The sequence below is a fragment of the Rhizobium terrae genome (genome assembly GCF_003425685.1).
Classification (GTDB): domain Bacteria; phylum Pseudomonadota; class Alphaproteobacteria; order Rhizobiales; family Rhizobiaceae; genus Neorhizobium; species Neorhizobium terrae.
The window spans coordinates 55429-108223 of sequence record NZ_QJKM01000017.1; the positions used below are offsets into that span (position 1 = coordinate 55429).

General features: G+C 61.6%; 50 protein-coding genes, 1 tRNA gene and 1 pseudogene (1 of these 52 cut by a window edge). 34 read left to right on the plus strand and 18 right to left on the minus strand.

The features are described from left to right. The 4 genes from mutS to murJ form a co-directional block, all read left to right on the plus strand. Positions 1-940, plus strand: partial view of a DNA mismatch repair protein MutS gene (gene mutS / locus DMO26_RS26610; RefSeq protein WP_226951432.1) — the end only. It extends 1709 nt beyond the left edge of the window; the window shows 940 of its 2649 coding nt (coding positions 1710-2649); its start codon lies off the left edge, out of view; the stop codon is at positions 938-940. Between the two features lie 296 nt (positions 941-1236). Continuing rightward, the gene (locus DMO26_RS26615) at positions 1237-2265 is read left to right on the plus strand and encodes a helix-turn-helix domain-containing protein (protein WP_117195354.1); all 1029 of its coding nucleotides are present in this window, start codon (positions 1237-1239) and stop codon (positions 2263-2265) included. Positions 2266-2377: 112 nt separating this feature from the next. After that, on the plus strand, positions 2378-5215 hold the full coding sequence (locus DMO26_RS26620) for a [protein-PII] uridylyltransferase (RefSeq protein WP_117195355.1): 2838 nt from the start codon (positions 2378-2380) through the stop codon (positions 5213-5215). 105 nt (positions 5216-5320) lie between these two features. Continuing rightward, complete coding sequence (gene murJ / locus DMO26_RS26625; RefSeq protein ID WP_117195356.1) at positions 5321-6907, plus strand: murein biosynthesis integral membrane protein MurJ; 1587 nt, start codon at positions 5321-5323, stop codon at positions 6905-6907. A 22-nt stretch (positions 6908-6929) separates the two neighbouring features. Here the strand turns inward: murJ and DMO26_RS26630 are convergent, their stop codons facing one another. Continuing rightward, positions 6930-7397: a DUF882 domain-containing protein gene (locus tag DMO26_RS26630; RefSeq protein ID WP_117195357.1), complete on the minus strand. Its 468-nt coding sequence runs from the start codon at positions 7395-7397 to the stop codon at positions 6930-6932. A 677-nt stretch (positions 7398-8074) separates the two neighbouring features. Between DMO26_RS26630 and DMO26_RS26635 the strand changes: the two genes are divergently transcribed. The 16 genes from DMO26_RS26635 to trmB all read left to right on the plus strand — a co-directional run bounded on the left by DMO26_RS26635 (position 8075) and on the right by trmB (position 22376). Next, the gene (locus DMO26_RS26635; RefSeq protein WP_117195358.1) at positions 8075-8473 is read left to right on the plus strand and encodes a VOC family protein; all 399 of its coding nucleotides are present in this window, start codon (positions 8075-8077) and stop codon (positions 8471-8473) included. Positions 8474-8617: 144 nt separating this feature from the next. Next, positions 8618-9682: a tryptophan--tRNA ligase gene (trpS, locus tag DMO26_RS26640; protein ID WP_117195359.1), complete on the plus strand. Its 1065-nt coding sequence runs from the start codon at positions 8618-8620 to the stop codon at positions 9680-9682. A 136-nt stretch (positions 9683-9818) separates the two neighbouring features. Continuing rightward, positions 9819-10310 (plus strand): universal stress protein, encoded by a 492-nt coding sequence (locus DMO26_RS26645; RefSeq protein ID WP_117195360.1) that lies wholly within the window; start codon positions 9819-9821, stop codon positions 10308-10310. 126 nt (positions 10311-10436) lie between these two features. Further along, positions 10437-11003 (plus strand): NifU family protein, encoded by a 567-nt coding sequence (locus DMO26_RS26650; protein WP_117195361.1) that lies wholly within the window; start codon positions 10437-10439, stop codon positions 11001-11003. Between the two features lie 34 nt (positions 11004-11037). After that, entirely contained in the window at positions 11038-11703 is a 666-nt protein-coding gene (gene tsaB, locus DMO26_RS26655; RefSeq protein WP_117195362.1) for a tRNA (adenosine(37)-N6)-threonylcarbamoyltransferase complex dimerization subunit type 1 TsaB, read from the plus strand. Positions 11704-11747: 44 nt separating this feature from the next. After that, complete coding sequence (locus tag DMO26_RS26660; RefSeq protein WP_117195363.1) at positions 11748-12242, plus strand: GNAT family N-acetyltransferase; 495 nt, start codon at positions 11748-11750, stop codon at positions 12240-12242. A gap of 41 nt (positions 12243-12283) precedes the next feature. Next, a complete protein-coding gene (locus DMO26_RS26665; RefSeq protein ID WP_117195364.1) occupies positions 12284-12712 on the plus strand; it encodes a Fur family transcriptional regulator in 429 nt (142 codons plus the stop codon). Then, on the plus strand, positions 12709-13512 hold the full coding sequence (locus DMO26_RS26670) for a lysophospholipid acyltransferase family protein (protein WP_117195365.1): 804 nt from the start codon (positions 12709-12711) through the stop codon (positions 13510-13512). The genes DMO26_RS26665 and DMO26_RS26670 overlap by 4 nt, the downstream gene beginning before the upstream one ends. A 122-nt stretch (positions 13513-13634) precedes the next feature. Continuing rightward, the gene (gene miaB, locus DMO26_RS26675; RefSeq protein WP_117195366.1) at positions 13635-15059 is read left to right on the plus strand and encodes a tRNA (N6-isopentenyl adenosine(37)-C2)-methylthiotransferase MiaB; all 1425 of its coding nucleotides are present in this window, start codon (positions 13635-13637) and stop codon (positions 15057-15059) included. A gap of 25 nt (positions 15060-15084) precedes the next feature. Then, positions 15085-16140, plus strand: coding sequence for a PhoH family protein (locus DMO26_RS26680; RefSeq protein ID WP_117195367.1), 1056 nt, complete (start codon positions 15085-15087; stop codon positions 16138-16140). Positions 16141-16157: 17 nt separating this feature from the next. Then, positions 16158-16667, plus strand: a complete 510-nt coding sequence (gene ybeY / locus DMO26_RS26685; RefSeq protein ID WP_117195368.1) for an rRNA maturation RNase YbeY — start codon at positions 16158-16160, stop codon at positions 16665-16667. A gap of 10 nt (positions 16668-16677) precedes the next feature. Beyond that, the gene (locus tag DMO26_RS26690; RefSeq protein WP_117195369.1) at positions 16678-17874 is read left to right on the plus strand and encodes a hemolysin family protein; all 1197 of its coding nucleotides are present in this window, start codon (positions 16678-16680) and stop codon (positions 17872-17874) included. Between the two features lie 102 nt (positions 17875-17976). Then, a complete protein-coding gene (gene lnt, locus DMO26_RS26695) occupies positions 17977-19578 on the plus strand; it encodes an apolipoprotein N-acyltransferase (protein ID WP_117195370.1) in 1602 nt (533 codons plus the stop codon). Between the two features lie 152 nt (positions 19579-19730). Further along, positions 19731-20150, plus strand: a complete 420-nt coding sequence (locus DMO26_RS26700; RefSeq protein WP_117195371.1) for a helix-turn-helix domain-containing protein — start codon at positions 19731-19733, stop codon at positions 20148-20150. A gap of 186 nt (positions 20151-20336) precedes the next feature. Continuing rightward, positions 20337-21596 (plus strand): methionine adenosyltransferase, encoded by a 1260-nt coding sequence (metK, locus tag DMO26_RS26705; protein ID WP_117195372.1) that lies wholly within the window; start codon positions 20337-20339, stop codon positions 21594-21596. A gap of 81 nt (positions 21597-21677) precedes the next feature. Continuing rightward, the gene (gene trmB / locus DMO26_RS26710; RefSeq protein ID WP_117195373.1) at positions 21678-22376 is read left to right on the plus strand and encodes a tRNA (guanosine(46)-N7)-methyltransferase TrmB; all 699 of its coding nucleotides are present in this window, start codon (positions 21678-21680) and stop codon (positions 22374-22376) included. Between the two features lie 3 nt (positions 22377-22379). Here trmB and DMO26_RS26715 read toward each other — a convergent pair whose 3' ends face one another. Next, positions 22380-22637, minus strand: a complete 258-nt coding sequence (locus DMO26_RS26715) for a BQ00720 family protein (RefSeq protein WP_117195374.1) — start codon at positions 22635-22637, stop codon at positions 22380-22382. Between the two features lie 44 nt (positions 22638-22681). Further along, the gene (locus DMO26_RS26720) at positions 22682-23107 is read right to left on the minus strand and encodes an Hsp20 family protein (protein WP_117195406.1); all 426 of its coding nucleotides are present in this window, start codon (positions 23105-23107) and stop codon (positions 22682-22684) included. A 195-nt stretch (positions 23108-23302) separates the two neighbouring features. On the opposite strand from DMO26_RS26720, the gene DMO26_RS26725 reads away from it, so the two are divergent. Next, positions 23303-24244 (plus strand): nucleoside hydrolase, encoded by a 942-nt coding sequence (locus DMO26_RS26725; RefSeq protein ID WP_117195375.1) that lies wholly within the window; start codon positions 23303-23305, stop codon positions 24242-24244. A 72-nt stretch (positions 24245-24316) separates the two neighbouring features. On the opposite strand, the gene DMO26_RS26730 is transcribed toward DMO26_RS26725, so the two are convergent. From DMO26_RS26730 to DMO26_RS26740, 3 genes are all read right to left on the minus strand, one after another. Then, complete coding sequence (locus tag DMO26_RS26730; protein ID WP_117195376.1) at positions 24317-26659, minus strand: methyl-accepting chemotaxis protein; 2343 nt, start codon at positions 26657-26659, stop codon at positions 24317-24319. A gap of 191 nt (positions 26660-26850) precedes the next feature. Beyond that, a complete protein-coding gene (locus DMO26_RS26735) occupies positions 26851-27750 on the minus strand; it encodes a ribokinase (protein ID WP_117195377.1) in 900 nt (299 codons plus the stop codon). Positions 27751-27801: 51 nt separating this feature from the next. Then, complete coding sequence (locus DMO26_RS26740; RefSeq protein ID WP_226951433.1) at positions 27802-28953, minus strand: DNA recombination protein RmuC; 1152 nt, start codon at positions 28951-28953, stop codon at positions 27802-27804. 162 nt (positions 28954-29115) lie between these two features. Between DMO26_RS26740 and def the strand changes: the two genes are divergently transcribed. From def to truA, 3 genes are all read left to right on the plus strand, one after another. Further along, positions 29116-29631: a peptide deformylase gene (gene def, locus DMO26_RS26745; protein ID WP_117195379.1), complete on the plus strand. Its 516-nt coding sequence runs from the start codon at positions 29116-29118 to the stop codon at positions 29629-29631. A 221-nt stretch (positions 29632-29852) separates the two neighbouring features. Beyond that, entirely contained in the window at positions 29853-30806 is a 954-nt protein-coding gene (gene fmt, locus DMO26_RS26750) for a methionyl-tRNA formyltransferase (protein ID WP_117195380.1), read from the plus strand. Next, the gene (gene truA / locus DMO26_RS26755; RefSeq protein ID WP_117195381.1) at positions 30806-31561 is read left to right on the plus strand and encodes a tRNA pseudouridine(38-40) synthase TruA; all 756 of its coding nucleotides are present in this window, start codon (positions 30806-30808) and stop codon (positions 31559-31561) included. Before fmt ends, truA begins: the two co-directional genes overlap by 1 nt. Positions 31562-31598: 37 nt before the next feature. On the opposite strand, the gene DMO26_RS26760 is transcribed toward truA, so the two are convergent. From DMO26_RS26760 to dapD, 3 genes are read right to left on the minus strand one after another with little or no spacing between them, the layout of a single operon-like run. Beyond that, the gene (locus DMO26_RS26760; RefSeq protein WP_117195382.1) at positions 31599-32195 is read right to left on the minus strand and encodes a hypothetical protein; all 597 of its coding nucleotides are present in this window, start codon (positions 32193-32195) and stop codon (positions 31599-31601) included. Beyond that, positions 32179-33387, minus strand: a complete 1209-nt coding sequence (gene dapE / locus DMO26_RS26765) for a succinyl-diaminopimelate desuccinylase (protein WP_117195383.1) — start codon at positions 33385-33387, stop codon at positions 32179-32181. Before dapE ends, DMO26_RS26760 begins: the two co-directional genes overlap by 17 nt. A 22-nt stretch (positions 33388-33409) precedes the next feature. Then, positions 33410-34264, minus strand: a complete 855-nt coding sequence (gene dapD, locus DMO26_RS26770) for a 2,3,4,5-tetrahydropyridine-2,6-dicarboxylate N-succinyltransferase (RefSeq protein ID WP_117195384.1) — start codon at positions 34262-34264, stop codon at positions 33410-33412. A 138-nt stretch (positions 34265-34402) separates the two neighbouring features. Between dapD and DMO26_RS26775 the strand changes: the two genes are divergently transcribed. Beyond that, complete coding sequence (locus tag DMO26_RS26775; RefSeq protein WP_117195385.1) at positions 34403-35263, plus strand: LOG family protein; 861 nt, start codon at positions 34403-34405, stop codon at positions 35261-35263. 212 nt (positions 35264-35475) lie between these two features. Here DMO26_RS26775 and DMO26_RS26780 read toward each other — a convergent pair whose 3' ends face one another. Together DMO26_RS26780 and DMO26_RS26785 are read right to left on the minus strand one after the other, a co-directional pair. Then, entirely contained in the window at positions 35476-36174 is a 699-nt protein-coding gene (locus DMO26_RS26780; RefSeq protein WP_117195386.1) for a hypothetical protein, read from the minus strand. 110 nt (positions 36175-36284) lie between these two features. Continuing rightward, positions 36285-36998 carry a pyrimidine 5'-nucleotidase gene (locus DMO26_RS26785; RefSeq protein ID WP_117195387.1) on the minus strand — a complete coding sequence of 238 codons (714 nt, stop codon included), beginning with the start codon at positions 36996-36998 and terminating at the stop codon, positions 36285-36287. 106 nt (positions 36999-37104) lie between these two features. On the opposite strand from DMO26_RS26785, the gene DMO26_RS26790 reads away from it, so the two are divergent. Beyond that, positions 37105-38007 (plus strand): DMT family transporter, encoded by a 903-nt coding sequence (locus DMO26_RS26790; protein ID WP_117195388.1) that lies wholly within the window; start codon positions 37105-37107, stop codon positions 38005-38007. Between the two features lie 73 nt (positions 38008-38080). Next, positions 38081-38854, plus strand: a complete 774-nt coding sequence (locus tag DMO26_RS26795; RefSeq protein ID WP_117195389.1) for an isocitrate lyase/PEP mutase family protein — start codon at positions 38081-38083, stop codon at positions 38852-38854. Between the two features lie 7 nt (positions 38855-38861). Here the strand turns inward: DMO26_RS26795 and argB are convergent, their stop codons facing one another. Continuing rightward, on the minus strand, positions 38862-39749 hold the full coding sequence (gene argB / locus DMO26_RS26800; RefSeq protein WP_117195390.1) for an acetylglutamate kinase: 888 nt from the start codon (positions 39747-39749) through the stop codon (positions 38862-38864). Positions 39750-39891: 142 nt separating this feature from the next. On the opposite strand from argB, the gene DMO26_RS26805 reads away from it, so the two are divergent. The 3 genes from DMO26_RS26805 (at position 39892) to DMO26_RS26815 (ending at position 41908) form a co-directional block, all read left to right on the plus strand. Continuing rightward, positions 39892-40434 (plus strand): sigma-70 family RNA polymerase sigma factor, encoded by a 543-nt coding sequence (locus tag DMO26_RS26805; RefSeq protein WP_117195391.1) that lies wholly within the window; start codon positions 39892-39894, stop codon positions 40432-40434. Then, positions 40431-41162: an anti-sigma factor gene (locus tag DMO26_RS26810; RefSeq protein ID WP_117195392.1), complete on the plus strand. Its 732-nt coding sequence runs from the start codon at positions 40431-40433 to the stop codon at positions 41160-41162. Before DMO26_RS26805 ends, DMO26_RS26810 begins: the two co-directional genes overlap by 4 nt. 188 nt (positions 41163-41350) lie before the next feature. Beyond that, positions 41351-41908: a fasciclin domain-containing protein gene (locus tag DMO26_RS26815; RefSeq protein WP_117195393.1), complete on the plus strand. Its 558-nt coding sequence runs from the start codon at positions 41351-41353 to the stop codon at positions 41906-41908. A gap of 82 nt (positions 41909-41990) precedes the next feature. On the opposite strand, the gene yihA is transcribed toward DMO26_RS26815, so the two are convergent. From yihA to rpmH, 4 genes are all read right to left on the minus strand, one after another. After that, positions 41991-42650: a ribosome biogenesis GTP-binding protein YihA/YsxC gene (gene yihA, locus DMO26_RS26820; protein WP_117195394.1), complete on the minus strand. Its 660-nt coding sequence runs from the start codon at positions 42648-42650 to the stop codon at positions 41991-41993. Between the two features lie 241 nt (positions 42651-42891). Then, the gene (yidC, locus tag DMO26_RS26825; RefSeq protein ID WP_117195395.1) at positions 42892-44700 is read right to left on the minus strand and encodes a membrane protein insertase YidC; all 1809 of its coding nucleotides are present in this window, start codon (positions 44698-44700) and stop codon (positions 42892-42894) included. Further along, on the minus strand, positions 44700-45092 hold the full coding sequence (gene rnpA, locus DMO26_RS26830; RefSeq protein WP_117195396.1) for a ribonuclease P protein component: 393 nt from the start codon (positions 45090-45092) through the stop codon (positions 44700-44702). Before rnpA ends, yidC begins: the two co-directional genes overlap by 1 nt. Before the next feature lie 27 nt (positions 45093-45119). Further along, complete coding sequence (gene rpmH / locus DMO26_RS26835) at positions 45120-45254, minus strand: 50S ribosomal protein L34 (protein WP_117195397.1); 135 nt, start codon at positions 45252-45254, stop codon at positions 45120-45122. Between the two features lie 504 nt (positions 45255-45758). On the opposite strand from rpmH, the gene DMO26_RS26840 reads away from it, so the two are divergent. From DMO26_RS26840 to DMO26_RS26850, 3 genes are all read left to right on the plus strand, one after another. Next, positions 45759-47792, plus strand: a complete 2034-nt coding sequence (locus DMO26_RS26840) for a HAMP domain-containing methyl-accepting chemotaxis protein (RefSeq protein WP_117195398.1) — start codon at positions 45759-45761, stop codon at positions 47790-47792. A gap of 248 nt (positions 47793-48040) precedes the next feature. Continuing rightward, positions 48041-49471: an ATP-binding protein gene (locus tag DMO26_RS26845; RefSeq protein ID WP_226951434.1), complete on the plus strand. Its 1431-nt coding sequence runs from the start codon at positions 48041-48043 to the stop codon at positions 49469-49471. Between the two features lie 136 nt (positions 49472-49607). Continuing rightward, positions 49608-49684, plus strand: a tRNA-Arg gene (locus DMO26_RS26850). 493 nt (positions 49685-50177) lie between these two features. Here the strand turns inward: DMO26_RS26850 and DMO26_RS26855 are convergent. Both DMO26_RS26855 and DMO26_RS26860 read right to left on the minus strand, forming a co-directional pair. After that, a pseudogene (locus DMO26_RS26855) lies at positions 50178-51194 on the minus strand (recombinase family protein); the annotation flags it as partial. A gap of 3 nt (positions 51195-51197) precedes the next feature. Next, positions 51198-51473: a hypothetical protein gene (locus DMO26_RS26860; protein ID WP_117195399.1), complete on the minus strand. Its 276-nt coding sequence runs from the start codon at positions 51471-51473 to the stop codon at positions 51198-51200. A 321-nt stretch (positions 51474-51794) separates the two neighbouring features. Between DMO26_RS26860 and DMO26_RS26865 the strand changes: the two genes are divergently transcribed. Continuing rightward, positions 51795-52493, plus strand: a complete 699-nt coding sequence (locus tag DMO26_RS26865) for a hypothetical protein (protein ID WP_117195400.1) — start codon at positions 51795-51797, stop codon at positions 52491-52493. The last annotated feature ends 302 nt before the right edge of the window (positions 52494-52795 follow it).

Here is a 52795-nt window from a genome sequence, read left to right on the forward strand (position 1 = left end):
CATGCTGGCCGAGGAATGGAACTATCGCCGCCCGGCGGTCGATGCGACCCGCATGTTTTCGATCGAAGGCGGTCGCCATCCGGTTGTCGAGCAGGCGCTTCGCCGCCAGTCCTCCGGTCCGTTCATCGCCAACGATTGTGACCTGTCGCCCGTAGGGGCCGGCGAATTCGGTGCGCTCTGGCTGCTCACCGGTCCGAACATGGGCGGTAAGTCGACCTTCCTGCGCCAGAACGCGCTGATCGCCATCCTCGCCCAGATGGGCTCCTTCGTGCCGGCGACGTCGGCTCATATCGGCATCGTCGACCGGCTCTTCTCCCGCGTCGGCGCCTCCGACGATCTCGCCCGCGGCCGCTCCACCTTCATGGTCGAAATGGTCGAGACCGCCGCTATCCTCAACCAGGCGACCGACCGCTCGCTGGTCATCCTCGATGAGATCGGCCGCGGCACGGCGACCTTCGACGGTCTCTCCATCGCCTGGGCCGCCGTCGAACATCTCCACGAGGCCAACAGGTGCCGCGGCCTCTTCGCCACCCATTTCCATGAACTGACCGTGCTGTCGGAAAAGCTCACCCGCCTCTCCAACGCCACGATGAAGGTGAAGGAATGGGACGGCGAGGTGATCTTCCTGCACGAAGTCGGCCCCGGCGCCGCCGATCGCTCCTACGGCATCCAGGTCGCCCGCCTCGCCGGCCTGCCGGACAGCGTCGTCGCCCGCGCCCGCGACGTGCTGACCAAGCTCGAAGACTCCGACCGCAAGAACCCCGCCAGCCAACTGATCGACGACCTGCCCCTCTTCCAGGTGGCCGTGCGCCGAGAAGAGGTTAAACGCGCCGGGCCGTCGAAGATCGAGGAAGCGCTGAAGGCAATCAACCCCGACGACATGACCCCGCGCGAGGCATTGGACGCGCTTTATGCTCTGAAGAAGCAGCTTCCTAAATAAGACTTTTCTGAACGTCGCTACGAACGCCTCGCCGGCAGCGTGCCGGATTTCACCGGCAAAGGCATCCTTGCCGCTCGTTGCTCTCGACAGCGAAGGATATCAACGCTCCGACCAATCTGCCTTGCCGGGTTAGGCGCTGCTTGTCTTCGCTGCCCATTGATGCAGCGTTTCACCCTTCCCGAAGCTGTCAGGTCGAATACGGCGGGATATGTTTTCCCCCGCATGGCTTTTACCGGCAGAGATGCTAAACCGATGGGCAAGACTATCATCGAGGCCGCGCTCACAGGGTATCCGCCTTGCTTTCCATCCCCTTGCCCTTCCTTGCCGGCCTCGTCTTCGCGCTGACGCTCTACCGCAGCCTGAAGGGTGTGGAACTGCCGGGAAGCCGGCGGTATTTTTATGCGTTTCTCGTTCTTTACGCCTTGCAGGGCGTCGGCATCGGTCTGAGGTTCGGTTACGGCGTCGATGCGCTTATCCCCTTCCTGCCGGTCTCGGCGTCGGTCATGCCGCCGCTCGCCTATCTTGCCTTCCGGGCGTTGACCGGCGACGGACCCGCCAGACCCTGGCTGCATCTGCTGACGCCGGTCTCGGTGGCATTCGCCGTCGCCTTCCTCCGGGACCTCGTCGATGCGCTTCTGCTGGTTGTCTTTCTGGCCTATGGAACAGCTCTTTGGCGGCTGACGCTGTCCGGCGGCGACGATGTCATGGCCGAGGCAGCCCTGCAGCGCATGCGCCCGGCGCTGAGGGCGGCGCGGCTGGCGGCCGGGCTGATGTTGTTCTTCGCGCTGAGCGACGGCGCACTTGCGGTCTATACCGGCATCTACGGACCGGCCGACGTGCCCTTCGCCGTTGCCCTCATGAACCTTGCCGCAATCGCCGCCGTCCTCGTCTATTATTTCGCTCCCGACTTTTCTTCGGGCCGCCCTCCGGCTGTCGGCAAGGAAGGCCCGACCGAGGCGGACAAGGCCGTGATCGCCCGCGTCGAAGCGACGCTCGACCAGGGAGAGCTGTACAAGAACGAGGACCTGAGTCTCGCGAGGCTCGCCCGCAAGGCCGGCCTGCCTGCCCGCGAGGTCTCGGCGGCTGTCAATCGGGCGACCGGTCTCAACGTTTCGCAATTCGTCAACGATCGCCGCATCGCCGAAGCCTGCCGGCAATTGCGCGAGACGGAAAAGACGGTCACCCAGATCATGCTCGACACAGGTTTTTCGACCAAGTCGAACTTCAACCGGGAATTCCGCCGCGTCACCGGCACGAGCCCCAGGCAGTGGCGGGCCGGGGCCGGCACCGCGCAGGCCCGCGATGCCAGAAAAACACAGGCTTGAACTTCGCATGGCGAAGCAACAACTTTGAAACGCCCGGCGAGGATAATCGTTGGTCAAGGTGCCTCAAAAAGACTATAGCCTCCCACCGCAGGCCGGGCACCGGCAGGATAACATGGCCAGACACGACATCGATTTTTCCGAACTTCTCGACGTTGCCCGCCTCCGGGCCGATTGCCGGATGATCGTCCAGGACAAGGGACGCCCGCAGCTGGAACTGCGCGCCGCGCTGCTGCCGGTGCTGCGCCGGGCGAGCGTGGAGGGGCGCGAGAAAGCCCGACAGCTGCTCCTGAAGGACGGCAGCGGGCTTGCCTGCGCCCGCCGTATCTCATGGCTGCAGGATCAGATCATCTCCGCGCTGCACGACGCGATCGTCGGCAGCGTTTATCCGGAAGGCGCCGATATCGCGGTCGCGGCCGTCGGCGGTTATGGCCGCGACACGCTGGCGCCGGGCTCGGATATCGACCTTCTTTTCCTTCTGCCGGAGAAGAATTCGGAAAACATGCGCAAGGCCGTGGAGTTCCTGCTCTACGTCCTCTGGGACATGGGCTTCAAGGTCGGCCATGCAACGCGTACCGCCGAGGAATGCATCCGCCTTTCCAAGACGGACATGACCATCCGCACCGCCATCCTCGAAAGCCGCTACATCTGCGGCCACGAGCCCTTGGTGAAGCAGCTCGAAACCCGTTTCGACAAGGAAATCGTCGCCGATACCGGGCCGGAATTCATTGCCGCCAAGCTTGCCGAGCGCGACAACCGCCACCAGAAGGCGGGCGACACCCGCTATCTCGTCGAACCGAACGTCAAGGAGGGCAAGGGCGGGCTTCGCGACCTCCACACGCTGTTCTGGATCGCCAAATATTATTACCGCGTCCGCGATACCGCCGATCTCGTCAAGCTCGGCGTACTCTCCCGCGAGGAAACCCGGCTCTTCGAAAAGGCCGACGATTTTCTCTGGGCGGTCCGCTGCCACATGCATTTCCTCACCGGCAAGGCGGAGGAGCGGCTCTCCTTCGACATCCAGCGGGAAATCGCCGAAAGCCTCGGTTACCATTCGCGTCCCGGCCTGTCGGCGGTCGAACGCTTCATGAAGCATTATTTCCTGGTTTCCAAGGATGTCGGCGACCTGACCCGCATCCTGTGTGCGGCGCTCGAGGAGCAGCAGGCGAAGGAAGCACCGGGTCTCACCAAACGCGTCATCAACCGCTTCACCAAGCGGCTGCACAAGATCCCCGGCACGGTGGAATTCGTCGAGGATCGCGGCCGCATCACGCTCGCCGATCCCGACGTCTTCAAGCGCGACCCGATCAACATCATCCGTTTCTTCCATGTGGCGGATATCAACGGCCTGGAACTGCATCCTGATGCGCTGAAGCGCATGACCCGCTCGCTTTCGCTGATCGACAATGACGTGCGCGAGAACGAGGAGGCGAACCGGCTCTTCCTCTCGATGCTGACCTCCAGGCGCGACCCGGCGCTGATGCTCCGTCGCATGAACGAGGCGGGCGTCCTCGGCCGCTTCATCCCGGAATTCGGCAAGGTCGTCGCGATGATGCAGTTCAACATGTATCATCACTATACCGTCGACGAACATCTGATCCGGTCGGTCGAGGCGCTCTCGGAAGTCGATCAGGGCAAGGCGGCCGATATCCACCCGCTCTCCAACAAGCTGATGCCGAGCATCGAGGATCGCACGGTGCTTTACGTCGCCGTGCTGCTGCACGACATCGCCAAGGGCCGCCAGGAGGATCATTCGATCGCTGGCGCCCGAATTGCCCGAAAACTCTGCCCGCGGCTCGGCCTCAATCTCAAACAGACCGAACTCGTCGTCTGGCTGATCGAAGAACATCTGCTGATGTCGATGACTGCCCAGACCCGCGACTTGCACGACCGCAAGACGATCACTGACTTTGCCGAAAAGGTGCAGTCGATGGACCGGCTGAAGCTGCTGCTCGTTCTGACGATCTGCGATATCCGCGCCGTCGGCCCGGGCGTGTGGAACGGCTGGAAGGGCCAGCTGCTGCGCACGCTCTATTACGAGACCGAACTTCTGCTCTCCGGCGGCTTCTCCGAGGTCTCGCGCAAGGAGCGGGCCAAGGTCGCGGAAGAGGCGCTTTTCGAGGCGCTCGGCGACTGGTCGGTCAAGGACCGGCGCGCTTATCTCAAGCTGCATTACCAGCCCTATCTTCTTTCGGTTTCGCTGGAAGACCAGATCCGTCATGCGAAATTCATCCGCGATGCCGACAAGGCGGGTCAGGCGCTCGCCACCGTGGTCCGCACCGACAGCTTCCATGCGATCACCGAGATCACGGTGCTGGCGCCCGACCATCCGCGCCTTCTGTCGATCATCGCCGGCGCCTGCGCCGCCGCCGGCGCCAACATTGCGGACGCGCAGATCTTTACGACGTCGGACGGCCGTGCGCTCGACACCATCATCGTCAACCGCGAATTCACGGTGGACGAGGACGAACTTCGACGCGCCGGTACGATCGGCCGCATGATCGAGGACGTGCTTTCGGGCAAGAAACGCCTGCCGGAAGTCATCGCGACGCGCGCCAAATCCCGCAAGCGCAACAAGACCTTCGTGCTTCCGCCCTCGGTCACGATTTCGAATGCGCTTTCCAACAAGTTCACGGTCATCGAGGTGGAGTGCCTCGACCGCACCGGCCTGCTCGCGGATATCACCGCGGTCCTGGCCGACCTGTCGCTGGATATCCATTCCGCCCACATCACCACCTTCGGAGAGAAGGTCATCGATACGTTCTACGTCACCGACCTCGTCGGCCAGAAGGTCGTCAACGAGAACCGCCAGGGCAATATCGCCGCAAGGCTGAAGGCCGTGATGTCCGAACAGGAGGACGAGCTTCGAAGCGGCATGCCGGCCGGTATCATCGCGCCCGCCCACAACCCCGCCCGCGCTCCGGCGTTGCGGAAGACCAAGGCGGGTGCGTGAGTTGGTTTTGACGCGGGGCCTTGCATGGGAGCTTATCCCCCTCTGCCTTGCCGGGCGTCACCTCGGATACCGGCCTGCCGTCTCCTTCACTACGAGCCCCACCCCATGAGCCTCGTCAAGAAATTCGCCACCGTCGGCGGCGCCACGCTCGGCAGCCGCATCTTCGGTTTCGCCCGCGAAACCTTCATGGCGGCGGCGCTCGGCACCGGCCCGATGGCGGACGTCTTTTATGCCGCCTTCCGCTTCCCGAACCTGTTCCGCCGGCTTTTCGCCGAAGGCGCGTTCAACGCCGCCTTCGTGCCGCTGTTTTCGAAGGAGATCGAGGCGAACGGCGTCGAGGGCGCCAAGCGGTTTTCGGAGGAAGTCTTCGGCGTCCTCTTCTCCGCACTGCTGGTCATCACCATCGTGATGGAACTCGCCATGCCCTGGCTGGTCGAGTGGATCATCGCGCCGGGTTTTGCCGACGACCCGGAAAAGACGTCGCTCACCATCCGCATGGCGGCGGTGATGTTCCCCTACCTCATGTGCATGTCGCTGACGGCGATGATGAGCGGCATGCTGAATTCGCTGCATCACTTCTTCGCGGCGGCGGTCGCGCCGGTCTTCCTGAACGTGGTGATGATCGCGGCGCTCTTATACGGGCTCTGGGCTGGCGCGGAACCGCGGGTGATCGCCTGGTATCTTTCCTGGAGCGTGCTTGCGGCCGGCATCCTGCAGCTCGCCGTGGTTTACGCCGGCGTGCGTCATGCCGGCATCAACATCGGCTTCCGCCGCCCGAGGATGACGCCGAACGTCAGGCGGCTGCTTTGGCTGGCGGTGCCCGCCGCCGTCACCGGCGGCATCACGCAGATCAACCAGATCATCGGCCAGGCGATCGCATCCGGCAAGGAAGGCGCGATCGCCGCCCTCCAATATGCCGACCGCATCTATCAGCTGCCGCTGGGCGTGGTGGGCGTCGCGGTCGGCGTCGTGCTCCTGCCGGAGCTCGCCCGCGCGCTCAAGGCCGGGTTTTTGAAGGAGGCGGCCAACACTCAGAACCGCTCGATCGAATTCGTGCTGTTCCTGACCCTCCCGGCCGCCGCGGGCCTGTGGATCCTCTCCGACGCGATCATCCGCGTGCTTTACGAACGCGGTGCCTTCTCCGCGGAAAACACCGCCGTGGTCGCCTCCATCCTCGCCATTTACGGCATCGGCCTGCCGGGCTTCGTGCTCATCAAGGCGCTGCAGCCGGGTTTTTATGCCCGCGAGGATACCCGGACGCCGATGCGGTTCACCATGATCTCGGTGGTCATCAATTCCGGCCTCGCCATTACGCTTTTTCCCCTGATCGCCGAGCGCGGCATCGCCACCGCCGAGGCCGCAGCCGGCTGGACGAACACGATCCTGCTCTTTTCGACGCTGCTGTGGCGCGGCCATCTGTCCTGGGAATGGGCGCTTGCCAGACGCACGGCCCTGCTTCTCGTCGCAACCGCCGTCATGTCGGCGGCGCTCGTTTATGCGCTTCCCTATGCGGCCTCTTGGCTCACACCCGGCGCGCATCTGGTTCAGCAGGTCCTGGCGCTCGGCTGCCTGCTCGCGCTGGCGATGGTGGTCTACTTCGCTTCCGCCTTCCTGATCGGCGGTGCCGATCTCGGAATGATCAGGCGGAACATGAAGCGGAAGCCGAAGGCGCCCCGGATGCCGCCGGAATAGCGCCGGCCGAATTGACGTCCCGTCAGGACCGGCTGCGGCGTTTGAGGCCGGCCAGGCCCTTTCCTCTGCCGCAATGCGCCCATGTGCGCTTGGGGCCGATATCGACATGCACGATGCCGTTGCAGTAGCGGCCGATCCCGCCGATGCCCGGTGCGCCGGCCGCTGCGGCAAGGATCACCTTTTCGGAAACGCCCGGCACACGGATATCTGCGGCATAACAATGGCTGTGCTGTGATCTTCCGGAATGTGGCCGATGCCCGGACGTCACCATCGGTTTTTGGCCCGTCTCCTTGGCGATATGGGCAAGGATGGCGCCGAGCTTCTCCGGAAAGCAGGCGGTACGGACGCTGATCCGCTGGACGGTGTAGTAGGCGGAGTAATCGTGTTTGAAGGAAGTGCCGCGACGTTTCCGGTTTTCGCCGGCTTCAGTCTGATAGGCCAAGCTTACTGTCATAAGGCAGGCAAGCGCGACGCGAAAAATGATGCGCATGATATCCCCCGAGATGAGACCGTGTCTTCATGACCGGTTAACCGTGGTAATCATTGGGTATTTCATTTCGAAAAGGGGCGCGAATAAGGAGCTTTTTGCTCAAAATTGGGATTTTTGACGCCTTAAAGTCTAACATGCGTTAATCATTTTGGGGGAAAGCGGGGAAGAATTTTGCCTTTCGATACTGCAGATTCAATATCTTGCTTCAAAAGTGGTAGCCGAATTTCCCCGCCCTCCTCTACTACGCCTATAATTACCCCGCTTCCGTCGCCGGAGTGTTTCGCGAGACGTCGCGGGCAGGCGGGAGCCGGCGCTTTCATCGGAACCGTAACGTGCGGGGAAGGTGGAAGAGGTGAAAGCCATGGAGCGCGTGCCCGCAAGGCAGGTGTTCTTATCAAGCCTCCCCCTGGCCGCCGGGCCGGGTTCGGTTGAGCCGTGCAAGTGGCGGAAATGCCACGCAGCGAGGCGAGGTGATCACCTGTAGGGACCGGAAGTCCTGACAAGACGCCGAAGGCCACGCGAATGCGGAGCCACATACTAAATCATTTGAGGTTCCGCATTCGTATGGGCTCTCCAATGTTGCAGATCACGGGCGCCATTCGCCGCGTGAACGATTACGCTTGCCTGATGCCCAGGTATGTTCCAGGCCGCCACCACCAATAAAGGGAGAGCCTCATATGTCCGGTCAGTCCGTCTTTCTCGTCACCCTCCTCGTCGATGACTACGATCGCGCCAAGGCATTCTATGGTGACGTGCTCGGCTTCGAATGCGTGGAAGATACGCCGCTTCCGGATGGCAAACGCTGGGTCGTGGTAAAGCCGAAGGGCGGGCAGGGGGCTGCGTTGCTGCTGGCGCAGTCGGCCAACGATCGGCAGAAGGCTGCGATCGGCAACCAGACCGGCGGCCGGGTCGGCTTCTTCTTGAAGACCGATAATTTTGCCCGCGATCATGCCGCCATGCTGGCGAGCGGCGTCCGCTTTCTGGAGGAGCCGCGACATGAGGTTTACGGCACGGTCGCGGTGTTTTCCGATCCTTATGGCAACACCTGGGATTTGATTGAACACGCGCCCCGTTAAGCCCTTGATCCTGTCCCGCCGCCCGTGCATAAGCCCGCCCGTTAGCTACATGGCCCGCGGGGCGCGCCCGCCGGAGACGTTCACACCTTCCGGAGACGCGCATTCCAGGGCCTGGGGCCTTCCACCAGCCTGTTCGAGGACGATATGAATACTTTCAAGCCGCTTGTCTTTTCCGGCGTTCAGCCGACCGGCAATCTCCATCTCGGCAATTATCTCGGCGCCATCCGCAAGTTCGTGGCGCTGCAGGAAAACAACGACTGCATCTATTGCGTCGTCGACCTGCATGCGATCACTGCACAACTCGTGCATGACGACCTGCGTGGTCAAATCCGCTCGATTGCCGCCGCCTTCATCGCTTCGGGCATAGACCCGAAGAAGCATATCGTCTTCAACCAGTCGGCCGTGCCGCAGCATGCGGAACTTGCCTGGGTCTTCAACTGCGTCGCCCGCATCGGCTGGATGAACCGCATGACCCAGTTCAAGGACAAGGCCGGCAAGGACCGCGAGAACGCCTCGCTGGGTCTGCTCGCCTATCCGAGCCTGATGGCGGCCGACATTCTCGTCTACCGTGCCACCCACGTGCCGGTCGGTGACGACCAAAAGCAGCACTTGGAGCTTGCCCGCGGCATCGCCCAGAAGTTCAATATCGACTTCCAGGACAAGATCCGCGCGACTGGCACCGGCGTCGACATGGTTGTCGGCGAGGAACCGATCCACGGTTATTTCCCGCTGGTCGAGCCCTTGATCGACGGACCTGCGCCGCGCGTCATGTCGCTGCGTGACGGCACCAAGAAGATGTCGAAGTCCGATCCGTCGGACCTGTCGCGCATCAACCTGATGGACGATCCGGAAGAGATCGCCAAGAAGATCCGCAAGGCGAAGACCGATCCAGACGGCCTGCCGAGCGAGGTCGAGGGACTGAAGAGCCGACCGGAGGCCGACAACCTCGTCGGCATCTATGCCGCGCTTGCCGACCGCACCAAGGCGGACGTTCTCGCCGAGTTCGGCGGTCAGCAGTTCTCGGTCTTCAAGCCGGCGCTTGCCGATCTCGCCGTGCATGTGCTCGCGCCGATCACGTCGGAAATGCGCCGCCTGATGGATGACACGACCCATATCGACGCGATCCTGCGGGATGGCGGCGAGCGGGCTCGGGCCCGCGCCGAAAAGGTCATGGGCGAAGTCTTCGACATCGTCGGCTTCCTGCGCTGACCGGAGCCGACAACGGGGGCCACGCAAAATTCGCATACCCGCCACGGTATCCGTGGCGGGTTTTCATTTGCCGCGCGAGGCTCTAAGTTCCGCTTCACGACTGCTTCGGTAGACTACGTGGAAGTGAGGGGGCTGCATGGTTTCGAAACGGCTTTCGCGGCTTGAGGGCCATCGGCGCAAGTTCATGGCGATCATCGACGGCACGCCGGAATGCGAGCGGGCCGTCCATTATGCCGGCCGCCGCGCCAAGAATTCCAACGGCGGGCTGGTGTTGCTCTTCGTCATCCCCGAAGGCGATTTCCAGCAATGGCTCGGCGTCGAGCAGATCATGCGGGCCGAAGCGCGCGAGGAGGCCGAATCTGTCATGGCCAAGACCGCCCAGAAGGTGCGCGAGACGATCGGCATCGATCCGGAAATCGTCATCCGCGAAGGCATCGCCACCGAGCAGATCAACATGCTGGTGGAAGAGGACCGGGATATCGCCATCCTCGTTCTGGCAACGGGGTCGGCCAAGGAGGGACCGGGACCGCTGGTCTCGGCCGTCGCCGGCCGCGAGGCGGCCTTTCCGATCCCCGTGACCGTCCTGCCCGGCAGCTTGAGCGACGAGGAAATCGACGCGCTGTGCTGATGGGGTCTTGACCGTTAAAAGGTTAAGGCGCACTTGAAGATAAAGCTGATACGGCTTATCTTCTTTTGAAGAATTCTAAATTTGCAGGGCATCGCTCCAAGCGAAGGCAGGCCCAGGAGAGACGATATGTTCATTCAGACGGAAGCCACGCCCAACCCGGCGACCCTGAAGTTCCTGCCTGGCAAAGTGGTTATGGACAAGGGCACGGCGGATTTCCGCAATGCCGGCGAGGCGGAAGTCTCTCCGCTGGCCTCGCGCCTCTTCGCGATCAACGGCGTCACCGGCGTCTATTTCGGTTATGACTTCATCACCGTCTCCAAGGAAAATGCCGAGTGGCAGCACCTGAAGCCGGCGATCCTCGGTTCGATCATGGAGCATTTCATGTCCGGCCAGCCGGTCATGGGCGGCGCCTCGACGCTTGCCGAAGATCTGGATGAGGAAGGCGAATTCTTCGACGAGGACGACGAAACGGTCGTCGCCACCATCAAGGAACTGCTCGAAACCCGCGTCCGCCCGGCGGTTGCGCAGGATGGCGGCGATATCACCTTCAAGGGTTTCCGCGACGGCACCGTCTACCTCAACATGAAGGGTGCATGCTCCGGCTGCCCGTCGTCCACCGCGACGTTGAAGCACGGCGTGCAGAACCTGCTCAAGCATTTCGTCCCGGAAGTGCAGGCGGTCGAAGCCCTCTGAGGCTCGAACCGTCCTCTTTCATGATCGTTCTGGCATGATCGTTTTGGCCATCGACACCGCCGGGGTGGATTGTTCCGCTGCGCTGTTTGACAGTGCGGCGGGTCTCGTGCTGTCGACGGTCACCGAGGCGATCGGCAAGGGCCATGCGGAGCGGCTCATGGCGGTGATCGACGAGGCGTTGTCGGAGGCCGGCTTGCCGCTCGAGGCGGTCGACCGGATTGCGGTGGTGATCGGGCCCGGTTCCTTCACCGGCATCCGTGTCGGCGTCGCTGCGGCGCGCGGCCTGGCGCTGGCGCTCGGGCGGGATGCGGTCGGCGTCACGACGCTTGAGACACTTGCCCGCTTCTACCTCTCCCGAAATCCCGGCCGGCCGGTCGTGGCCGCCATGGATGCCAAGCGCAGCGAGGTCTATACGCAGGCATTCTCCGCAGACGGAGCGCCTCTGGGCGAACCCGCGGCCCTGTCGCCAGAGGATGTTTACGACCTCGTCGAACGTCTTTCAGCCGCCGCGACGGGTTCATGGGCACGGCAATCGCCCACCGGGGGAGAGGTCGAGTTCGAAGGACGGGACCGTTTCGATATCGCCATGGTGGCGCGAATCGGTGCAGAGAAGCCTGTGGATGCACGGCGCCCAAAACCGTTGTATCTTCGTGGACCCGATGCGAAACCCCAAACCGGCTTCGCCCTTGCCCGGTCTTGAATGCCCGGCCGGGCTTTCCGGTCCTGAATGCCAGTGAATGACGGATGTTCGACGATTACCTGAGCTGGAAGCCGTTTTTTGAAGTCGTGCCCATGGAGCTCGGCGATTGCGCAGAAATCTCCGAGCTTCACGGCCTGCGGTTTCCGCGACGGTGGAGTGACGGCGAATTCCAGAACCTGCTGATGCAGGCCAATGTCTTCGGCTTCGTCGTGCGTCAGACGAACGCGTTCTTTTCGAAGCCGCTCGGTGGTTTCGTCCTGTCGCGGGAGGCTGCCGGCGAGGCGGAGATCCTGACGGTCGCCGTGAACGAGAAATTCGGGCGCCAGGGGCTGGGCTGGCGGCTCATGCAGGCGGCCCTGCGCGAGGCCGCGGTGCGCGGTGGCGAGAGCATGTTTCTGGAGGTCGAGGCAGCCAATCGGTCGGCGGTCGAGCTTTATCGCAAGCTCGGCTTCCAGAAGGTCGGCGAGCGTCCGGCCTATTATGCCGGACCGGATGGCACGCGATCCTCGGCGCTTGTCATGCGCCGCGTTCTTCGTTAGTCGGTTAACTCCTGCGGGAATGTTTCAAAGGCCAAAACGACATGACAGACCTTTCCAAAAGCCTGGAGGAGCTGTGTGCCGAGAAAGGCATGCGCATGACCGACCAACGCCGTGTGATCGCGCGCATCCTGCAGGAATCCGATGACCATCCCGATGTCGAAGAACTCTATCGACGTTCCTCGAAGGTTGATCCGCGCATCTCGATCTCGACCGTCTATCGCACGGTGAAACTCTTCGAGGATGAGGGAATCATCGAGAAGCACGATTTCCGCGATGGCCGGTCGCGTTATGAGACGGTTCCGGAAGAACATCATGACCATATGATCGACGTCAGCACCGGCACCGTCATCGAATTCCGATCGTCGGAGATCGAGGCCCTGCAGGAGCGTATCGCCCGCGAGCATGGTTTCCGCCTCGTCGGCCATCGGCTGGAGCTCTACGGCATTCCGCTCGACAAGGACGAGAAGTGATCACCTGGCTGCGGATCGGTGTAATCGGTGTCGTCCTTTTCGCAGTCACGCTGGTCATCCTGCCGTTCCAGCTTGTCGGCCTCGCGCTCGATCTGAAGATCCGCCGATATCTGCCGCGCTACTGGCATAGGACGGCGTGTTGTCTGCTCGGCATCCGCATCCATGTGCACGGAACGATCGACGGCCGGCGGCCGCTGATGCTCGCCTCCAACCACGTCTCCTGGAAAGACATCCTCGTTCTCGGCGCCATTGCCGACGTCGTTTACATCGCGAAATCCGAGGTGGCGGACTGGCCGGTCTTCGGAATGCTCGCCAAGCTGCAGAAAAGCATCTTTATCGCCCGCGAGCAGAAGCGCCGCACCGGCGACCAGGTGAATGAGATCGCCGAGCGCATGACCGCCGGCGAAATCGTGGTGCTCTTCCCGGAAGGGACGACTTCGGACGGCAACCGGCTGCTGGAGGTCAAGTCCTCCCTCTTCGGTGCCGCCGCCGCAGCGGTGCCGCATACGCCCGAGGGCGTGGTTCACGTTCAGCCGGTGGCGATCGCCTATACCCGGGTGCATGGCATGGCGATGGGCCATTACCACCGACCGATCGCCGCTTGGCCCGGGGATATTCCCCTCCTGCCGCATCTCATGGGCGTCCTGAAAGAAGGAGCGCTGGATGTGGACGTGATCTTCGGCAGAACAGTCGAATTTCGAGCCGGCGACAATCGCAAGCACCTGAGCCAGGCCGTGACGAGCCAACTCCGCCGCATGCTGGTAAGGCACCTGCGCGGACGGGATTATGAAAAGGTTTAGGATGGAATTTCAAGCTCGTGCCCGGCGGGTTGGTGATGGAGCGGATATGGTACGATGCTCCGCAAACCACGCGAATCACGAAACGCTTCAATTTCGGGACTTCTTGGAGTAAGGAAGCCCGCATGAACGAACACGTCTCCCTTCCACTCCAGGCCGAAGAGGCCTTCCAGCGTCCGGACAGCCGTCCCAACACGCGCAAGGTCTTCATCAAGACCTATGGCTGTCAGATGAACGTCTACGATTCGACGCGCATGAGCGATGCGTTGGCGAGCGACGGCTACGTTACGACCGAGGAAATGGCGGAGGCCGATCTCATCCTGCTCAATACCTGTCACATCCGCGAAAAGGCGGCCGACAAGGTCTATTCGGCGCTCGGCCGGCTGCGCGAGATGAAAAAGACCCGCGCCGCCGAAGGCAGGGAGCTGATGATCGGCGTGGCCGGCTGCGTCGCCCAGGCGGAAGGCGAGGAAATCCTTCGCCGCTCGCCGTCGGTCGACGTGGTCATCGGCCCGCAGACTTATCACCGCCTGCCGGAAGCGCTCCGAAACGCTCGCGCCGGAAAACGCGTCGTCGACACCGAATATGCCGTCGAGGACAAGTTCGAACACCTGCCGCAGCCGGAAAAGGCGAAGGTCCGCGCCCGCGGCGTGACCTCCTTCCTGACCGTGCAGGAAGGCTGCGACAAGTTCTGCACCTTCTGCGTCGTGCCCTATACCCGCGGTTCGGAAGTATCGCGGCCCGTGCAGCAGATCCTCGACGAGGCCGAGCGGCTGGTCGATGGCGGCGTGCGCGAGATCACGCTGCTCGGCCAGAACGTCAATGCCTGGCGGGCGGAAGGTCCGAAGGGCGGCGAATGGAGCCTTGGCGATCTCCTCTACAGGCTGGCGGAAATACCGGGCCTTGCCCGGCTGCGCTACACGACCAGCCATCCGCGCGACATGGATGACAAGCTCATCGAGGCGCATCGCGATCTGCGGACCCTGATGCCTTATCTGCACCTGCCGGTGCAGGCGGGTTCCGATCGTATCCTCAAGGCCATGAACCGCCGCCACACGGCCGCCGAATATCTGCGCCTCATCGAGCGCATCCGTTCGGTCCGCCCGGATATCGCGATGTCGGGCGATTTCATCGTCGGGTTCCCCGGCGAGACGGACCGCGATTTCGAGGACACGCTCCGGATCGTCGAGGACGTGAATTATGCCTCGGCCTTCTCCTTCAAATATTCGACCCGCCCGGGTACGCCGGGCGCCGAGCTTGGCGATCAGGTGGCGGAAGAGGTTAAATCCGAGCGACTGGAAAGATTGCAGGCCCTGCTCTTGAAACAGCAGGCCGACTTTGCCAAATCCTGCGTTGGAAAGGTCATCGACCTGCTGCTGGAAAAGCCCGGCCGGATGCCGGGGCAGGTCATCGGACGCTCGCCTTGGCTGCAGTCTGTGAATGTTGATGCAAAAACATCGCAAATCGGTGACATTATCCAAGTACGAATCATCGGAACCGGCCCGAACAGCTTGTTTGCCGAACCGGCAGGGAGTTTAGTGGGGGCCTGAACTTGAAAAGCAGGAGCTTGCCTACTTGAACGGACATGAATTGGTTTCTTCATCCGCGCGTCAACCCCGATCCGCTGCGACCGATGCCAACCATTTCGTGCTGACGTTCGAGAACAACAGGTTCGCAAGCGAGCTTTTCGGCCAATTCGACCAAAACCTGAAATTGCTGGAAGAACGGCTTCGCATAGATGCGCGGCCGCGCGGCAATTCGGTGGCGATCTCCGGTGACGTGACGGCCACCAATCAGGCGCGCCGGGCGCTGGATTTCCTCTATGAACGGCTTCAGAAGGGCGGTTCTGTGGAGATTTCCGATGTCGAAGGCGCGATCCGCATGGCCCAGGCGGCGGACGACCAGCTGACCCTGCCGACCATGGAGCGCAAGGCAAAGCTGTCGATGGCGCAGATTTCCACCCGCAAGAAGACGATCCAGGCCCGGACACCGACCCAGGATGCTTATATGCGGGCGCTGGAACGCTCGGAACTCGTTTTCGGTGTCGGCCCTGCCGGTACCGGCAAGACCTATCTGGCGGTCGCCCATGCCGCACAGCTTCTGGAGCGCGGCGCGGTGGACCGGATCATCCTGTCACGCCCCGCGGTGGAGGCCGGCGAGCGCTTGGGCTTCCTGCCGGGCGACATGAAGGAGAAGGTCGATCCTTATCTGCGGCCGCTTTATGACGCGCTTTACGACATGATGCCGGGCGACAAGGTGGAGCGGGCGATCACCGCCGGCGTCATCGAGATTGCGCCGCTCGCCTTCATGCGCGGCCGCACGCTTGCCAATGCCGCCGTCATCCTCGACGAGGCGCAGAACACCACGTCGATGCAGATGAAGATGTTTCTGACCCGCCTCGGCGAGAATGCCCGGATGATCGTCACCGGCGATCCGAGCCAGGTGGACCTGCCGCGCGGCGTGAAATCAGGCCTGGTCGAGGCGTTGCAGATCCTGAAGGGTGTCGAAGGCATTTCCGTTATCCGCTTCAAGGATACGGACGTTGTCCGCCATCCGCTGGTCGGCCGCATCGTCAAGGCCTATGACGCGCAATATGCCGTCCATGAGGAAAGCGAGGATCTCGACCGCTGAAGCGGTCGGGCCGGAGCATGCCTGAACTCGACATACAGATCAGCGTGGAAGACGAGGGCTGGCCCGATGAGCCGGCCCTTCTGGCCATGAGCGGGAAGGTGCTCGGCGCTGCGGCCGACTTTCTGGCACGAGAAGAAAAGCAGCCTTTCCCGAAAACCGCACCGGAATTGTCGCTTGTCTTCACCAACGACGCCGCGATCCAGGAAATCAACGCCGAATGGCGCGGCAAGGACAAGCCGACCAACGTCTTGTCTTTTCCCGCCTTTCCGCTTCAGCCGGGCGGTAGGCCGGGGCCAATGCTCGGCGATATCGTCATCGCGCGCGAAACCGTCGAACGCGAGGCGGTTGAATTAGACAAAACTTTCAGCGATCATCTGACTCATCTTTTAGTGCACGGTTTCCTGCATCTCTTCGGCTACGACCACATGGATACGGACGAAGCGGAAGAAATGGAGGGTTTAGAGACTCGCATTTTGGCCGGGCTCGGCCTATCTGACCCCTATGCGGGGCAGGACCCGATAGTATAGTATTGGACCTATGAACGATTTATCGAGCAATGTTGCCCGCGAGGGCAAGGACGGTTCGGACTCTTCCTCGTCGGACGAGGGCAGTAGTTCTTTACGATCCGAACAGTCGTCCAAATCCCATAATTCCTTCTGGTCTCGGGCTCTGAGGCTTCTGAGGCCGTCGCAGGGTGAGCAGTTGCGCGAGGATCTCGCCGACGCGCTGATGGCCGACGCCAATATCAGCGGCGCCTTCTCTCCCGAAGAGCGGGCGATGCTGCACAATATCCTGCGCTTTCGCGAGATCCGCGTCGAAGATATCATGGTTCCGCGCGCCGACATCGAAGCGATCGACATGAACATGACGATCGGCGAGCTCCTCATCCATTTCGAGGAGACCGGCCGGTCGCGCATGCCGGTCTACAGCGATACGCTCGACGACCCGCGCGGCATGGTGCATATCCGCGACCTGCTTTCCTATCTTGCCAAGCAGGCCCGCAACAAGCGCCGCTCCGGTGCGCGGGCGGCGACTGCGAAGGCAGCGCCTGCACAGCCGATGCCGCTGGCCACCGACAAGGCGGAAAAGACCGAGAAGATCGTGCGCACGCCCCGCCCGGCTTTCGACCTCGGCCGCGTCGACCTGGAACAGACGGTCGCCGAAGCGGGGCTGATCCGGAAGATCCTGTTCGTGCCGCCGTCGATGCTCGCCTCCGATCTGCTCCAGAGCATGCAGGCTGCGCGCACCCAGCTGGCGCTCGTCATCGATGAATACGGGGGAACCGACGGTCTCGTCTCCCATGAGGATATCGTCGAAATGGTGATCGGCGACGTCGAGGACGAGCATGACGACGACCAGGTGATGTTCTCCCGCACCGGAGACGACGTCTTCACCGCCGACGCGCGTATCGAACTCGAGGAGATCGCCGAAGCGATCGGCCCGGATTTCAACATTCGCCACCGGCTGGAGGATGTCGACACGCTTGGCGGCCTGATCTTTTCGGAGCTCGGCCGCATTCCGGTGCGCGGCGAGGTGGTGCAGGCCGTCCCGGGCTTCGAATTCCAGATACTGGAGGCCGATCCCCGCCGCATCAAGCGCGTGCGCATCATGCGCAAGCGTACGCTTGGCCGCCGCCGGCCGGCAAAGGGCGAGGCCGAAGCCGCCATCGCCGACCAGACGCCCCAGGCCCTGTTGCCGCCGCCTGCGCGCGATCCGAACCGGCCCAGCCAATGAGATGGAGCGCCATGCAGGCAGTCGGGCGTCTTTGACCTCGCGACAAGCCGGCTGTTTTTTGGAAGACTGCGGCCGTTGATTCGGGGCGCGGAAGGGACATTCATGGAGCGGCTGGCGGGCAGGATCATGCTTCTCTGGGGCTTTCCTCGCGGCGTCGTCGCTTTTCTTGCAGGTGCGGTCGGGGCTCTGGCGCTGCCCCCCTTCGGCTTTTTTGCGGCGCTTTTCATCTCCTTCACGCTGCTCGTCTGGTTGATGGACGGCTCGACGGGCCATCCGGACGGGGGCTGGGTGACGCGGTTGCGCTCGGCTTTCCTTCTCGGCTGGGTCTTCGGCTTCGGTTATTTTGTCGCGAGCCTCTGGTGGCTCGGAAACGCACTTCTTGTGGAGGCGGATGAGTTCGCCTGGGCGCTGCCGCTCGCCGTTTTCGGCCTGCCGGCCTATCTCGCGCTTTTCTATGGTCTCGCGACCGCGATCGCCCGCATATTCTGGTCGGACGGTTTCGGGCGGCTCGCGGCTCTTGCATTCGCTTTCGGGCTGGCGGAATGGCTGCGCGGCTTCGTCGCCACGGGTTTTCCCTGGAATGCCATCGGTTACGGCGCCATGCCCGTGCCGCTGATGATGCAATCGGCGGCGCCGCTGGGCATTTTTGGCGTCACGGTGCTTGCTGTCTTCGTCTTTTCCGCCCCCGCTCTCACCGGCACCAGGAAAGGCATGAAGACCGGCCTCGCGCTTGCGGCCCTGCTGTTTGCCGCCCATCTCGGCTATGGTGCCTGGCGGCTTCACCAAGCGGATTCGATCCTTGCCGCAGCTTCCGGAAACGAGATGACCGTGCGGATCGTCCAGCCCGTGATCGACCAGGCGCGCAAGCTGGACGATGCCGAGCGCGCGGCAATTTTCGAAGAGCATCTGGCGCTTTCGGCTCTCCCCTCCGAAAACGGTGGCAAGCGGCCGGATATCGTTGTCTGGCCGGAGACCTCAGTTCCTTTCATCCTCACTCAGAACCCGGATGCGCTGGCGCGCATTGCGGAGGTGCTGCAGGACGGCCAGGTGCTTGTCACCGGCGCGGTCCGGTCGGAAGACGCAGGACCGGGTTTTGCGCCGCGCTTCTATAATTCGATCTACGTGATCGACGGCGAAGGTCAGATCGTTTCAGCCTCCGATAAGGTGCATCTCGTGCCTTTCGGCGAATATGTTCCCTACGAGGACCTGCTGCGCAACCTCGGCATACCCGATGCCATCGCCATGCCGGGCGGCTTTACCGCGGCGCCCGCCCGCGCGATGCTGACGCTCCCGGGCGGGCGGCTCTTTTATCCGCTGATCTGCTACGAAGCCATATTTCCAGAGGAGATCAGCGGCGACGTGGAGCGGACGAGCGCCCTTCTCAACGTCACCAATGATGGCTGGTTCGGCGCTACGCCCGGTCCTTACCAGCACTTCCAGCAGGCCCGGATCCGGGCTGTCGAAAACGGCCTGCCACTGATTCGCGCCGCCAATACAGGTATATCTGCCGTTGTCGATCCCATCGGAAGACTAATGCGGGGTGTGGATTACAATCAAAAAGGTGTGATGGATGCAACTCTGAGAGGCGGATCTGTTCCGCATTGGGACGGTAACGCCAGGGAAAATCACTTCTGGTTGGTGCTGGGATCGATGTTGCTGATTGCAGCGATCTCGCGCGCTGGTTTTAATTTCCGAGCGAATTGACCAAAAACCCCTAAAATTGCATAGTGATGTCAGCCTTTCGTCTCGCCATATGCTTCCTACGTTGAGCCTGTTGTGACCAACCGCACGAAGTGTATCTCCACACGCAGACCGGGTTGTGAGGATTAACAAACAAACTTCGTCAGGACATCGTTATGATTGAAAACAAAAAGAAGCCGAACCCCATCGACATCCACGTCGGGAGCCGGATTCGCCTTCGCCGCACCATGCTTGGCATGAGCCAGGAAAAACTCGGCGAAAGCCTTGGAATCACCTTCCAGCAGATCCAGAAATATGAAAAGGGCACCAACCGCGTCGGCGCCAGCCGCCTGCAGAACATCTCCAGCATTCTCAACGTGCCGGTGTCCTTCTTCTTCGAAGACGCTCCCGGCGAACAGTCCGGTGCGCAGGGCGGGATGGCGGAAGCCTCCAGCTCCAACTACGTGGTGGATTTCCTCTCCTCCTCCGAGGGCTTGCAGCTCAACCGGGCCTTCGTGAAGATTTCCGACCCGAAAGTGCGTCGGCGTGTGGTCGATCTCGTCAAGGCTCTCGCAGCGGATGCCGAAGTCGAATAAGGCAGAAAACAGCGAAAAATGCGAAAGCGGCCTCCCGGGCCGCTTTTTTCGTTTCGGCGGCAGGCCTGGTGTTGCGAAAATGTTTAGAGTGTACACATAAAGATATATATATGTCGTTGTGTGCTTGTTTTTGTCGAAGGAAGACACTAACACAAGCTCGTTTGCTTCTTTGAGGGGAATCCCGTAATGCGCGCAAGTTACCTGTTCACCAGCGAGTCCGTTGCCGAAGGCCACCCGGACAAGGTTTGTGACCGTATTTCCGATGAAATCGTGGATCTTGTGTACCGCGAAGCGGCCAAGACCGGTGTCGATCCCTGGACGGTGCGCATCGCCTGCGAAACGCTCGCCACCACCAACCGCGTGGTCATCGCCGGCGAAGTCCGCCTGCCGCCGAGCCTGATGAAGAAGGACAAGGACGGCAAGGACGTCATCAATCCTTCGAAGTTCAAGTCGGCAGCCCGCAAGGCGATCCGCGAGATCGGCTATGAGCAGGACGGCTTCCACTGGAAGACCGCGAAGATCGACGTTCTTCTGCATTCCCAGTCGGCCGACATCGCGCAGGGCGTCGACAGCGCCGCCGACAAGCAGGGCGACGAGGGCGCCGGCGACCAGGGCATCATGTTCGGTTACGCCTGCAAGGAAACGCCGGATCTCATGCCGGCGCCGATCTACTATTCCCACAAGATTCTGCAGCTTCTCGCAACCGCCCGCAAGAAGGGCGAGGGCGAAGCGGCGAAGCTCGGTCCTGACGCCAAGAGCCAGGTGACCGTACGTTACGAAGACGGCAAACCGGCCGGCGTCGATTCGATCGTGCTTTCCACCCAGCACCTCGACGAGAGCTGGGATTCCCAGAAGGTTCGCGCCGTCGTCGAACCTTATATCCGCGAAGCGCTCGGCGATCTGCCGATCGATGCGGATTGCAAATGGTACATCAACCCCACGGGCAAGTTCGTCATCGGCGGCCCGGATGGTGACGCCGGTCTGACCGGCCGCAAGATCATCGTCGACACCTATGGCGGCGCGGCTCCGCATGGCGGCGGTGCCTTCTCCGGCAAGGACACGACCAAGGTCGACCGTTCCGCCGCCTACGCTGCCCGTTATCTGGCCAAGAACGTCGTCGCCGCCGGCCTTGCCGATCGCTGCACGATCCAGATTTCTTACGCGATCGGTATCGCCCAGCCGCTCTCGGTCTATGTCGATCTCGCCGGCACCGGCAAGGGCGTGACGGAAGATCAGATCGAAGCCGCGCTGCGCAAGGTCATGGATCTGTCCCCGTCGGGTATCCGCCGCCATCTCGACCTCAACAGGCCGATCTATGCCAAGACCTCGGCCTATGGTCACTTCGGCCGCAAGGCCGGCCGCGACGGCTCCTTCTCCTGGGAGAAGACCGATCTCGTGAAGCCGCTCAAGGAAGCGCTGAAGGGTGAAACGCTGAAGGCCGCTTGATCGGCCTTTACGGACAGCGTCCGGAAACTGTAAAGCGGGTGCCTCCAAGGCATCCGCTTTTTATTTGGAAACGGGAAACACATGATCGAACAGCACCCGAGCCGTGCCACCGAAGCCTTCTTCGGACGTCGCAAGGGAAAGCCGCTGCGCGAACGCCAGGCGGAAGGCATGGCGACGCTGCTGCCGGTCCTGAAGCTCGATCTCCTGGCGCCGCCACCCGCGTCCCTTGCCGAACTCTTCTCCGTTCCGGTGAAGGTTCTGCGGCTGGAGATTGGTTTCGGCGGCGGCGAGCATCTCATCCACCGCGCGCAGGAAAACCCTGAGACCGGCTTCATCGGTATCGAACCCTTCGTCAATTCCATGGCGAAGCTGCTGTCGCGCGTCGAAGAGCTGAACTTGAAGAATGTCCGCGTCTATGACGACGACGCCACGCAGGTGCTCGACTGGCTGCCGGACGGTTCACTCGACAGGATCGATCTTCTCTACCCCGATCCGTGGCCGAAGCGGAAGCACTGGAAGAGGCGGTTCGTGTCGCAGGTCAATCTTGACCGGTTCCACCGCGTGCTGAAGCCGGGCGGCCTGTTCTGTTTCGCGTCGGATATCGATACCTACGTCAACTGGACGCTGATCCATTGCAGGGATCACGCCGGCTTCGAATGGCTGGCGAACCAGTCATCGGATTGGCTGACGCCTTTCGCGGGCTGGCCAGGGACGCGATACGAAAACAAGGCCCGCCGCGAAGGCCGTTCCTCGGCCTATCTGACGTTCGAAAAAGTCTGAGCGTCAGTGAACGGTTACGGTCTTCAGATCGTCTTCGGCAGCCTTGAAGAAGGTGCTGGAGCGGTTGTCGGTCAGAAGAATCGGGGTGCCGTCGGCGCCGAACAGAGCCCAGAGATCGAGAGTAGGATCGATTTCGGGAGCCTCGGGGAAGCAGCGGGACACTTCGTCCGACCGCATTTTGCGAATATATCCGACTTCTCCGGTGCCAAGATGAGCCAGTTCGGACTGCGTCAAACGCGTATTCGCTTCTTTCAGGAGCATTCCAGCCTCCATATTGAGGATGCAACGGCATTAACGCCGTTGATCTACTCTGAGACGGAAATGTTAATTTTTCGCACCATGCGCTCGGGCTGGGGGCGGATAAGGTCGATTGACAGCAATCCGTTCCTGAGAGACGCGCCGGCAACCTGCATGCCGTCGGCCAGAACGAAGACCCGCTGGAACTGGCGGGCGGCAATGCCGCGGTAAAGATATTCCCGCTCACCCTGCTCGATCTGCCGCCCCCGGATGACCAGCTGGGTCTCCTCGGTCGTCACATCCAGTTCCGATTCGGAAAAGCCGGCAACGGCGAGCGTGATCCGGAGGCGCTCGGGCGCCTCGACATTCGCATGAATGCGTTCGATATTATAGGGAGGATACCCGTCATTGGCCTTGGCAAGGCGTTCGAGGGTCTTTTCCATGGCGTCGAAGCCCAGAAGCAGGGGGCTCGCGAATGGCGTTATTCGGGTCATCATTCAGTCCTTGAAACAAGCGACCATATCGGCGCCCGGTCTCGGCTCGCCAACTCGGCCCCTATATGGGTATTTGCCGTGTTGCGCGCAAGGACAACCCGGGTCGGTGCGGTCACGATCGCGCCACGTGAGCAGGATGATGCTTGACAACACGCAAGGGAGCGACAACACCCGCCGCTGAGAACGGGAGTGGCCATGCAGCGCAGAAAGATCATCATCGACACCGATCCGGGCCAGGACGATGCCGCCGCGATCATGCTGGCTTTTGCCAGTCCGGACGAGTTGGAAGTGCTCGGCCTGTGCGCGGTGGCCGGCAACGTGCCGCTTTCCTACACGAGTCGAAACTTACGGATCGTCTGCGAGCTCTGCGGCAAGCCCGACGCACCGGTCTATGAAGGTGCGTTGAAGCCGACGCATCGGCCGCAGGTGACCGCCGAGCATGTGCATGGCCGCAGCGGTCTCGATGGCGTCGCACTGCCTGAGCCGGTGATGATGGTACGTGAAAAACATGCCGTCGACTTCATCATCGAGACGTTGCGGAACGAGCCTGCCGGAACGGTGACGCTCTGTACGCTTGGCCCGCTCACCAACGTGGCGCTGGCACTTCAGAAGGCTCCCGACATCGCCTCGCGCGTCAGGGAACTGGTGATGATGGGCGGGGGCTTCTTCGAAGGGGGCAACATCACCCCTGCGGCCGAATTCAACATCTATGTCGATCCGGAGGCGGCCAAGATCGTCTTTGCGTCAGGCATGCCGATCGTCATGATGCCGCTCGACGTTACCCACCAGTTGCTCACCACCAAGGCACGGGTTGCGAAGATCGCCGCACTCGGAACCCATCCGGCAAAGGTGCTGGTCGACTGGCTGGCCTTCTTCGAACGGTTCGATATCGAGAAATACGGCTCGGACGGCGGTCCACTGCACGACCCGACGGTGATCGCCTATCTCCTGAAGCCCGAGCTTTTTTCCGGCCGGGAATGCAATGTCGAGATTGAAACTCAGTCGGAGCTTACGGTCGGCATGACGGTGGTAGACTGGTGGCGCGTCTCCGGTCGCAAGCCGAATGCTACGGTCATGCGCGAGGTCGATGCCGATGGTTTCTTCGCACTGCTGACCGAGCGTGTCGGCCGGCTCTGATTATTGGTCGGGAGAGATGCGGGCATGAAAAAGCCGCCGAGTTACGGCGGCTTTTTCATGCATCTATGGCGATCAGAATTCCTGCCATTCATCCGTTGCCACCGCGGCGGTGCTACGAGACGCGGCGACCGTGGCTGCTACCCTGACGCGCGGTGCCGGTTCGCTTGCCTGCGGCGCCCGCATGGCCTCCGCGATCTGACGCAAGGCCTGCGGCGCGTGATGACCGGCAGCATGAGCCGAGACGCGGAAGCGCGAGACCAGCGAATTCAGCGTTTCCGCCTCCGTGCTGAGCACCGTGCTGGCGGCCGTTGTTTCCTCCACCATGGCCGCGTTCTGCTGGGTGACCTGGTCCATCTGGTTGACGGCCGCGTTGACCTCCTTGAGGCCGGCCGCCTGCTCGCTGGCCGAGGCGGAGATCTGCCGGATCAGGCCGTTGATCTGCATCACCTGCACGGCGATCTTCTGTAGCGTGTCGCCCGCCTTGCCGACCAGATCTACACCATCCTTCACCTGGCTGGTCGAGGCGTTGATGAGCGCCTTGATCTCCTTCGCAGCATTGGCGGAACGCTGCGCAAGTTCCCGAACTTCCTGAGCAACGACAGCAAATCCCTTGCCGGCTTCGCCCGCACGCGCCGCTTCGACGCCGGCATTGAGCGCTAGAAGGTTGGTCTGGAAGGCGATCTCGTCGATCACGCCGATGATGCGGGAGATCTCCTGGGAGGAATGGGCAATGCCTTCCATGGAAGCGACGGCCTTTTGCACCACCTCGCCGGATTTCTCGGCATCCTCGCAGGCGAGATTGACGGTGGCGGCTGCAGAGCTTGCGTTCTCGGCGCTCGAATTTACCTGGGCCGTGAGCTCGTTAAGGGCGGCTGCCGTTTCCTCCAGGCTGGCGGCCTGCTGCTCGGTGCGGCGTGAAAGATCCTGCGCGCTGGAGGTGATTTCACGGGTGCCGTTGCCGATGTTGCGGACGGTGGAATTGACCGTCGCGATCGTATCCTCGAGACTTTCCAGCGCCTTGTTGAAATCGACCTTGAGCTTGGCATAATCCCCGGGGAACTCATCCTCTATGCGATAACCGAGATTGCCGCCGGAAAGCTCTGCAAGCCCCTTGGCGAGCGAACCGACGACGCGCTGCTGCTGCCGTGCATTGTCTTCGCGCTCGGTCTCGGAGCGTCCGCGCTCGGCATCGGCGGCGTTTCGCTGCGCCTCCGCTTCCGCCTCCAAGCGGCGGCCATCGGCGAGCGTGTGGCGGAAGCCTTCGAGCGACTTGGCGAGCGAGCCGATCTCGTCCGTCCGTTCCTGACCCTGAACGGGCTGTTCGAAACGGCCCTGGCCGAGAAGATCGACGCTGCCAAGCAGCGCGCCGAGCGGGCGACGCACGAAAACGCTGCTGCCGAAATAAAGAGTGGCGATGCAGGCCGCCATCACGACGAGGCCGCCGAGCACCATCATCAGTGTCTGGTCCTGCACGGGAGCCGCAATCACGCTCTGCGGCACGTCGACAACGATCGCCCAGGTCGCGTTGAGATCCGGCACGGTGAAGGGATAGACGACGCGCTCGTAAGGTTCGGATGCATCCGTGGTGAGATGGTCGAGCTGCGCGGGCTTGCCGGACTTCAGTGTGGCCAGCAGCTCGTTTGCCTTCTCGCCATCGACCGGCTTCATCAGCTTGTCGGCTTTGACCGGCACGATCCAGGCGCCGCCCTGCGAGACGAGCAGGACGCGGCCGGAGCCGAAGGGGCGCATGGCCTGCAGCTTCTTCGTCAGCGTGGCGAGCGACACGTCCAGACCGGCGACGCCGAGGAATTTCGAACCCGACATGACCGGATAGGCGACCGAGCTCATCGCCGTCGCGTCGCCTGTCGTGCTTTCGACATAAGGCTGGGTCAGCGATCCCTTTTTCGAATTCGCGGCGAGCGCATACCACTCCGCCTGAGTATCGATGTCGAAGACGCTGTAGGCGATATCGCCGGTCTTGCTCTTGGTCCAATACGGAGCGAGCTCGCCCTTCTTGTTGCCGCCCATGTCCTTGTTGCCGACGAACTCGGCGTTCTTGCCGTCGAACGTGCCGGGCGCTTCGGCGAACCAGCTGCCGTAGGCGAAGACGTTCTGTTCCAGATTGGCCTTCAGCGCGTCAACCACGCCCTTGCGATTCAGATAACCGCCTGCGTGGCCGCGGCCGATGACGCCGGCGATCGACCGGGCGGCGCCGGCGAGCTGGCCCATATCGACGGCGACCTCGTTGGCGATCGAGCGGGCTTCCGCCTCCGCCTGCGCCATGGTGAGTGTCGAGACGCGGCTGCGCGTCTGGGAAATCAGGAAGAGGTTGGAAATGACGAGAACCAGGGCGATCGCCAGGCTCGTCACCAGGATGAGCTTCGTGGAGAGGGATTTGATCTTCAGCGAAAACATAGGTTGCCTCGCAGTGCGGAAGGGTGTTGAGCCCCTTCATGGGGCGTCCGCGAGGCAAATGGGGTTACCGGCCAAATCCCGCGGAGATCTTGACCGCGACCCTAGTGGCGATGTGTTAACTTTAACTAAAATCCACCCGATGAGTCACCGCATTGCAGCAAAACACTGCAGGTAACATTGGCTTAAATCGATTAAATCCGCGCATCGACGGCTTCGGCCGGCGGAATAGAAGGCTGTGCCCCCGGCGTGAGGCAGGCGAGCGAACCTGCGACCGCCGCCCGGCGCAGGGCTTTGCCGAAATCCAGTCCCTGTTCGAGGCTCGCCGCGAGATAACCGCAGAACGTATCGCCGGCCCCGACCGTATCGACCGGCTCGATGTCGAGGCCGCGGGCGGCGAAGAATTCTCCGTCGCGAATGGCAATGACGCCATCGCCGCCGAGGGTCACTACCAGCGTCTGGCCGGTTTCCGCGTGGTGTTTTTCCAAGGCCGACTTGCGGGTTGCCGCGTCCGGGACCGGATGTCCCGCAAGCCGTTCGAATTCGGTCTCGTTGGCAACCACGACATCCGCGAGCCGTGCGAGCCTTGCGGCTTCTTCCGTCAGCGGCGCGGTGTTGATCACCGTCAGGATGCCCTTCGCCTTTGCGGCGCGCAGGGCGGTTTCCACCGTGTCCGCCGGGATTTCGAGCTGCAGCATGAGGATATCGCCATTCTGCATGACCTCGACGGCCGCATGGGCCTGCTCCCGGCTCACCGTTCCGTTGGCGCCGGGAACGACGGCGATCATGTTCTCGCCCGTTCCGCCAACCAGGATCAGCGCCGTCCCCGTCGGTTCGCCGACATGTGCAACGGCGGAAAGATCGACCTCGGCCTCCGTCAGAAGGGCAAGCGCGGGCTTTGCAAAGCCGTCTTCGCCGACCGCACCCGCCATCCTCACGACGCTGCCCGCACGGCGGGCGGCAAGCGCCTGGTTGGCACCCTTGCCGCCCGCCGCCGTTGCAAAACCCGATCCCGCCACCGTCTCTCCCGGCTGCGGCAGACGGTCGGTGGTGGCGATGAGGTCCATGTTGATGGAGCCGAGAACGGTGATCATTGGGCAGGCCTGTCTCAAGGTTTAAAAGTGGCGCGACTGTGCCCGACCGCGTCACTCCTCGTCAACCACCCGAAGCTTGAGGAGACCGGTCCGGCTTTCGACGACTTTCGCCTGCGGCATGTCCGTCGGCGGTTCTGCATCCGCCGGCGCCTCCAGTTCCAGGGTGCCGATCCTGGCGCCGCGGCGGTTCAGCTTGTCGGCGGAGGTGACGATCTGCTCGACATCTTTCTGCGCCGCGAGAAAATGCGCCTGCAGCTTGCGCGTCCTGTCGTCGAGGCGCCCGAGATCCTCCATCAGCAAAGCGACTTCGCCCTGGATGAGATGTGCCTGCTCGCGCATCCGCTGGTCCTTCAAGACGGCCTGGATGACCTGGATCGACAGCATCAGCAGGGAAGGCGAGACGATCACCACTTTTGACCGCTGGGCCTTCTGAACGGCAGCTTCGAAATGCTCGTGTATCTCGGCGAAGATCGATTCCGACGGCACGAAGAGAAAAGCCATGTCCTGGGTTTCGCCGGGGATCAGGTATTTTTCGGAAACGTCGCGGATATGCACGTCGAGATCGCGCTTGAAGGCCTGCGCCGCCGCCCGTCTGGCATCCGGAGCCGCCGCCTCGCGAAACACGTTCCAGGATTCGAGCGGGAACTTGGCGTCGATAACCAGCGGCGGCGCACCGTTCGGCATCTTCACCGTACAGTCCGGCCGCATGCCGTTCGAAAGCGTCGTCTGGAACGTATAGGCGCCCATCGGCAGCCCGTCGGCGACGATCGCTTCCATGCGGCCCTGGCCGAAGGCGCCGCGGGTCTGTTTGTTGGAAAGAATCGCTTGCAGGCCGACGACATCCTTGGCGAGCGTCTGGATGTTGCTTTGCGCCGCGTCGATCACCGCCAGGCGCTCCTGCAGCCGGCGCAGGTTTTCATGAGTGGACCTGGTCTGTTCGGTAATGGTCGCGCCGATCCGGTGCGTCATGCCGTCGAGCCGCTGGCTGACCACCTGGCTGAGTTCGGACTGGCGTGCGGAAAGCGTCTCGGCCATGGCCGACAGCCGGCCCTGCATCTCATTCTGAGCCCTGATCAATTCCGCAAGCCTGGCCTCGGATTCCATTGCCGAGCGGGCTGCTTCCGTTTGCCGCCGGATGTTGGCTCGCATCCACAGGATCAGGAAAACGATACCGGCAATGGCCGTGGCGGCGACGATTGCCATGGTTTGCTGCGCGGCCAGAAGCTGGGGAAGGCGATCGAGAAGATTGTCCATGATCTCAGGCTAGCAGAAATCCGCGGCTTGAAAAGATCAAAACGTGAACATTCTGTCCGGAGCGATCGCAATCCCTATTTCATCGGAAAAAAAGATGGGTTATGGGAGGCCATGACGATCAAGCCGCTGATTATTCTTCCCGACCCGATCCTGCGCCAGGTTTCCAAGCCCATCGAGCAGGTGGATGCCGAACTCCTGAAACTTGCCGACGATATGCTGGAGACTATGTACGACGCTCCGGGCATCGGGCTTGCGGCGATCCAGGTCGGTGTGCCGCGCCGTATCCTGGTGGTGGACGTTTCGCGCGAAGGCGAAGAGAAGCAGCCGCAGGTTTTCATCAACCCAGAAATCGTCAAGTCTTCCGACGAGCGTTCCGTCTATGAGGAGGGCTGCCTGTCGATCCCGGAATATTATGCGGAGGTGGAGCGTCCGGCGATCGTCACCGTCAAGCATATCGGTCGCGACGGCAAGGAGCATCTCGTGGAAGCGGACGGACTTCTCGCCACCTGCCTGCAGCATGAGATAGACCATCTCAACGGCGTGTTGTTCATCGACTACATCTCCCGCCTGAAGCGCGAGATGGTGATCAAGAAATTCACCAAGGCTGCCAAGACGAAGGCTGTTTAGCATCCGTTGAAAAATTCGGGCGGCGCCGCTCATCATTACGGGAAAGCAGCGTCCGCCGTCGCATGCGAGGCAGGCCAATCGGAACCAGGGAGGCGATGGTCACCGCTATCCGCCTTTCCCACGGCGCAACGCTGGCGACATGCAAGGTAAAAGACGTCGAGGGGCTTGATCTTCGGCCGGTAAACCCGTTTGAAGGCGCTTGAACAAAAGCGGGCAACGATATGTCTCTTCGCATCATCTTCATGGGCACGCCGGAATTTTCCGTGCCGACGCTGCAGAGCCTCAAGCAGGCGGGGCATGAGGTCGTCGCGGTCTATACCCAGCCGCCGAGGCCGGGCGGGCGGCGAGGGCTCGATCTCGTGAAGTCGCCTGTGCATCAGGCGGCCGAACTGCTCGGCATACCGGTTTTGACGCCGCCCAATTTCAAAGCGGAGGAAGATCGCGAAACCTTCCGCGCGTTCAAGGCGGATGTCGCGGTCGTGGTCGCCTATGGCCTTCTGCTGCCTGAAGCGATCCTCACCGGCACGCGGTTCGGCTGCTACAACGGCCATGCATCGCTCCTGCCGCGCTGGCGGGGCGCGGCACCCATCCAGCGCGCCATCATGGCCGGTGACGCAAAAACCGGGATGATGGTCATGCAGATGGAAAAAGGCCTCGATACCGGCCCCGTCGCGCTGACCAAAGAGGTCGAGATCGGCGAAAACATGACGGTTGGCGAGCTGCACGACCGGCTCATGCTCACCGGTGCCCGCGCCATGGTCGAGGCGATGGAGAAGCTAGAAGCGAACGACCTGCCCCTGACGCCGCAGTCCGAAGAAGGCGTGCTCTACGCCGCCAAGATCGACAAGGGTGAGACGCGCATCGATTTCTCCGGACCGGCGCGCGACGTCCACAATCATATCCGTGGTCTTTCGCCCTTTCCGGGCGCCTGGTTCGAGGCGGAGATCAATGGCAGGGTGGAACGCATCAAGGTCCTTGCGTCCGAAATGGCTCAGGGAAGCGGCGAGGCCGGCAGCGTGCTGGATGATGCGCTGACGGTTGCCTGCGGCGAAGGCGCCGTGCGGCTCGTAAAACTTCAGAAGGCCGGCGGCAAGCCGCTTGCTGCTTCCGAATTCCTGCGCGGCACGCCGCTTGCGGCCGGCGCCAGACTTGTTCAAAAGATCGGGCCCGCCTGATGCCGCGTTTCCGTATGACCGTCGAATATGACGGCACGCCCTATGTCGGCTGGCAGATGCAGGAAAACGGCCATTCGGTGCAGGCCGCATTGCAGGCGGGCATTCTGTCGCTGACCGGCGAGACGGTCTCGATCCGCGGCGCGGGCCGCACCGATTCCGGCGTGCATGCCATAGGCCAGGTGATCCATGCGGATCTCGCGCGCGACTGGAAGCCCTACAAACTGCGCAACGCGCTGAACGCCCACCTGATGATGGCGGGCGAGAAGGTTGCGGTACTCGACGTTCAGGCGGTCGACGATGAGTTCGACGCGCGCTTCTCGGCGCTGCGCAGGCATTACCTCTATCGCATCCTCAACCGGCCGTCGCCATTGGCGCTCGAGGCGAAGCGCGCCTGGTGGGTCGCCCGCGAGCTGGATCACGAAGCGATGCATGCGGCGGCGCAGACGCTGGTTGGGCATCACGACTTCACCACCTTCCGCTCCGCCCATTGCCAGGCGACCAGCCCCGTCCGCACGCTCGACCGGCTGGATGTGACGCGCAACGGCGAGCTGATCGAGATCCGCGCCAGCGCCCAGAGTTTTCTCCACAATCAGATCCGCTCCTTCGCCGGCACCCTGAAGCTCGCGGGCGAAGGCAAGATGACGCCTCAGGATGTGCGTGCGGCGCTTGACGCGCGGGATCGCGCCGCCTGCGGGCCGGTGGCGCCACCGGACGGGCTCTATTTCATGAAGGTCGATTATCCAGGTGATCCATGATCACCATCGATCCGTAATCCAGGGATGGAAGGGCTGCTCAGAACGGATATATGCCGAGAAAGCGCTGCAGGGCTTCCGTCAGGATGATGTTCGGGACCATCAGCACCAGCACGAAGGCGATGATCATCAGCGGCTGTGGGCCATTGATCATGCGGATGATGCGGGAAAACGCAACGATGAGCGCCATGATCAGCGCAAGCTGGAGCAGTCCGATGATCGGCAGCATCGCCGGCGCGAGCAGCATCAGCGCGCACATCAGCCCGTAGATCCACGAAAACGGCACCGCAAGCCAGTTCATCGTCACGACGATGGCTGGGAATTTCCGTTGGATGCCGGTGAGCAGGCAGAGCAGGCCGGCCAGGATCAGCGGCAGGAGCCAGGTCAGAACCTCCAGCATGGCGGTACGCAGGAAGAACAGGCCGCCGAGCCGCGACCCCTTGGGCATGCCGTCCAGCATCAGTTCGTGCAGCCAGAGCCAGGACGCGACGGCCGGCGGCAGGCACCAGACGAAGGCCCAGAAGGACCGCACCATGCCGCGATCGGAAATATCGAGCAGCCGGAATCCCTGCGCATCGCCTTTGATCAGCAGCCAGAGGCCGCTGAGGTATAGCCGGACTTCATGATAGGAGGGCATTATCGAACCAGCGGGAGATGAAGGTCCCGTAGATTTGGGTAAGCGTCTCCAGATCGGCAAGGGCGACGCGCTCATCGACCATGTGCATGGTCTGGCCGACGAGGCCGAATTCCACCACCGGGCAATAATCCTTGATGAAGCGCGCATCCGACGTGCCACCGGTCGTCGAAAGCTGCGGCACCTTGCCCGTGACGGCCTCCACGGCGCCGGAGAGCGAAGCGATCAGAGCGTTGTTGCGGGTAAGGAAGACATGGCTCGGGCGCTCGGCCCAGGCCATTTTGTAACGCGCCGGCTGGCGGCCAGGGCGTAGCGGACCCTGAGCCGCGGCGGCATCGAGACGGCGCAGGATCTCCGCCTTCACTGTATCGGCCGTCCAGATGTCGTTGAAACGGATGTTGAAGGCGAATGTCGCCTTGGCCGGAATGATATTGGTCGCGGGATTGCCGACATCGACCGATGTCACTTCCAGATTGGAGGCCGGGAATTCCGGCGTGCCAGCATCGAAGGGCGGGTCCATCAGCGCCGAAGCGAGCGGCAGCAGCCCGCGCACCGGATTGTCGGCCAGATGCGGATAGGCCGCATGGCCCTGCACGCCATGGACCGTCACCTTGCCGGAGACCGAACCACGGCGGCCGATCTTGATCATGTCACCCAGCACATCGGGATTGGTCGGCTCGCCGACGAGGCAGGCATCCCAGCGCTCGCCTCTTTCGGCCGCCCATTTGAGGAGTTTCTCGGTCCCGTTGACGGCCGGGCCCTCCTCATCGCCGGTGATGAGGAAAGAGATCGAGCCCTTGGGAGCACCGTGCTGTTCGATATGGCGGGCGATCGCTGCGAGGAAGCAGGCGATGCCGCCCTTCATGTCGACGGCGCCCCGGCCGTAAAGCGTATCGCCGGCAATCTCGGCTGCGAAGGGCGGATGGCTCCAGGCGCTTTCGTCACCCGGCGGGACGACGTCCGTGTGCCCGGCGAACATCAGGTGCGGGCCGTCGACGCCAAGTCGCGCATAGAGGTTTTCGATATCCGGCATGCCCGGCTCCGTCGCCACCATGCGCTCGACCTTGAAGCCGAGCGGCAGAAGCATGGCTTCCAGTGCGGACAACGCGCCGCCTTCGGCAGGTGTCACCGAAGGGCAGCGGATGAGGGACTGGAGATTGGCGACGGGATCGCCAGAGGGATGAGACGCGGACATTTCGGAATATCGGCCTTGAATATCAGTCGCGCAGCAGTTCGTTGATGCCGGTCTTGGAGCGGGTCTGCTCGTCGACGCGCTTGACGATCACGGCACAATAAAGGTTCGGACCCGGCTCGCCGTTCGGCAGCGGCTTGCCCGGCATGGTGCCGGCGACGACGACGGAATAGGGCGGCACCTCGCCATACATGACCTCGCCGGTGGCGCGATCGACGATCTTCGTCGACTTGCCGATGAAGACGCCCATGCCGAGAACGGAACCCTCGCGGATGATGCAGCCTTCGACGACTTCCGAGCGGGCGCCGATGAAGCAGTTGTCTTCGATGATGGTCGGACCGGCCTGCATCGGCTCCAGCACGCCGCCGATCCCGACGCCGCCCGAAAGGTGGACGTTCTTGCCGATCTGGGCGCAGGAGCCGACGGTCGCCCAGGTGTCGACCATCGTGCCTTCGTCGACATAGGCGCCGAGGTTGACGAAGGACGGCATCAAGATGACGTTCTTGGCGATATAGGCGGAGCGGCGCACGACGCAATTCGGCACGGCGCGGAAGCCCGCGGCACGGAAGGCGTTTTCGCCCCAGTTTTCGAACTTCGACGGTACCTTGTCCCACCAGGTGGAATTGCCCGGGCCGTTCTTGACGACTTCCATGTCGTTGAGGCGGAAGGAGAGGAGCACCGCCTTCTTCAGCCACTGATGCACAATCCAGGCACCATCCGCGCCGCGGCTCGCGACACGCGCCTTGCCGCCGTCGAGCAGGTTCAGAGCTTCCTCGACCGCATCGCGGACTTCGCCCTTGGTGGAAATCGTGACGCTGTCGCGGTTGTCGAAGGCCGTCTCGATAGTCTTTTCGAGGGAAGAGAAGTCAGGGTTGCTCATGGGGAATCCTTAAACGTCACTCGATATCGTGATGGTGGGAAAGGTGGCCAATTGGTGTCATTTGCTCTAAGCGACCGCCACTCAAGCGTCAATGCGAATTGGCGTCAACCCGCTGTTGGCGCCGGAAGGAATGTTGAAATGGCAAGAGCGAAGAAGGATGGACCGCGGCGCAGGGATGGGGTCTGGGATCCGCTGAAGGACAACGTCGCGGACAAGCGCGCCGCCGCCGGGCAGCCGAAAACGCCGCAGACGCTTTCGCCCTCCTACCGCCTGGCCTATGTGGACGAGGATTTCCTCTCGCGGGAGGAGACCCGTCCCATTCGTCTGCAGCTCGAACTCATGAAGGCGGAAATGATGCTGGCCGAGCGCGGTATCAAATCCACCGTCGTGCTCTTCGGCGGCGCCCGCATTCCGGCACCAGGCCAGAGCGCCTGGGCGGCCCGTAACGAAATCCAGCGCCAGAACCTCGAGGCGGCTTCCGTCTTTTACGAGGAGGCGCAGAAGTTCGCAGCCCTCTGCGGCAAGCATTCGGCAAACCACAACCACCAGGAATATGTGGTGGTAACCGGCGGTGGTCCGGGCGTGATGGAGGCCGGCAATCGCGGTGCAGCGGAAGCCGGGGCTCCAAGCATCGGTCTCAACATCATGCTGCCACACGAACAGGCGCCGAACCGGTTCGTGACGCCGGAGCTCAGCTTCAACTTCCACTATTTCGCCATCCGCAAGATGCATTTCATGATGCGCGCCAAGGCGGTCGCCGTCTTCCCCGGCGGCTTCGGCACGCTGGACGAGATGTTCGAGGCACTGACGCTCATTCAGACGAAGCGCATGGAGCGCATTCCGCTGATCCTGTTCTCGGAAAAATTCTGGCGCGGCATCATCAATTTCGATGCCCTGGCGGAATTCGGCACCATCGCGCCCGAAGACCTCAATCTGATCAGCTTCGTGGAGACGGCCGACCAGGCCTGGAAGGTCATCGCGGACTTCTACGAGCACTGAACGCTTGATCGAAAAGTCGGGAGTTCACGGCCAGATTGCCGGCAGGGAATTCTGCCGGTGAAGTCGCAGATCGAAACTTCCGGCTAGGTTTGGAGGCCGTCCTGAGCGATGAATTTCCCGATCCGTAAAAACAAGGAATCCGCCCTCCTTTGGGAAGGGAGGGCGGTTCCTTTGACGACGACTGCCGGGACTAGTTCGAAGGGGGCGGAGAACTAGAGGGGGCGGTCCGGCAGGTCGTCGATGGAAATGGTGCCGTCCTTGTTGGTGTCCATGCGGGTGAACAGCCTGTCGCCGGCGGCGATCGCTTCGGCCTTGGTGACCTTGCCGTCGCGATCCTCGTCGAGCATGCGGAACATGCCGCCGCGCATCATCGGGCGCCCATCGCCGCGATCATGCCGGTCCCAGCGGGCCTCATGACGGCCCCAGCCGTGACCGTCGCGGTCATCTCGATCCCGGCCATGACGACCCCAGCCGGCATGATCGCGGTCGCGACGGTGGTCGCCCCGCTGGTCGGCGGTCTGGTTCTGGTCGTCCGGATTGCCCGGAACCTGGTTGTCGGCAGTGTTGGCCACGGCCGGCGGCGGATTGTTCTTGCGGAACTCTTCGAACTTCGCCTGACGATGGTCGAACATCTCGCCGCGCGTCAGCGAACCGTCCTTGTTGGCGTCGATCTCGGTGAAGAGCCTGTCCTGGAAGGCCGTCATCTCGTCCTTGGAGATCTTGCCATCCTTGTTGGCATCGGCCGTCTTGAGCAGGCGCACGAACGTCACGTCCTGCATCACGCCGCGGCCCATCGGCCCCATCGGCCCGCGATCGGCGCCGTCTCGGCCGGGTGCGGCAAATGCCGGCATGGCGGCTCCGGCGATCAGGGCGACGCCGAGTGTCGCCAGAACGATCTTTTTAGCGGTCATCGAGGGGGTCCTTTCCGGTTGTTTCGATAGCCTGAAGGTAGGCGCCGCAACCGGCAAGGACCACTTAAACCTGTGTAATGTGGATGAACTTTTGGTAAGCCGAAACGGTATCAGCCGGCGCGCAGCCCATTGAGGAAACCGGCGAGATCGTCGGTCACATAATCGATGTGATCGTCCTCGTCGGTCAGCTTCTCCCAACGCTCCATCAGCACCGCGTCGAGATTGTGCGGCACGAGCAGCACGGTGCGCATGCCGAGCGCCTTCGGCACCTTGAGGTTCCGCGGCAGGTCCTCGAACATCACGGCGTTCTGCGTGTCGACCCGGTGCAGGCTCGCGAACTTGTCGTAGGTCGCGCCCGCCGGCTTCGGGACGTAATCGGCTGCGACGATATCGAAGATGTCGTCGAAATGTTCGAGGATGCCGAGCGCCCGGGCAGCGGCCTCGGCATGCGGCACGCTGCCGTTGGTGAAGATGAACTTGCGGCCAGGCAGCGCCTTGATCGCATCGCCGAGCTCCGGATTGGGCAGCAGCGCCGAGTAGTCGATCGCATGCGCCCGTTCGAGAAAGCCGTCGGGATCGATGCCGTAGTTCAGCATCAGGCCCTGGAGCGTCGTGCCGTGCTCATGGTAATAACGCTTCTGCAGCGCCCGTGCCTCTTCCTTCCCGAGCTGCAAAAGCTCCTGCACATAGGCCGTCATGTTGACGTCGATCTGCGCGAAGAGATTGATGTGATGCGGGTAGAGCGTGTTGTCGAGATCGAACACCCAATCACGGATGTGGGCGAAATCGGCTGGCTCGGGAGAGGTCTTCGGCTTTTTGTCCATGCCCGCTTTATGCACGGATGCAGCGCCAAAGAAAATCGAAAAAGCAGGACGATTCGGCGCGAAACCGCCCTTGGCGGCGGATCGGGGCGCATGATACCGCCGTGATATGGAACTCTGGATCCCCATCACAATCGCCGCTGCCTTCCTGCAGAACCTGCGCTCCGCCTTGCAGAAACACCTGCAGGGAAAGCTCGGAACCCGGGCGGCAAGCTTCGTGCGCTTCGGCTACGGCTTTCCGGTGGCGATCCTCTACGTCCTCTGCCTGCACCATTTCGCCGGTTATCCCTTCCCGGCGCTGAACTGGACCTTCGCGCTCTGGGCTGTGATCGGCGGTCTTTCACAGATCTTCGCGACCATTCTGCTCGTGCATCTCTTCTCGCTCAGGAATTTCGCGGTCGGCACCGCCTATTCCAAAACGGAGCCGGTGCAGGCTGCGGTCTTCGGTTTCGTGCTGCTCGGCGAGAAACTGACGCCCGGAGCTGTCATGGCTATCGTCGTCGGCGTCATCGGCGTAATGATGATCTCGATGGCTCGCATGCCGCTCTCCTGGCGCAACATGCTGGTGGCATTGGCAAGCCGCACCGCGCTGATCGGTATCGCCTCGGGTGCCGTGTTCGGCATTTCGGCAGTGGCTTACCGCACGGCTTCCCTGTCGCTCGACGGGCCGGGGCCGGTGATGGAAGCGGCCATGACGCTTGCCTGCGTCACCACCTTCCAGACCGCCTTCATGCTGGTCTGGATGTTCTGGAAGGACAAGCGCGAGATCATCCAGGTGCTGCTCACCTGGCGTTCTTCCGCGCTGGTGGGGCTTGCGGGCGTCGTCGGCTCGGCCGGCTGGTTCACGGCAATGACCCTGCAGCAGGTCGCCTATGTGCGCGCTCTCGGCCAGATCGAACTCGTCTTCACCTTCATGGCCTCCTACTTCCTCTTCCACGAGCGGGCGAACCGCATGGAAATCCTTGGCTGCCTGCTGATCGTCTGCGGCATTCTTGGGTTGCTCTTTTTATAATCGACGCCCGATTTCCGGCGGCATCCCTCTTCGAATCCGGCTAGGATGCGCGGAAACAACGGGAGGACCATGTATGTCTCAGAAGGACAAGGCAGCGGCATTCGGCGCACTGCACCAGAAGGGCAATCCGGTCATCATCTACAATATCTGGGATGCCGGCACGGCCAGGGCCGTTGCCGACGCCGGCGCCAAGGCGCTCGGCACGGGCAGCTGGTCGGTCGCCGCCGCGCAAGGCTATGCCGATGGCGAGAACCTGCCGATGGACGTGCTGCTCGCCACCGCGAAATCGATCACCTCGGCCGTAGACCTGCCTTTCACCATCGATTTCGAAGGCGGTTACGCGGAAGACCCTGCCGAACTGGCGAAGAATGTCGGCAAGGTCATCGATGTCGGTGCGGTCGGCATCAACTTCGAGGACCAGGTGGTGCGCGGCAGTGGCGTCTATCCCGCGGAAAGACAGGCCGAGCGCATCCGCGCCATCCGGATGATGGCGGATGGCCGCGACATCCCCTTTTTCATCAATGCCCGCACTGACCTCTTCCTGCAGGAAGGCGACAGAGCGAAGCATGCCGGTCTTCTCGACGAGGCGATTGCGCGCGCCAAGACCTATGCCGCTGCCGGCGCCAGCGGTTTCTTTGCGCCGGGGCTGGCGGATGACGGATTGGTCGCAACACTCTGCGAGGCCGTGGCCCTGCCGGTCAACATCATGATGATGGGCGGCGTTTCTGCGCCAAGACGGCTGGCCGAACTCGGCGTCGGCCGGGTGAGTTATGGGCCTGGTCCCTATCGGGCGATGATGGCCAAGCTGAAGGAAGATGCCGCGGCGGTGTTTGCCGCCGCAAGCTGAAACTTGATCAGGGAACGATCAGCGTGCCGGCGCCGTGTTCGGTGAAGATTTCGAGAAGTACCGAATGGGCGGTCTTGCCGTTCAGGATGACGACGCCCTGCACGCCGGCCTTGATCGCCTCGATGCAGGTCTCGACCTTCGGAATCATGCCGCCGGAGATCGTGCCGTCCTTGATCAGCGCCTGCGCCTGGGCGACGGTCAGTTCCTTGATGAGGTTCTTGTCCTTGTCCAGCACGCCCGGAACGTCGGTCAGGAAGAGCAGGCGGGTGGCGTTCAGCGCGCCGGCGATGGCGCCCGCGAACGTATCGGCATTGATATTGTAGGTGGCGCCGTCGCGGCCGGGGGCGACAGGGGCGATGACCGGGATCATCTCCGACTTGGCGAGCAGGTCGAGCAGGGTGCGGTCGACTTCAACGACTTCGCCAACGAAGCCGAGGTCGAGAACGCGTTCGATGTTGCTGTCCGGATCGACGACGGTCTTCTTCGCCTTTTCGGCGAAGACCATGTTGCCGTCCTTGCCGCAGAGGCCGATCGCCCATTCGCCGGTCTGGTTGATCAGCGCGACGATTTCCTTGTTGATCGAACCGGCCAGAACCATCTCGACGATTTCGACCGTTTTCTGATCGGTAACGCGCAGGCCACCCTCGAACTTGGATTCGATACCCATTTTGGAGAGCATGGTGCCGATCTGCGGGCCGCCGCCGTGCACGACGATCGGATTGACGCCCGACTGCTTGAGGAGCGCGATGTCCGCCGCGAAGGCCTTGCCGAGTTCCGTGTCGCCCATGGCATGACCGCCATATTTCACGACGATCGTCTTGTTCTCGTAACGCTGCATGTAGGGCAGCGCCTGCGCCAGAAGCTTGGCCTGAAGTTCGCTATCGGAAGCCGTCATCGAATTCCCCTTAAAAATGAGTGGGGCGGGTTTTAGCGCATGTTTTTAACAGAGGAAATAATCCGGCGATAAGTTTTGAACGTATAAGGACGCGGAAAGAGCGGTCGTCGCGAAGACGACGCGCCCGGCAGGAGGGGCCAGCTTGGCGACCGACGACGACATCGCCGCGCTGATAGGTCGCCTTGCGCTCCGCGACCGTGCGGCGCTGTCGGCGCTTTATGCGGCGACATCTCCGAAACTTTTCTCCGTCTGCCTTCGTATCTTGAAGGATCGGGGCGATGCCGAGGATGCGCTGCAGGAGGTCTTCGTCAAGATCTGGCAGCGTGCAGACCGGTTTGCCGGCGCCGGAGCGGGCCCGCTTGGCTGGCTGGTGGCGATCGCGCGCAACCATTCCATCGATATCCTCCGATCGCGCAAACCCGTGGCGGACAGCATCGAGGAGAGTTGGGACATTCCCGATTCCGCCCGTGATCCGGAGACGGAAACGGTGCTGAAAGGGGAGGGCAAACGCATTGACAGGTGTATGGAAGAGTTAGAATCTGATCGGGCGGGCGCCGTTCGCAGCGCCTATGTGGAAGGCCTGAGTTACCAGGAGCTGGCGGAGCGCCACGGCGTGCCGCTGAATACGATGCGCACCTGGCTCCGGCGCAGCCTTTTGAAACTGAGAGAGTGCCTGGACCGATGACGACGCCGGAACAAAGCGAAGGAGATCGCTCCCGCGACGAACTGCTCGCCGGCGAATATGTGCTTGGCGTTCTGTCGCAGGCGGATCGCCTGAAGGTCGAGGCACGGCTCGCCAGGGACAAGTCCTTCGCCCGGATCGTCGCCCGCTGGCAGGAGAACCTTGCCGAGTTCAATGATGAATACGACGACGTGATGCCGCCGGCCAACACCTATTCGAAGATCGAGGCGCGGCTGTTTCCGCAGAACTCCTTTGCTCGGGAACTCGCGGCGGCCGGCAGCTGGTGGAATTCCCTGCTTTTCTGGCGCGGCCTGGCCTTCGCCTCGCTGGCGCTGCTGATTACTTACGTCTCGCTTCAGTCGGGCTGGATCGGCGGTGGCGCCCCATCGCGGTCGCTGGTGGCGCAGATGGCCGGCGACGAGGGCGCCGCGATCAGCCTGCTGGCGCAATATGATGCAGGCAGTGGCCGGCTGCAGTTGACACCGGTCGCCGCAAAAACGGCCGATCAGCGCTCCTTGCAGCTGTGGCTGGTTCCGGACGGCGGCAATCCGGCCATTTCTCTCGGCGTCCTGCCGCAGAGCGGGGGCGGTGCCGTCGAAATACCCAGTGATCTTCGTCCGCGGCTCAAGGATGGCGTGACTTTTGCCGTGAGCGTTGAGCCCTTCGGCGGCTCTCCGACCGGCCAGCCGACCGGACCGGTCATTGCTTCCGGGCTGGCGAGGAATCTCTAGATCTCAGATATATGGAAGTGAAATCAGCAAGTTGAATTCCATTACCCGGATTTTTCCGCGAGCCTGAAACTCTTTCTCACCGTCCTCCGTCCCTTGTGATGTCCCCGCCGATGCGGGGACGGGAAGCCCTGGGAGGCGCGCTTCAGCGCCGGGGCGATCATATCCTTCGAGAGGAAGAGGAAAGTATCATGTTGAAGTCCGCACTCCGCACGATTGTCATCGCAGCCGTTGTTTCGGCCACCACCGCCGGCGCCTATGCCGCAAACCCCAAGGTCGGTGGCGCTGCGATGTTCGAAAGCAAGAACATCGTCGAAAACGCCATGAACTCCAAGGACCACACGACCCTCGTCGCCGCCGTCAAGGCTGCCGGCCTGGTCGAGACGCTTCAGGGCAAGGGGCCGTTCACGGTCTTCGCGCCGACCAACGAAGCGTTTGCCGCCCTGCCCAAGGGCACGGTCGAGACACTGCTGAAGTCGGAAAACAAGGCGCAGCTGACGAAGGTTCTGACCTGCCACGTAGTCGCCGCCAATGCCCTCTCAACGGCCATCGACAAGATGATCAAGGACGACAAGGGCACCCATGACGTCAAGACGGTCGGCGGATGCATCCTGAAGGCCAAGGAAAACATGGGCAAGATCACGCTTACCGACGAAATGGGCGGCGTGGCGCAGGTGACGATCGCCGACGTCAGGCAGTCGAACGGCGTCATCCACGTCGTTGACAAGGTCCTTCTGCCGAAGATGTAAGCGTCGGTCCCAGCAGGTCAGAGCTCTTGCATCCGGATCCGGCCGCCTTTCCTCGAGGGCGGCCGGATCTGTTTTGTCGCAATCAGGCGGGGCGGCCGACCGTTTCGCCAATCGCGGTACGCAGTTCCTCGAGCCCTTTGCCCTTTTCGGAGGAAGTAGAAAGCACTTCCGGATAGGCGGCCGGCCGCTTTTGGATTTTTTCCAGCGTCTCGGCGACGAGCTTCGGCACCGCCGGTTCCTTGATCTTGTCGGTCTTGGTCAGCACGATCTGGTAGGAGACCGCCGCCTTGTCGAGGAGGTCGAGGACTTCGTCGTCGTTTTTCTTGAGGCCGTGGCGGCTGTCGATCAGCACGTAGACGCGTTTCAGCGTCGCGCGGCCCCGCAGGTAGTCGAACACGAGCTTGGTCCAGGCGTCCACCTGTTCCTTCGGGGCCTGCGCATAACCATAGCCCGGCATGTCGACCAGCGCCATTGGCGGCAGGTCGGCGCCTTCGCCGGAATAGCCGCCCGGGACGAAGTAATTGAGTTCCTGCGTCCGGCCCGGCGTATTCGATGTTCGCGCAAGGCCCTTCTGCCCGACCAGCGCATTGATCAGCGACGACTTGCCGACGTTCGAGCGACCGGCGAAGGCCACTTCCAGCGGCCCCTCCGGCGGAAGGAATTTCATTGCGGGAACGCCGCGGATGAAGATCCAGGGGCGGCCGAAAAGCGGCTTGTCGTCCATGTTCCTGTCTGCGGGCATAGGTTCTGTCGTCCTGATTATTCCGGAAGGGCAACGGATTCGGGGTTTTGTCGGGCAAAGTCAAGCTCGGCGGGCAGTTTGCCCTTCACCTTGACCCTCTATCCGCAGGCGGGGAGAGGGGGCTTCGACGCTTGCGGATTTCGTCTTTTTCCCCGCCGGGACTGGATGAGGTTGCCGGCGGCGGATGAGGGGGCAAATCCGGCTCCAAACAAAGAGCCCCGCCGAAGCGGGGCTCCCGACACTATTTCGATTCTGCCGGTTTTCGTTTGAACAGGCCCTTCAGGTTGTCGAACAACTCGACCTTGGCGCCGTGGCGCTTCATGATGATCGCCTGCTGCGTCACCGACAGCGTGTTGTTCCAGGCCCAGTAGATGACCAGGCCGGCGGGGAATGACGACAGCATGAAGGTGAAGACGACCGGCATCCAGGTGAAGATCATCGCCTGGGTCGGGTCCGGCGGCGTCGGGTTCATCTTCATCTGCACGAACATGGTGACGCCCATGATGAGCGGCCAGACGCCGATCATCAGGAAATGCGGCACGTCGTAGGGCAGAAGGCCGAAGAGGTTGAAAAGCGAGGTGGGGTCCGGCGCGGAAAGATCCTGGATCCAGCCGAAGAACGGCGCATGGCGCATCTCGATCGTGACGTAGATGACCTTGTAGAGCGCGAAGAAGACCGGGATCTGCAGGAGGATCGGCCAGCAGCCGGCGATCGGATTGATCTTCTCTTCCTTGTAGAGCGCCATCATCGCCTGCTGCAAGGCCATGCGGTCGTCGCCATGCTTGGCCTTCAGCTCTTCCATCTTCGGCTGCATGCGCTTCATGTTGGCCATGGAGGCATATTGCTTGCTGGCAAGCGGGAAGAAGAGCGCCTTGATAACGACGGTGGTGAGCAGGATCGCCACGCCGAAATTGCCCACATGACGGAAGAAGAAGTCCATCAGCTGGAACATCGGCTTGGTGATGAAGTAGAACCAGCCCCAGTCGATCAGGCGGTTGAACTGCGGAATGGCGAAATCGGTCTCGTAGCGGGAGATGAGCGGCACTTCCTTGGCGCCAGCGAAGACGAGGTTCTTGAGTTCGGTCGATTGACCGGGCTGGATCGTCAGGTCGTCGCCCTTGTAATCCGCCTGATAGCTCGCCTGACCGGTAGTGAAATGCGAGAAGCGCGCGACGTACGGCAACGTCTGCGGCGGCACGATGCTTGCGGCCCAGTATTTGTCGGTGATGCCGAACCAGCCGGTCGTCGCCTTCTCGTGGGTGTATTGCTCTTTCTCGATATTGGCGTAGGTGTTTTCGCTGAGGCTGCCGCTTTCGCCCATGACGCCGATGAAGCCTTCATGGATGACCCAGACGGCCGGCGTGGCGGGCTTGGTGTTGCGGATGACGCGGCCATAGGGGGTGAGCGTCACGGCGGCGCCGGTCTTGTTCTCGATCCTGTCGGCGACGGTCAGCATGTAGTGGTCGTCGATCGAGATCGTGCGGGTGAAGGTAACACCCTTCTCATTGGTGTAGGACAGCGTCACCGGCGTCTGCTGCGTCAGCTTGTCGCCGCTCGCGACCGTCCACTGCGTGTTGATGCTCGGCGCCGCGCCGATCGAAGCGTTCGGAATATAGCCAAGTTCGGTGAAGTAGCCGTCCGCCGTTTCGGACGGAGAAAAGAGCGTGATGATCGGGCTCTTGTCGTCCACCGTCTCGTGATATTCGCGCAGCTTCAGGTCGTCGAAGCGCGCGCCGTTGAGGTTGATGGAGCCGATCAGCGCCGGGGTCTCGATCTGGACGCGTTGCGACCTGGCAAGCGCCTGGTCCCGGGTGACCGGCGCCTGCGTCGCGGCGGTACCGCCGGGCAGGTTGCCGGAGGACTTACCGGTGCCCTGGGCGCCGGGGCTTTCCGGCGATGCGGTCTGGGAGGCATCGCCTTGCAGCGCCTGGCGGGCTTCCTCTGCACGCTGCTGAGCTTCCATCCTCGGGTTCATGTAGAGGAATTGCCAGGCAAGGACGATCAGCACCGAAAGCGCGATCGCGATGAAGTAATTGCGGTTGTTTTCCATCATGCTTTCCTGGAACGGGTCTCCTCGGACCGCTTGTGTTTCGGCCTGCTCTCGATACGCTCGATAAGCTGTGCCGTCATATCCGCAAAGGGCACCGTCAGCACGTCCCGCCGCGCGACGATCACATAGTCGTGTCCGTTATGCATTGCAAATCCGGCGGATTGGCGGACCGCCTCCTTGAGGCGACGGCGCATCCGGTTGCGCTCCACCGCGTTGCCGTGTTTCTTGGTGACCGTAAAACCGACGCGCGGCGCTTCGTCCGGGGCTTGCCTGTCCAGAACCTCCAGAAGAAAGGTTCGGCCCCGTCGGCTTTCGCCTTCCCGGACAGCCAAAAACTGCGGCCGGCTTTTCAGCCGCCCGACAGTCTTCTTGTTTTTCATTTCGGTCGTCATCGCCCGCTTGTCCCGGGCATCCCGGCCTCAGGCCGAGAGACGGGCGCGGCCACGAGCGCGGCGAGCGGAAAGAACCTTGCGGCCACCCTTGGTGGCCATGCGTGCGCGGAACCCGTGACGGCGCTTGCGAACAAGCTTGGACGGTTGATAGGTACGCTTCATTTATTTTACACCGCGGTGTGCGGCCCTTCTTGGATTTTGCCGTCATCACGACGGCAAGAGCGTTTCGGAAAAACGATCTGCGCGGGCGGAAACATGCGCTGAAGCCGCCAGAGCTGAACGTGCGCGGCTTATAGGAGGACTCTGCCCGAAAAGTCAATCGCTGCCGGTCTTATCGGTCGCGGATGCTCCTTCGAACGCCGGCATTCAAAAGTCATAAGACAGAAACCATTCCCTTAAACGCTGCAACATTCGATGGGCGGTTTTGGTTGCCCTAAAATAAGGGATAAGAATCCGTCGAAACGTTTTAGATTTGATATTTGCTGACAAATTTTCCGATTTTCTGACACCTTGTAAGAAATTCTACCCGCGCGTTGCTCGCGATCGCGGCTGCCTCGCTAAACATTCTTAATGTCTCAGTGCTAATTTTAGCATCAAGTTATGAGAGTTAAGGACGGGCGCCGCCGATACATGGCGATGCTCTGACATGCGCAAGGGAGACTTGCATTGAAAATTCGGGGTAAAATCAACCTTCTTGTCGGCCTCATGAGTCTCGTGGCCTGCTTTATCGGCGGCATGGCGTTGTTTGCCATGTACGAATATCGCGCGATGATCGACGAATACCAGCTTGCGGCCGATCGCGCCTATAAGGGAGAGCATCTCAATCGTCTGGTGACGGCCGTCGTCATGGATTCCCGCGGCGTATACATGTCGAAGGACCTGAAGGAAGCCAGCAAATTCGGCGACGGCATCAACGCCTCCCTCAAGGAGATGGAGCAGCTTCTCCAGGGATGGAACAAGATCGTCCCGCCCGATGAGCGCGCCACCTTCGATAAGTTGCTGAGCCGTTCGAAGGAGTTTACCGGTTTCCGCAGCGAGACCGCCCGTCTTGGCCGCGAAGTGAGCCCGGCAGCTGCCAACGAGCAGGGCAACAATGACGCCAATCGTGAAAACCGCAAGGCCTATCAGGCGGAAATCGACGCCATCGTGAAGACGGACCGGGAGGTCCTGAAGGCGGTCGATGAAAAGCTCAACAGCTTCACCCGCACCCTCTTCATCCTCGTTTCGGCTGTGACCCTGGCCGGTATCGGCGCTGGCGCCGCCTTTGGCCTCTATCTCGGCCGCCGCCAGCTCAGCCATCCGATCATGAGCCTTACCAGCGCGATGCAGCAGATTGCCGGCGGCGACTTCAATGCGCAGGTCGCCGGCGCCGGAAGGGCGGACGAAATCGGCGACATGGCGCTCGCGATCGAGGTATTCCGGAAGAACGGTATTGAAGTCGCACGCATGAACGCTTCCGAGTCGGCCATGCGGGCCAAGAGTGACGACCTTCAGGCGCGCATGGCCAACGTCGTCGCCGCTGCCGCGGAAGGTGACTTTACCCGCCGTATCGACAAGCAATGGGGCGAGGAAAGCCTCGACCGGGTTGCTCGCCAGGTGGACGAACTCATCGCGAGCGTCGATGCCGGCGTGTCCGAGACCCGTCGCGTGGTCAAAAGCCTTGCCGAAGGCGACCTCACCGATAGCATGCGCGGCAGCTTCAAGGGCGCCTTTGAGGAACTGCAACACAACGTCAACGGGACGATGGAGACGCTGCGCGGCACGATGAAGAACGTCCGTTCCGCCACCGGCTCGATCAACGGCAGTGCCGCGGAACTCAGCAACGCGACAAACGACCTGTCACGCCGGACCGAACAGCAGGCCGCGGCGCTGGAGGAAACCTCAGCGGCGCTCGACCAGATCACGGCCGTGGTGAAGACCTCGACCGAACGTGCCAACGAAGCAACCGCGATGGTCAGCGAGGCCAAACAGAGTGCCGTGCAATCGGGCGAAGTCGTCCGCAACGCGATCGACGCCATGGGCCGTATCGAACAGGCTTCCCGCGAGATTGCCCAGATCACCAACGTCATCGACGAAATCGCCTTCCAGACCAATCTGTTGGCGCTCAACGCCGGCGTTGAGGCGGCCCGTGCCGGCGAGGCCGGCAAGGGTTTCGCCGTCGTCGCACAGGAAGTCCGCGAGCTTGCCCAGCGTTCGGCAAGCGCCGCCAAGGACATCAAGGGGCTGATCAGCAAGTCCGGCAGCGAAGTCGCTGCGGGCGTCGAGCTGGTCCAGAAGACCGGCGAGGCGCTGTCGGAGATCGAAAGCCGCGTTCTCAGCATCAACGACCACATTCATTCCATCGCGGTTGCATCCCGCGAACAGGCGACCGGCCTTGCCGAGGTCAATACGGCCGTCAACCAGATGGACCAGGTCACGCAGCGGAACGCCGCGATGGTGGAGGAGACGTCTGCGGCAACGAGCAAGCTGTCTTCCGAGGCGGACAGCCTCTTCGCGCTCGTCTCGAATTTCAACATCGGCCACGAGGGCGAACGCTCCGTCGAGCCGGTCAGGGTTTCTCGTCCCGTAGCGGCGACGCCCGCTGCCCACCGACCGCGCGTCTCTCCGGTGAAGGCGATGACGGGTGCACTTTCCAGGGCCTTTGGCGGCGGCGGTACGGCGACGGCGACTGCTGCGGCGGGAGATTGGGAAGAATTCTGATCCAATCGGATCGGTCGGACGAACAAGGAAGCGGAGGTGGGAAATCGTCTCCGCTTTTTCCTTTTTGCGTTGCAGTAGGGAAGGGCTGGTAAATTGAGATCGAAGCTTTAGAATAGGCGACGATCCGCAGCCGGCCGACAACCAAACCGACCAGGGGCCGGAGCAGGGAAATGGAGACCCGCATGGACGACGAGGTTCACGCCTCGGGGCGCTCGGCGGCCTCGCCGGAAGGCGCAGGTCCGGAACCGATGCCGCGCCTTTTCCGCGGTCTTTCCGGCAGGCTTCTCTGGCTCACCGTCATCTTCGTCATGCTGGCGGAGATTCTTATTTTTGTGCCCTCCGTCGCGACGATGCGCATGAACTGGCTGCGTGACCGGCTGGATACGGCCGCTGCCGCCGGCATCGTGATCGACGGCCTGCAGCCGGCCGAGCTTCCGCGCGCGGTGCAGGACGATACGCTGCTGGCGACGGGAACCAAGCTGATTGCGCTGCGCAAGGACGGTACATCGCGCCTGCTGGCGGCCACCGACACGCAGCCGCAGGTCGACGAGGTCTTCGATCTTGCCCGCGTACCCGTATTGTCCTCCATGCGCGATGCGCTGGAGACGCTCGTTTTCGGTGGCGGCCGCGTCATGCGAGTCTTCGGGCCGATCGGCGACAGCGACATGATCATCGAACTGGTCATGACAGACGACGCGTTGCGCAAGGACATGCTGAAATATTCGAAGACAATGTTTCTTCTGTCGCTGCTGATCTCGCTGATCACCGCCGTGCTGATCTTTCTGGCCATCAACCGCATGATGATCATGCCGATCCGCAGGCTGACGCACAGCATGCAGCTTTTTTCCGAACATCCTGAGGATCCTGCCCGTGTCTTCGAAGGGGACCGGTCCCGCGGGGAACTTGCCGTGGCCGGCCGCCACCTGACCGCCATGCAGGTGGAACTGCAGCGCACCCTGAAACAGCAGAAGAACCTTGCCGATCTCGGCCTCGCCGTGTCCAAGATCAATCACGACATGCGCAATATCCTTGCTTCGGCACAGCTGATGTCGGACCGCCTGACGGATGTCGAGGATCCGATGGTCAGAAGTTTCGCTCCGAAGCTCTTGCGCACCATCGACCGGGCCGTCGGTTATACGAGCGAAGTGCTGGCCTATGGCCAGGCATCCGAAGCGGCACCCCGCCGCCGGCGCATCCGCTTCGACGCGCTGACCCAGGAGGTGCGGGACATGCTGGCGATCGATCCCGATGCCGGCATCGAATTCCTCGAACAGATCGCAGCCGATCTCGAAGTGGATTGCGACAGCGAGCAGATTTTCCGGGTCATCCACAATCTCTGCCGCAATGCGGTGCAGGCGCTGGCGAATTTCGATCCGGAAGATGCTTCCATCGTGCGCCGGGTAACGGTCTCGGCGCATCGGGTCGGCAGTGTCGTCAGCATCACCATAGACGATACCGGCCCCGGCATGCCGCGCAAAGCGCGGGAAAACCTCTTTTCGGCGTTCCGCGGTTCGGCCCGCTCCGGCGGCACCGGACTGGGGCTCGTCATCGCCCGCGAACTGGTGCTCGCCCATGGCGGCACGATCGCGCTTGTAGAAAAACCCGGTTCCGGCACGCAGTTCAGGATCGAAATTCCTGACCGTCCGGTCTCGCTTGAGGACTACCGGGCCCGGGCTTGAGAAAATAATGTTGCTTCTCAACGGTTTAGGCGAGAGGTGACACTAGAATGACGTTGTCGGCGGTAAAATCGCTTGCAATCCTTCGCAGCACCCATTAGAGGATCGCCACGCAAGCGGTGACGCACTGCTTGCCAACGCACCCGTAGCTCAGCTGGATAGAGCACCAGACTACGAATCTGGGGGTCAGGAGTTCGAATCTCTTCGGGTGCGCCATTCCCTTTTTTTCACCAAAAATCTGTCCTAACACCTTGAACGGCAACGATAAATTTGCAGTTCTAAGTCCTTCAATCCGGTCGTACTTCAATCGCTCCGTAAATGCGAGTTTCAGGACCATCTTACGGTCTTCCAGTCGCCCCGAACGCCATAGATTCCAAGGGCTTGCAAGGAACGCCATCGCAATTCTAACTGAATCGTCGAAGGTGCTTTTAGGTTTGCCCATATCGGCGATGCGTTCCTGGATCAGAGCCTTCTCCTGTTCCAGTTTCTCAATCTGATTCTCATAGGCCGAGATCACCGCCGGGACGCTGGTTCCGACAATCCGATCCAGGAACTGGGCAACCTGCTTATCGATCTTTACCAGTTCGGAGGACAGAGCCTTGGCCTGCACCTTGGTCTGGCCCAGGCGGTGATCCCACAATTCCCGAAACATCGATTGCGCGACGGTGAACAGCTTCTCGGTTGGCTGGACGGTCTGGAGCATCGCTTCAAACGCACCTTCGATTTTTTCCCGGCGGATCGATTTGCCGTAATGAGAGCAGCCACGTTTGCAGCAATGGTAGTACGCATATTTGGCGTACATGCCGGATGACCAACAAGCCGTCAGCGGATTTTCGCATTCAGCGCAGACAACGAACCCGCGTAGCGGGAAGTCGTCATTCAGGTTCCGTTGCCGGTTGGCGTATGCGCCGTCGTTAAGGCGGTCCTGGACGCGCTGAAAGGTCTGGACGCTCACAAGTGGCTCATGCTGCCCGATCCTGCGTGTGACGCCCCAGTTGGGCGCTTCGACAAAGCCCGCATAAACGGGGTTGGTTAGAAGGCGCGTGACCCGCATGTTCATAATGGCTCCAGCGCCGTCATGGGGGAAGAGAGGATTGGCTTGCAGATACCGCAAGACATCCGCCTGCGTCTCGAACCGGCGCATCGCGTAGCCTTCAAGTGCTTCCTGTACGATCGCAGCCACGGGCTCGTCACGGACGAGCATTTTGCCCCGACCCGAAACACTCTGATAGCGGTAGCCCGCCGGTGCCTGAAATACGAAGTACCCGTTCTGAAGTCGCGCCTTCATCCGATTTTTGGTTTGCTCCCCATTTTTCTGGCGAGCGTGCTGGGACACGCTCGCGAGCAGGTGCTCAACGAGCATGGCGTCTGAATCGTCGCCGAATTCGACCGTGGGAGATTCAAGTCGTGCTCCAGCCTTCGCGATCAAACCGCGAAGCTCCAGGTGAGCCTGGAGCCCTCTTGCAAGCCTGCTTACGTCGTCGATGATGATTACGACTTCGCTCTTCTGCTTTTTCGCGACGCTCAGCATCTTCATCATGCCAGGGCGATCTACGCGACTGCCGGAAACATCATCCGTAAAAACCTCGTCATGCACAGCATACCCTTTAGACCGCGCAAATTCTCGGCACCGGGTCTCCTGGCTTTTTAAACCATCCCCGACTTTCGTCTGTTTGATGCTGCTGACCCTTCCGTACAAAAGGGCAAGTGTCTGGCCTGTTTTCATCTGCTACCTCTCAATCTTAGAGGCCGATTCTACATCGACCGGAGGAGCAGGGGGCTCTATCTCAACGCAATCGAAAATCTGCCCACAGAGATCATAAGTAAAGCCCAGTTCGACCATGCCGCTCATGATGGACCAGATGATCGAAAGCATCTCGTCCTTCTGCTCGTCCGTCATATCAAAATCGGCTAATTCGCCACGATAACGCTCGTGGTCCAGAGCCAGTGCCGGAACGCCAACCAGTTCGGGCTGGGGGATGGCAGGGGTTTTAAAATTATCCATCGGCATCTCCTTTCCGTCCGCCTAATTCCAAGCGAAACATCATATAGAACAAATCAAGAACAATCAAGGAATAAAGTCCTATTAAGAAGTAGAGTTTTTCCACTTCTTTCGGAAACTTAGGGCGTTGCTTTGTTCGTGACTTATGAAAATCTGCGGCATAAGCCGCGCAATGCAAAGAGCGATTCTCGCGATTTAATCACTTTCGGAAGCAAGGCGGAGAAAGCGCGTAGCTAACTTGTTGAATTTGTGAGGAGGTGGGTTATACCAAAATCTTCGCCTGGTCGTACCCTCGAAGAACTCGCCGCGACACGTAGCACCCTGGTGCAAAGCGCGAAATTCACCGAGCTTGCCGCCTACAAGGTCGTAGCCGCATTCTGCATGTCTTTTTCCATCGAGATTGCCTCCGAGCGTTCGGGCCTGTCGTGGAAGACCACTAAAGCCCTGTACGTCGATCTGCGAGAACGTCTGTTCCATCCGCACTTCAACCGATGGCACCGATTGAACGCCCATGCCGATTTCGAAAGCTTTCGTTTCCTTATGGAGGATGTGGTTCGTTATTTTTACGTCCTGGGAAAGTGCGCGGAGAAGAAGGCATGTCATCGAAACTACGCGCTGGGCAACAGAGCGAACAGGGTCTGCCGTAGTTGCCCGCTCCTAGAAAACCTCGATCCTGGAGATGTCGATGGCGCGGTCGCAAGCCTTCATCGCGTGCAGGATTTTTACAAAATGCTCGACTGGCGTGCGGAAAACGACGAAATCCATGGGCAGGTGATGATGAAAAGAACCTATCACCATGGCATCCACCACATCGCGTACAGCCAGACAAAGTTTGCCAAAAGCGGATTTCCGAGTGCCAGTGACGATGGGTATCTTTCTGTAGCAGCCCTGTTTCAAATGATGATCGGTAGCCTCTCCCGATATCCGCTCAGATCACAAGCTGAACCGGAACCATGGGGCACACCGCTGCCCGTGGAGCCGATCCATCCCGAGGTCATGAGGTATCTTTTTTTTGACCAATGAGGAGTTTGGCGCAACCTATGTGTGTACATACTTACATAAAATAACTATAAAAAAGAATAGATTATGGGAATCATGGTTAGAGGGCCTCTATGATAGAACAAGTCATTTCCTTCCCGCTGCCGAAGCCTTGGAGCAACCAAACATTCAGTCGCGAGCGAATTGGAGAGATCAATTTCCTAGCAGGCTGTTGAAGAAGTCTCTCGTTTAGCCTTGAGGACGGCCTCGTCGCCGTTGTGATAGGCGAAAGTGATCTCGATTGCGCCGTCGTCGAGCAATTCGGCGTGACCGTCGCCGGCGACCTC

Bases quoted from the DNA above. Each gene is read 5' to 3' on its own strand.
- DMO26_RS26620 (WP_117195355.1), top strand. From the start codon at position 2,378: ATGGCCAGACACGACATCGATTTTTCCGAACTTCTCGACGTTGCCCGC.
- murJ (WP_117195356.1), top strand. From the start codon at position 5,321: ATGAGCCTCGTCAAGAAATTCGCCACCGTCGGCGGCGCCACGCTCGGC.
- DMO26_RS26630 (WP_117195357.1), bottom strand. From the start codon at position 7,397: ATGCGCATCATTTTTCGCGTCGCGCTTGCCTGCCTTATGACAGTAAGC.
- DMO26_RS26635 (WP_117195358.1), top strand. From the start codon at position 8,075: ATGTCCGGTCAGTCCGTCTTTCTCGTCACCCTCCTCGTCGATGACTAC.
- trpS (WP_117195359.1), top strand. From the start codon at position 8,618: ATGAATACTTTCAAGCCGCTTGTCTTTTCCGGCGTTCAGCCGACCGGC.
- DMO26_RS26645 (WP_117195360.1), top strand. From the start codon at position 9,819: ATGGTTTCGAAACGGCTTTCGCGGCTTGAGGGCCATCGGCGCAAGTTC.
- DMO26_RS26650 (WP_117195361.1), top strand. From the start codon at position 10,437: ATGTTCATTCAGACGGAAGCCACGCCCAACCCGGCGACCCTGAAGTTC.
- tsaB (WP_117195362.1), top strand. From the start codon at position 11,038: ATGATCGTTTTGGCCATCGACACCGCCGGGGTGGATTGTTCCGCTGCG.
- DMO26_RS26660 (WP_117195363.1), top strand. From the start codon at position 11,748: ATGTTCGACGATTACCTGAGCTGGAAGCCGTTTTTTGAAGTCGTGCCC.
- DMO26_RS26665 (WP_117195364.1), top strand. From the start codon at position 12,284: ATGACAGACCTTTCCAAAAGCCTGGAGGAGCTGTGTGCCGAGAAAGGC.
- miaB (WP_117195366.1), top strand. From the start codon at position 13,635: ATGAACGAACACGTCTCCCTTCCACTCCAGGCCGAAGAGGCCTTCCAG.
- ybeY (WP_117195368.1), top strand. From the start codon at position 16,158: ATGCCTGAACTCGACATACAGATCAGCGTGGAAGACGAGGGCTGGCCC.
- DMO26_RS26690 (WP_117195369.1), top strand. From the start codon at position 16,678: ATGAACGATTTATCGAGCAATGTTGCCCGCGAGGGCAAGGACGGTTCG.
- lnt (WP_117195370.1), top strand. From the start codon at position 17,977: ATGGAGCGGCTGGCGGGCAGGATCATGCTTCTCTGGGGCTTTCCTCGC.
- DMO26_RS26700 (WP_117195371.1), top strand. From the start codon at position 19,731: ATGATTGAAAACAAAAAGAAGCCGAACCCCATCGACATCCACGTCGGG.
- metK (WP_117195372.1), top strand. From the start codon at position 20,337: ATGCGCGCAAGTTACCTGTTCACCAGCGAGTCCGTTGCCGAAGGCCAC.
- trmB (WP_117195373.1), top strand. From the start codon at position 21,678: ATGATCGAACAGCACCCGAGCCGTGCCACCGAAGCCTTCTTCGGACGT.
- DMO26_RS26715 (WP_117195374.1), bottom strand. From the start codon at position 22,637: ATGCTCCTGAAAGAAGCGAATACGCGTTTGACGCAGTCCGAACTGGCT.
- DMO26_RS26720 (WP_117195406.1), bottom strand. From the start codon at position 23,107: ATGACCCGAATAACGCCATTCGCGAGCCCCCTGCTTCTGGGCTTCGAC.
- DMO26_RS26725 (WP_117195375.1), top strand. From the start codon at position 23,303: ATGCAGCGCAGAAAGATCATCATCGACACCGATCCGGGCCAGGACGAT.
- DMO26_RS26730 (WP_117195376.1), bottom strand. From the start codon at position 26,659: ATGTTTTCGCTGAAGATCAAATCCCTCTCCACGAAGCTCATCCTGGTG.
- DMO26_RS26735 (WP_117195377.1), bottom strand. From the start codon at position 27,750: ATGATCACCGTTCTCGGCTCCATCAACATGGACCTCATCGCCACCACC.
- DMO26_RS26740 (WP_226951433.1), bottom strand. From the start codon at position 28,953: ATGGCAATCGTCGCCGCCACGGCCATTGCCGGTATCGTTTTCCTGATC.
- def (WP_117195379.1), top strand. From the start codon at position 29,116: ATGACGATCAAGCCGCTGATTATTCTTCCCGACCCGATCCTGCGCCAG.
- fmt (WP_117195380.1), top strand. From the start codon at position 29,853: ATGTCTCTTCGCATCATCTTCATGGGCACGCCGGAATTTTCCGTGCCG.
- truA (WP_117195381.1), top strand. From the start codon at position 30,806: ATGCCGCGTTTCCGTATGACCGTCGAATATGACGGCACGCCCTATGTC.
- DMO26_RS26760 (WP_117195382.1), bottom strand. From the start codon at position 32,195: ATGCCCTCCTATCATGAAGTCCGGCTATACCTCAGCGGCCTCTGGCTG.
- dapE (WP_117195383.1), bottom strand. From the start codon at position 33,387: ATGTCCGCGTCTCATCCCTCTGGCGATCCCGTCGCCAATCTCCAGTCC.
- dapD (WP_117195384.1), bottom strand. From the start codon at position 34,264: ATGAGCAACCCTGACTTCTCTTCCCTCGAAAAGACTATCGAGACGGCC.
- DMO26_RS26775 (WP_117195385.1), top strand. From the start codon at position 34,403: ATGGCAAGAGCGAAGAAGGATGGACCGCGGCGCAGGGATGGGGTCTGG.
- DMO26_RS26780 (WP_117195386.1), bottom strand. From the start codon at position 36,174: ATGACCGCTAAAAAGATCGTTCTGGCGACACTCGGCGTCGCCCTGATC.
- DMO26_RS26785 (WP_117195387.1), bottom strand. From the start codon at position 36,998: ATGGACAAAAAGCCGAAGACCTCTCCCGAGCCAGCCGATTTCGCCCAC.
- DMO26_RS26790 (WP_117195388.1), top strand. From the start codon at position 37,105: ATGGAACTCTGGATCCCCATCACAATCGCCGCTGCCTTCCTGCAGAAC.
- DMO26_RS26795 (WP_117195389.1), top strand. From the start codon at position 38,081: ATGTCTCAGAAGGACAAGGCAGCGGCATTCGGCGCACTGCACCAGAAG.
- argB (WP_117195390.1), bottom strand. From the start codon at position 39,749: ATGACGGCTTCCGATAGCGAACTTCAGGCCAAGCTTCTGGCGCAGGCG.
- DMO26_RS26810 (WP_117195392.1), top strand. From the start codon at position 40,431: ATGACGACGCCGGAACAAAGCGAAGGAGATCGCTCCCGCGACGAACTG.
- DMO26_RS26815 (WP_117195393.1), top strand. From the start codon at position 41,351: ATGTTGAAGTCCGCACTCCGCACGATTGTCATCGCAGCCGTTGTTTCG.
- yihA (WP_117195394.1), bottom strand. From the start codon at position 42,650: ATGCCCGCAGACAGGAACATGGACGACAAGCCGCTTTTCGGCCGCCCC.
- yidC (WP_117195395.1), bottom strand. From the start codon at position 44,700: ATGGAAAACAACCGCAATTACTTCATCGCGATCGCGCTTTCGGTGCTG.
- rnpA (WP_117195396.1), bottom strand. From the start codon at position 45,092: ATGACGACCGAAATGAAAAACAAGAAGACTGTCGGGCGGCTGAAAAGC.
- rpmH (WP_117195397.1), bottom strand. From the start codon at position 45,254: ATGAAGCGTACCTATCAACCGTCCAAGCTTGTTCGCAAGCGCCGTCAC.
- DMO26_RS26845 (WP_226951434.1), top strand. From the start codon at position 48,041: ATGCCGCGCCTTTTCCGCGGTCTTTCCGGCAGGCTTCTCTGGCTCACC.
- DMO26_RS26860 (WP_117195399.1), bottom strand. From the start codon at position 51,473: ATGGATAATTTTAAAACCCCTGCCATCCCCCAGCCCGAACTGGTTGGC.